The organism is Methylobacterium sp. UNCCL125, assembly GCF_900116795.1.
In the GTDB taxonomy this organism is placed as follows: Bacteria; Pseudomonadota; Alphaproteobacteria; order Rhizobiales; family Beijerinckiaceae; genus Methylobacterium; species Methylobacterium fujisawaense.
In genome coordinates this window covers 109323-165861 of the sequence record NZ_FPBW01000011.1, presented here as the reverse complement: position 1 = coordinate 165861, position 56539 = coordinate 109323, and the positions used below count along the sequence as shown (strand labels likewise).

Below are 56539 nucleotides of genomic sequence, written 5' to 3'. Positions count from 1 at the left end.
TTCGGGTCTGCCGGTCATCGCCTCCGACATCCCCGTCCATCGGGAGATCGCCGACGGGTTCGCCCTGTTCCGCGACCCTCTGGACGGGCCGGGCTGGATCGAAGCGATCGAGGCGCTTGCGCAGCCCGCCGCGTCCCTGCGCGCCGAACTGGCGGGACGTCTGGACGGATATCGACCGCCGGACTGGCCCGCGCATTTCGCCGCCGTGACCCCCACCCTGGCCATGCTCTGACCGAGCCGTTCCGGTCCGATGTCCGGTCGCGCCGCCTGCGCGCCCGGCCGCACAAGTTGCGCCGCTCGGGTCTGACGAATAAGGAAAAGCGTCAGTCAACCAGCCTGGCCGAGAGCGGGCGGAACGGAGATCCTGCCGATGCGGGTGGTCGACCTCGATCGCGATACGGTCAAGCGCGGGCTCAGCGACGGCTCGATGCTGATCATCGATGTGCGTGAGCCGCACGAATTCGAGGCCGGGCACATCCCCGGTTCCGTCTCGCATCCCCTCTCCAGCTTCGATCCGCAGGCGGTGGCGGATCTCGTGGCCGCCGATGGTCGGCGCGCGGTCTTCTCGTGCGGCTCGGGCGTCCGCTCGATCCACGCGCTGATGGCCGTGCAGAATGCCGGACTCGATCTCGCCGAACACTACAAAGGCGGGTTCAAGGACTGGTACAGCGCAGGTGAGACGATCGCCTGACCTGCGGATTCAATCCGGTACACGAGACCGTGATGTGCGCTCGCGCACAAGCAACAGCGTGGCGCGCGGGTTAGGCCGCACCCGCGGCGGAACAATCGTCAAGCTCGGCGCGACCGCACGGTCAGCCAACGGACAGCAGGACCCGATGCGCAGCCGGCTTCCCAGCCTTCTCACCCTCTTGTCAGCCCTCGTCGCGGGTCTCGCGGCAGGTCCCCTCACCCCAGCGGCCCGCGCCCAGGCGCCGGGCGGGCCGCCGCCGAAGGTCACCGTGGCCAAGCCCGTGGTGCGCCAGATCGTCGAGCAGGACCAGTATACTGGTCGCTTCGACGCGATCGATTACGTCGAGGTCCGGGCCCGCGTCACCGGATATCTCGAGAAGATCAACTTCGTCGACGGCCAGACGGTGAAGAAGGGGGATGTGCTGTTCGTCATCGACCGGCGCCCCTACAAGGCGGCCCTGGAGCAGGCCCAGGCCGCGCTGGCCTCGGCCAAGGCGCGCCAGTCCTTCTCGCAGACGGATCTCGAGCGCGCGCAGACCCTGTCCCGCAGCGGCAACATCTCCGAACAGGTGACCGACCAGCGCCGGCAGGCCTCCCAGACGGCCCAGGCCGACGTCGACAGCGCGCAGGCCGCCCTCAACAACGCCCAGCTGAACTACGATTTCAGCGAGGTGAAGGCGCCCATCAACGGCCGCATCAGCCGGCGCCTCGTGACCGAGGGCAACATCGTCAGCGCCGACCAGACGATGCTGACCACGATCGTCTCGCTCGATCCGATTTATTTCAGCTACACGGTCGATGAGAAGGCGTTCCTCAAGTACCAGAACAGCCTCGGCATCGGGATGGGCCAGACCCAGCAGGGCAAGGGCGTGCCGATCCTGATCTCGCTGTCCGGCGAGGCGAAGCCGACCCGCAAGGGCACCCTCGACTTCGTCGACAACCGCGTCGACAACGCCACCGGCACGATCCTGCTGCGCGCCACCGTCCCGAACGCGGACCTGTTCATCAAGCCCGGCCTGTTCGGCATCGTCGCGATGCCGGCGACGAAGCCCTTCCAGGGCGTGCTGGTCCCCGACGAGGCGGTTGCCGCCAACCAGGACAAGCGCATCGTCTACGTGGTGGGGCCCGAGAACGTCATCCAGCAGAAGGATGTCGTACTGGGACCGAAGGTCGACGGCTACCGGGTGATCCAGTCGGGGCTGAAGGGCGACGAGACCATCGTGGTCAACGGCCTCGCCCGGGTCCGGCCGGGGGCGAAGGTCACGCCCGAGACCGTCGAGTTGCCGCCGAGCAAGACTTGAGCCCGCGCGGCTCGTCACGAATGCCTTCGTGCGCGCCCCAGGGTGCGCCCCGCACCGACGACGCAGGGCCCCGTCCGGGAGACCGGCGGGCCTCAGAGGTTTGACCGATGCGTTTCGCCCATTTCTTCGTCGACAGGCCGATCTTCGCGTCCGTCACGTCGATCGTGTTCCTGATCCTCGGCTTCGTGGCCTACGAGAGCCTCCCGGTCTCGCAGTATCCCGAGATCGTGCCGCCGACCGTGACGGTGCGCGCCTCCTATCCGGGCGCCAATGCCGAGACCGTGGCCGCCACGATCGCGACGCCGATCGAGCAGGAGGTCAACGGCGTCGACAACATGCTCTACATGACGTCGTTGTCGACCAACGACGGCAACATGCTGCTGACCGTGACCTTCAAGGTCGGCACCAACCTCGATATCGCCAACGTGCTGGTGCAGAACCGGCTCTCGGTGGCGCAGCCACGCCTGCCGCCGGACGTGCGCAACCTCGGCGTCACGGTGCGCAAGGCCTCCCCCGACCTGATGCTGGTCGTGCACCTGCTCTCGCCGAACAAGACCTACGACCAGAACTACCTCGCCAACTACATCTACCTGAACATCCGCGACGAGCTGCTGCGCCTCGACGGCGTCGGCGACATCACGATCTTCGGCGGTAACGAGTATGCCGAGCGCATCTGGGTCGATCCCAACAAGCTCGCCGCCTACGGCCTGTCGGTCACCGACGTCACCACGGCCCTGCAGGAACAGAACGTCCAGGTGGCGGCCGGCCAACTCAACGGTCCGCCCGCGGCCAAGAGCGAGGCGTTCCAGCTCGTCGTTCAGTCGCAGGCGCGGTTCAAGACGCCCGAGCAGTTCGCCGAGGTGATCATCAAGGCGCAGGACGGGCGCCTCGTCCGGGTGAAGGACATCGCCCGCGTCGAGATGGGCCAGAAGGACTACACGACCAACTCGTTCCTCAACGACACGCCCGCGGTGGGCATCGGCGCCTTCCAGCGGCCGGGCACGAACGCGCTGGACGCGGCGGCGTCGGTCAAGAAGGTGATGGAGGAGGTCAAGAAGAAATTCCCGCCGGACGTCGAGTACCGCATCGCCTACAACCCGACGGAGTTCATCGAGGAATCGATCCACGAGGTCTACAAGACCCTGTTCGAGGCCGTCGGCCTCGTCGTCATCGTGGTGCTGGTCTTCCTCCAGAGCTGGCGCACCGCGCTGATTCCGGTGATCGCGATTCCCGTGTCGCTGATCGGCACCTTCGCGGCGATGGCGGCCTTCGGCTTCTCGCTGAACAACCTGACCCTGTTCGGGCTGGTTCTCGCCATCGGCATCGTGGTCGACGACGCCATCGTGGTGGTGGAGAACGTCGAGCGCAACATGGCCGAGGGCCTGTCGCCGGGGGACGCCGCCCACAAGACCATGGACGAGGTCGGCGGCGCGGTCATCGCCATCGCGCTGGTGCTCGCCGCGGTGTTCGTGCCCACGGCGTTCATCCCGGGCATCTCGGGCCAGTTCTACAAGCAGTTCGCGCTGACCATCGCGGCCTCGACGCTGATCTCGGCCTTCAACTCGCTGACCCTGTCGCCGGCGCTCTGCAAGCTGCTGCTGGTCCCGCATCATGCGCGCAAGGAGCCCAAGTTCTTCCTGACGCGGTTCGTGAACTGGCTGGCGAACGGCTTCAACCGCGCCTTCGACGCGACGTCGAACGCCTACGGCCGGACGATCCGCGTCCTGACCGGCGGCATCGTCGGCCTGGGCGTGATGCTGCTGGTCTACGCAGCCGTGATCGCCGGGACGCTCCATCTGGCGCAGACGACGCCCACGGGCTTCATCCCGGACCAGGACCAGGGTTACCTGATCGGCGTCGTCCAGCTCCCGTCCGGCTCGTCCCTCGACCGCACCACGGAGGTGTGTCTGCGCGCCGCCAAGCAGGCCCGGACCGTCGACGGCGTGGCCAACGCGGTGATCATCGCGGGCTTCGACGGCGCGACCTTCACCAACACGACCAATGCCGGCGTGATGTTCCTGACCCTCAAGGGGGCGAAGGAGCGCGCGGAGGTTGGTCGAAGCGCGGCCGTCATCACCGGAGACGTGCTGAAGGCCACCTCGGACATCCAGGAGGCGCGGGTCATCGTGATCCCGCCGCCGCCCGTCCGCGGCCTCGGCAACGGCGGCGGCTTCAAGATGCAGATCGAGAGCCGCCAGTCGTCGGATATCGGCCCGCTCATGGCCGCGGCCGGCGAGGTGATCGCTCAGGCCAACCAGAGCGCGGACGTGCAGCGCGTCTTCACGACCTTCGACAACTCGACGCCGCAGCTGTTCCTCGACATCGACCGCACCATCGCCCGGATGCTGAACGTGCCGCTGGCGAACGTGTTCTCGTCGGTCCAGGCGGATCTCGGCGGCACCTACGTCAACGACTTCAACACGCTGGGCCGCATCTATCAGGTGCGCCTGCAGGGCGACGCGGCGTTCCGCACCTCGGTGCAGGACATCTCGCAGATCAAGGTGCGCTCCTCCACCGGCGCGCTGGTGCCCATGGGCACCCTCGCCTCGGTGCGGGACGTGACCGGTCCGCAAATCGTGCAGCGGTTCAACCTCTACTACTCGGTCCCGGTCCAGGGCGTGGCCAAGCCGGGCGTCTCGACTGGTCAGGCGCTGACCGCCATGGAGGAGATCGCCAAGAAGGCTTTGCCCGACGGCTACTCCTACGACTGGACCGAGATCGCCTACCAGCAGAAGGCCGCGAGCGGCACCGCGGGCGCGGTCTTCGCCCTCGGCGTGCTGCTGGTCTTCCTCGTCCTCGCCGCGCAGTACGAATCCTGGGCGCTGCCGCTGGCGATCCTGCTGGTGGTGCCGACCGGGGTGCTGGCGGCGCTCGCGGGCGTGCAGTTCCGCGGCCAGGACAACAACATCCTGACCCAGATCGGCCTGATCGTGCTCATCGGCCTCGCGGCGAAGAACGCGATCCTCATCGTCGAGTTCGCCCACGACATCGAGCAGCGGGAGCATCGCGGCCCGGTCGAGGCGGCGGTGGAAGCCTGCCGCCTGCGGCTGCGCCCGATCCTGATGACCGCCTTCGCGTTCATCCTGGGCACCCTGCCGCTGGTGATCGCCACCGGCCCCGGCGCCGAGATGCGTCAGGCGCTCGGCACGGCGGTGTTCTTCGGGATGATCGGCGCGACCTTCTTCGGCCTGTTCCTCACGCCGGTCTTCTACGTGGTGATCCGCCACTTCTCGCTCTGGATCGGGCGGTTCCGGAAGAAGCACACCCACGGTGATTCCGGCGGCGCCGCGCCCGCGCACGGCTGACGGGCACACTCTCGGCTGCCGTATCCTGGAAGCCGCGCCGGATCCGCGAGGATCGGGCGCGGCTTTCGCGCGACGGGCAGGCGCGCCCGGTGTAGAGGCTGGCGCCATGCACGCCCTCGGTCGCCTCATTCTCGGGGCCTTCGCCCTCCTGCTCGCTGTTCCGGGAGGCTTCGCGGTTCTCGTCCTGGCACTGCTCGTCGATCCGGCCGCGCAGGCCTGGCTGAGCGGCGGGGCGCTCGCCGGCCTCGACATGGCCCTGTCGGACCTCTCGGCCGGGCTCCCGCCGGAGGGGCTCGCCCTGTTCGTCGCCGGCCTCGCCAAGGCGCTGTTCGTGCTGCTGTTCGTGCCCCCGGCCCTGATCGGTCTCGGCGGGGAGATCCTCGGATGTCGCGGCTTCTTGTGGTACGGCGCCGGCTGCGGCCTGCTCACCGCCGCCCTCCCCTGGCTGACGCGCGGCGCGCTCCGGTCCGGCGGGGCAACCCGGGATGTCGCCCTCCTCGCCGGCGAGGTGCGCCTGACGCTGATCCTGTTCGTGGTCGGCGCGAGTGCGGGCTTGGTCTATTGGCTGGTCGCGGGGCGCGGCGCCGGGCGCATCCGCGAGGCCGACCTCTCCGAGGATGCCTGACGGCTCCCGGCGACGTCGCCCTTGGCCGCGGACACGCGGGCGCGCTACAGGAGGCCGCTACGACACGGTATCCGATGCTCGCCCTGCGCTCCCTCGCCTTCAACATCTGCTTCTACGCCGTCACGGCGGTCCTGGCGGTCGCCGGCCTGCCCATGCTGGTCTCCGGCCGGTCGGTTCTGCGGCTGGCCCGCGCCTGGGGGCGGATCACCCTGTGGCTGCTGCGCGTCGTCGCCGGAACGCGGGTCGAGTTCCGTGGGCTGGAGAACATCCCGACGGGTCCCCTGCTGGTGGCGGCCAAGCACCAGTCGGCCCTTGAGACCCTGGCCCTCTGCACAGTGCTGCCGAACTTCGCCTACGTCCTGAAGAAGGAGCTGCTGCTGATCCCCCTGATCGGCTGGTATCTGTCGCGCAGCGGCATGGTGGCGATCGACCGGTCCAAGGGCACCCGGGCCATGAGCCTGATGAATGCCGCGGCCGGCGCGGCGATTCAGGACGGGCGCCAGCTCATCATCTTTCCCGAGGGCACCCGCCGGCCGGTCGGCGCGCCGCCCGCCTACAAGCAGGGGCTCTCGCATCTCTACACCGCCCTGAAGGTCCCCTGCCTGCCCGTCGCGCTGAACACCGGCCTGTTCTGGTCGCGCAACAGCCTCGTGCGCCGGCCGGGCACGGCGGTGATCGAATTCCTGCCGCCCATCCCGCCCGGCCTGCCCCGCCAGGAGTTCCAGGCTCTGGTCCAGGACCGGCTCGAGACGGCCTCGAACGCCCTCGTCGACGGGGGCCTCGCAGGCTGCGCGGCAGACGGCCACGCCGTACCGGCGGACGAGGCACCGGCCGTGGCCGCGCCGCGCCGCTGAGCCCGGCGCAACCGCCGCGTTCCGTCCCGAGGGGCGCTGAGCCAGCTTGTGGATAACGGGCATCGTCGCCACATCTGCCCTTGGGAACGTCGCGCTTGACGCCTGTGGATATCGCGCGTTAGGTTGGAACAAATGGCGAACAGAAGAGCCCTGTCCTGGTCGGCCGCGCTCCGCGACCTGAAGGACGATCGCACCCGGAGGCAGGACGTGCGTGAAGAACGCCTCAAGACGACCGCAGGTCTGCGCGGCTCGCCCGCGCTTCCCCTTTCGGCCTGGCGCGGCCGTTCCGGCCGCCGCTACGTGGTCGGGGTTCATCCGGCCGGGGGCTTCGACCTCGACGAGATGGCCCAGGCCGTGGTGATCGCCGTCCGCCGGGACAATGCGGGCATCGCCGAAATGGTCTCGGTGGCCAGCTCCAGCGAGAGTCCGCGCGATCATCTGCGGCGGACTTGGCTCGACCGTGTCCGCCGCCGGGGCGCCACCGAAATGCACGTGCATCGCCTGGCCGAGAACGACGTCGAGCGGGTGGCGATCGTCGAGGATCTGCAGGTCGACACCGTCGAGCCGGCGCAGGTCTGACCGGAAACGCGACGCGCGCGGACGGATCACGTCCGCAGCGGTCGACCCGGGCCGGCTCTGCCCCAGTTTCGCCCCTTGCATGGCCTCAAGGCGAGGCCGCGATGTCCCTGCGGGGATCGGGTCGGGGAGCGGAGCGCATGGTGCAGGATCGGACGCGGCCGGAGGGTGCCGACCAGACAGCCCCGGTGGGGCGCGCGCGGCGATCCCGGCTCGGGCTGTTCCTGCCCTACATTCTCCTCGCCCTCGTGGTGGCGGGCTGGTCGGCCGGCTGGCTGTGGATGCGTGAGCGCGCGGCCGCCGAGATCGACGGCTGGATCGCCCGGGAGGCGTCGGCCGGGCGCACCTGGACCTGTGCGGACCGCTCGCTCGGCGGCTACCCGTTCCGGCTCGAGCTGCGCTGCAGCGCCGTCACGCTCGACCGTGCCGACGGACGCTTCCGGCTGGGACCGAGCACCGCGGTGGCGCAGATCTATCAGCCGCGCCTCGTCGTGTTCGAGAGCGCCGGTCCGTTCCATGTCGAGCAGGGCGCGCTGACCGGAGACGCGTCCTGGTCCGCGCTCCAGGGCAGTTTCCACGGCGCCGCGGATGGCTTCACCCGCGCCTCTCTGGTCGTCGACAATCCCGATGTCACCGTGAAGGGGGCAGAGCCCGGTCTGATCGCGGTTGCGGGCCGGCACCTCGAACTGCACGCCCGGCCGAGCCCCGGCCGTTTCGATTCCGACGGTGCGGTGGATCTCAGCCTGCGCCTGAATCAGGCGGCGGTGCCTCAACTCGATGCCCTCACCGGAACACGGGATCCGGTCGATCTGGCCCTTGATGCGAGCCTGACGCAGGCCACCGTGTTGCGGACCGGGACGGTGGCGCGCGAGCTGGAGCGCTGGCGCCAAGCCGGCGGCAACCTGGACCTGACGGCCCTGTCGTTGGCCAAGGGCGCACAGCGCGTTCAGGCGAAGGGCACCCTCGCCCTCGATGCCGCGCACCGCCCGGCGGGCCAGATCGACCTGCGGGCGGCCGGCGTCGACGCGCTGGTCGGCAGCATCGTCGGCCAGCGCTTCGGCTCGGATCGGGGCGCGCTGGTCGGCCAGCTGGTCGGCGGCCTGCTGGGGCTGGCCCAGCGTCCGAACCCGGACGCGCCGGCCGACGCGACACCCCTCAAGGCGCTCCCACCCCTGCGGCTCGTCGACGGGAAGGTGGTCTTCAGCGGATTTCCGATCCCCAACGTCTTCGTGCCGGCGCTGTATTAGGCGGCTCTCGGTCTGAGGGGGGCTCTGAAACGCCCGGACAGGCGCGTCTTCGGCGCAAGACGATGCAACGCGCCTTGCCGCCTATCCGGGCTCATGGCCGCGCGCATCGGACACCCTGGCTCACCATCGATGTCCTGCGCCGTCAGGCCGGGGCGTTGCCGGCGAGACCGGAATGGAAAGGCGCTCGTGGTGCAGGATCTCGTGGTGCAGGATCTCGCGGCCTCGGCGCGTCGGGATCCCGGGCGGCGCTGCGGGGCTACGGGATGATCGCGCAGCGCGACGGCACGTGTCGCCCTGCGCGCGATGCCTGGTTCGTCGGCGTGGGGGCGGATTAGAGCAACGGGCCTGTCGCACGGGCCTGCTCGGCGACGCTGGATCGGCTATAGGAGGCCCATGGCCTCATCCGCGTCCCCGACCCGTATCAAGATCTGCGGGCTCAGCACCGAAGCGACTCTCACCGCCGCTCTGGACGCCGGGGCGGACTGGATCGGGCTCGTCCACTTCCCGCGCAGTCCCCGGCACGTGGCGCTGGAGCAAGCTGCCGCCCTGTCGGCCCTCGCCCGCGGGCGGGCCGAGCGGGTGATCCTGCTGGTCGATCCGGACGACGCTTTGCTCGCCGCGGCCGTCGCGGCGGTGGATCCGGATCTCATCCAGCTCCATGGGCGCGAGAGCCCGGAGCGCGTCGCGGCGATCCGCGCCCGTACTGGCCGGCCGGTGATGAAGGCCCTCGGCATCGCCACGTCCGCGGATCTCGCCGTCCTGCCGGCCTATGCCGCGGTCGCCGACCGGATCCTGCTGGATGCCAAGGCGCCGCCGGATGCGGCCCTGCCGGGCGGCAACGGCCGGTGCTTCGACTGGGAGATCCTGCGCGGCGCCACGCTTCCGGAGGGCACCATGCTGTCGGGCGGCCTCGATGCCGGCAACGTCGCCGATGCCATCGCCCGCACGGCACTGGGCGCCGTCGATGTCTCGTCCGGGGTCGAGACGGCGCCGGGGGTGAAGGATCCGGCGAAGATCGCGGCCTTCGTGGCGGCTGCGCGGCGGGCGCGCTGAGGTTTCCGCCTCAGCGCCGCGAACGGGAACCGCTCAGCGCGGCGCGGGCAGCGCGGTTCGGCCCGTATTCGGGACCGTATAGGTGCCCGCGGTCTCGCTCTCGGGCGCATAGGTGCGCAGCCGGGTCGCCTCGCGCTCGTACCGGACGGCCTCGCGGCGATGGTAGCGCGCCCGGGCGCGGGTCTTGCCCTGGCCGAGCCACGTGAAGATGCCGCCGACCACGATGCCGAGGGCCACGGCGCCGAACAGGATCGCGTAGAGCGGAAGAGCGACGCTGAAGACCGGCGCGTCGGCGTTGAACGGATCGAAGGAGAGCTGCACCGGCGCGCGGTTGGCCACCGCCAGCAGGATCACCAAGGCGGCGATCGGCAGCAGCACGAGGCTCTTCAGGAAACGGATCATCGCGCTCACAGGTCCTTCCTACTCGGCGGCCGAGGCATTCTCGCCGATCCCGGCGGCGTTGAGGCGCTGGCGCATCTCCTTGCCGGTCTTGAACACGGGGATTGCCTTCTCGGACACGGCAACGGCGGCACCCGTGCGCGGGTTGCGTCCCCGACGCGCCTCCCGGCGCTTCACCGAGAAGGCCCCGAAGCCGCGCAGTTCCACCCGGTCGCCGCGGGCCAGCGCATCGGAAATGGTGTCGAGGATCGCGTTGACCAGGATCTCCACGTCACGCTGGTAGAGATGCGGGTTCTGCTCGGCGATCCTGAGGACGAGCTCCGACTTGATCATGGCGTGGAATCTTCTCGCGGGATCGGGGCGGGCTGCGCGGTGGCGGTGGTTCAGGGTTCCGGACGCCAGAGGGCAAGCATCCCACCCCGGGCGGCCTGTGCCTCGGCCCCCACGGACCGAAGGCGCGCCGCGAGGCCGTCCAGGCCCAGGAGGTCGGCGCCGATGCCGGCCGCGGACCACAGGGTGAACCGGCTCTCCGTCGCGGGCTTCCAATCCTTGATCGGCAGGTTCGTCTGGACGCCGCGGGCACTCTCCAGCCACGCCACCGCCTGACGCTCGCCGCCGAGCTCGTCGACCAGCTTCAGCGGGATACTCTGGCGACCGCTGAACACCCGGCCGTCGGACACGGCGCCGAGTTGCGCCGGATCCATGCCCCGGCGCTCCGCGACGAGGCCCTTGAACCACGCATAGGTGTCGCCGACGACGGAGGCCAGGGCGGCGCGCGCCTCCGGCGAGGTCGGTGTGAAGCCCGACGGCTCGGCCTTGAGCGGCGACGACTTCACGGACTCGACCTTGACGCCGACCTTGTCCAAGAGCCCCGAGAAATCGGGATACTGGAACAGCACGCCGATCGATCCGACCAGGCTGGTCTCACGCGCGACGATGTGATCGGCCGCGATGGCCGTGATGTAGGCCCCGGACGCGGCCGTGCCGTCCACGAAGGCGACGATCGGCTTCTTGGCGGCGAGCGTCCGGAGGTTGCGGAAGATCTCCTCCGACCCCGTGGTCGTACCGCCGGGCGAGTTGATCGAGACGATCACGCCCTTCACCGCATCCGAGTCCCCCACCCGCTTCATCAGCTTGGCGGTGGCCTCGCTCCCGGCGATGAAGCCGGAGACGGAGATGCGGGCGATCTGCGGCTGCACCGCGAACGCGCCTTCGACGCCCGTCCGCGCCCGATAGCCCAGGGCACCGACCGCCACGATGAGGCCGCCGACGCCGAGCACGCGCCAGAGGGACAACCTGCGACGCAGGCGCCGCCGGTCAATCAGCAGTTCGGCATCGGCTGCCATGCTGTCGCTTCCCCTAAAGCCCCCCGGCCGGCCCCCTCGACGGGATGCGGGCGCATCGCGCTCGCGCCGGGCAAGTCCTTGGTTTCCTTCGGCTCGCTCGGTCCGCGCCGGGCGAGGCCGGTGTTCTAGAGCATTTTCCGCAGGCGTGGATACGGGGCGCGCGAAGAAAATGACCGGGTGGCCCGTCCCTGTCGTTCCGGACGGGGCGACCCCGCCGGCGCTCCGCCATCGTCAACCTTGAATTGCTGGGCGCAAAAAAGAACCCGCGCAGGACGTCGGTCCTGCGCGGGTGTCGAAGCCGGGGATCCGCCGCCCGGACGGGCCGGGCGGCGGGGTCGGCGTCTTACTCGTCGTCGGAGCGCTTCTTGTTGAAGGCGGCGCCGAGGATGTCGCCGAGCGAGGCGCCCGAATCGGCGGAGCCGAACTGGGCCATGGCCTCCTTCTCCTCGGCGACCTCGAGGGCCTTGATCGAGACCTGCACGCGGCGGGCCTTCCGGTCGAACTGGACGACGCGGGCGTCGAACTTCTCGCCGGCGGCGAAGCGCTCGGGACGCTGGTCGCCGCGGTCGCGGGCCAGCTCGGCGCGGCGGATGAAGGTCTGCATGTCGGTGTCGACGATCTTCACCTCGACGCCGGCATCCTTCACCTCGACGACCTCGCAGGTGACGATCTGGCCCTTCTTGATCTCGCCGGCCTCGGCGAAGGGGTCACCGCCGAGCTGCTTCACGCCCAGGGAGATCCGCTCCTTCTCGACGTCGACGTCGAGAACCTGGGCGCGGACCATGTCGCCCTTCTTGAACTCTTCGATGACCTGCTCGCCGGGACGGTTCCAGTCGAGATCCGACAGATGGACCATGCCGTCGACGTCGCCCTCGAGGCCGATGAAGAGGCCGAACTCGGTCTTGTTCTTGACCTCGCCCTCGACCTCGGAACCGACCGGGTGCTTCTCGGCGAAGGCCTCCCAGGGGTTCTGCAGGGTCTGCTTGAGGCCCAAGCTGATGCGGCGCTTGACCGGATCGACCTCCAGGATCTGCACCTCGACCTCCTGGGAGGTGGAGACGATCTTGCCCGGATGGACGTTCTTCTTGGTCCAGCTCATCTCGGAGACGTGGATCAGGCCCTCGATCCCCGGCTCCAGCTCCACGAAGGCGCCGTAGTCGGTGATGTTGGTCACGCGGCCCTTGAGCTTGGCGCCCTCCGGGTAGCGGGCGGCGATGCCCTCCCACGGATCGGCGAGGAGCTGCTTGATGCCGAGCGAGATGCGGTGCGTCTCGTGGTTGATCTTGATGATCTTGACCTTGACCGTCTGGCCGATGGTCACGACCTCGGACGGATGGTTCACGCGGCGCCACGCCATGTCGGTGACGTGCAGCAGGCCGTCGATCCCGCCGAGATCGACGAAGGCGCCGTACTCGGTGATGTTCTTGACGACGCCGTCGATGACCTGACCTTCCTCAAGGTTGGCCACCAGCTCCGAGCGCTGCTCGGCGCGGCTCTCCTCGAGGACGGTCCGGCGCGACACGACGATGTTGCCGCGGCGGCGATCCATCTTGAGGATCTGGAACGGCTGCGGGGTGCCCAGCAGCGGGGTAACGTCGCGGACCGGGCGGATGTCGACCTGCGAGCGCGGCAGGAACGCCACGGCGCCGTCGAGGTCGACGGTGTAGCCGCCCTTGACCTGGTTGAAGATCGTGCCGGTGACGCGGTCGTTGTTCTCGAACGACTTCTCGAGCTTGACCCAGCTCTCCTCGCGGCGGGCCTTGTCGCGCGAGATGACGGCTTCGCCCAGCGCGTTCTCGATCCGGTCGACGTAGACCTCGACCTCGTCGCCGACCTTCAGCTCGCCCTCGCGGCCGGGACCGGTGAATTCCTTCAGCGCGACACGGCCTTCCGTCTTGGCGCCGATGTCGATGACGGCCACGTCCTTCTCGATCGCGACGACGCGACCCTTGACGACGGAGCCTTCGGTGATCTCGTGTTCGAGGAAGCTCTCCTCGAGGAGGGCTGCGAAATCCTCGCGGCTCGGGCCACGCCCCAGAGCGGTACCTGCGGTCATTCTGTCTCCTGAACGGCCTCCATCGGAGGCCCGTTGCGTCGGCGGCTCGCGTTGCAGGCGCCCCCGTTCGCCGCGGCCTTCCCGGAGTCTTTCGGGAGAGGCGGCCGGTCCCGCGGGACCCGGCTTGCCGACGCGTCGATACGGATGACGAGGGCGGTCCAGCCGGAAACCTGGCGGGCGCACCGGAAAGACGGGCGCGCGAGAGGGGATCCGGGAGGACGCGGGTCCCTTACAACATCGGCCTTGCGACTTCAACCGATTAGGGTTTTAGCCTCGCCGGGCGTCGGATGGCCGCGGCGCAGGTGCGGTCTTGCGTGCGGTCTTGCGTGCGGTCTTGCCGCCGGCTGCGGATGTGGCAAGTCTGTCTGCCGCCGGACGCTTGCCCGGCGCATATTCGCCGGTCAGGAGAGCCGGCACCGGTCCGTCGGGCGCGGCCTGGTGTCTGTCCGGCGCATCCGGAGTGTTTTGAGGGAAGAAGCGTGCTGCGTCCTGATCTCGTCTCCCGTCGTGCCCCGCGTCTGCGGCACAGCGGCATCCCCCATGCCTCGCGAACCGAGGCCTGAACGCCCGATGCCGAACGGGTACAACGCCCCGATGGAGATGCTGGCGCGCAAGCTCGACAGCATCGCGCGGATTGCGGATGCCGACCGCGAGGCGCTCCTCGCGCTGCCCCACACCGTCCGGAACCTGCCCGCGCGCCACGACATCGTCCGGTTCGGCGATAGGCCGAACCAGAGCTGCCTCGTCCTTCAGGGCTGGGTCTATCGCTATTCCGCCCTGGCCGAGGGCGGACGCCAGATCCTGTCGTTCTACATCGCGGGCGACCTTCCGGACCTGCAGAGCCTCCATCTGCACCGGATGGATCACAACCTCGCCACGCTGACGTCCTGCGTCGTGGCGCTGGTCGCGCATGACGACCTGCGGGCGGTTCTCCTCAAGAATCCCGGTCTCGCCGCCACCCTCTGGCGCGACAGCCTGATCGACGCCGCGCATTACCGCGAGCGGATCACCAGCCTCGGGCGGCGGCAGGCGCTCGGTCGCGTCGCCCACATGTTCTGCGAGCTCTATCTCCGGCAGAAGGCGGTCGGGCTGACGCGCGGCCTGAGCTGTCCGCTGGCGCCCAAGCAGTCCGAACTCGCGGACTCCCTAGGCCTGACGAGCGTCCACCTGAACCGGGTTCTGCGGACGCTCCGGGGCCGCGGGCTCGTCACGCTGGGCGGCGGCATCCTGACCATCGAGAACTGGGACGCGCTCGCCGAAGTCGCCGAGTTCGACCCCACGTTCCTGCACCTCGCGAACAACGCCGCCCCTGCGCACCCGACCGTCGAGACCGTCTAGGGCGTGGGGCCGCCTCAGGCGGCCTGGGCCAGCGCATCCGGTGCGGCCGGCACCTCGTCGGTATGGACATCGAAGCGGATCAGCTGGGCGGCACCGAAGCTCGTGGTGAGGGCGCAGTCGGTGGCGTCGCGGCCGCGGGCCATGACGATGCGGCCGATCCGGGGCCGGTTGTGGCGGGCGTCGAACGTGTACCAGCGCGGCCCGTCGGGCCCGTGGAGGTAGACCTCGAACCACGCGGAGAAGTCCATCGGCGCTGGATCCTTCGGCACGCCGATGTCGCCCAGATAGCCGGTGGCGTAGCGCGCCGGGATGTTCATGCACCGGCACAGGGTTATCGCCAGATGCGCGAAGTCCCGGCACACGCCGACGCGCTGCGTGTAGCCGTCGAAGGCGGTGCGGGTCGCGTCGGCCTGCTGGTAGTCGAAGCGCAGGCGATTGTGGGCGAAATCGACGATGGCCTGGACGCGCGCCCAGCCCTCCGGCGTGGCGCCGAACAGCGACCAAGCCGTCTGCGAGAGCTTGTCGGTGTCGCAGTAGCGCGAGCCCAACAGGAAGGTCAGGACGTCGTCGGGCAAGTCCTGCACGGCGATCTGGCGAGCGTCGGGCGCCTGGTCGTCCGGCCGGCCGCTGTCGGCGATCGTGAAATCGGCCGTCATGGTGATCCGTCCACCCGGCGCGACGAGGCGCGTGCAGACATTGCCGAAGGCGTCCACGTGCTGCCGGGCCGCCACCGGAGGATCGAAGGTGATCACCTCCGGGGTCACAAGGTCGCGCCTCAGCTCCGGGCGGACGTTGAGCAGCAGGTTCATCGGCGTCGGGCCGAACATGTCGAACGCGATCAAGAAGCCGGTGCGGATATGCATCGTCGAGGACCGAATGGTAGGTCGCTGTCCGGCGCTGCCGGAGATCGAGCCGTTAACAGTACAGGGCCCTACAAGCCGCGAGGCGACCTCAAGTTCCGTCGGAGATGCCCGCCGGGCGTCGTCGACCTGCCCGAATATTCGGCACGGTTCGGCGCGGGCCGAGGCCGCGCGACCCCGCTGCGCGCCCTGAAGCGCTCCCCGGGCGTGGCTGCCCGGCGTCGCGCCATGTTGCAACGCACAGGGCGCCCTCGTATCCGGAGCCGCTTCTAACCCAAGGTCGTCCGGCCGCTGCCGGGGGGCCTGCCGCCAGACGATCCATGCCCATGACGCCCGACAAGCTTTCCCTGCCCAAGGACAAGATCCGGGTCTTGCTGCTGGAGGGCATCAACGACAGCGCCGTGGCACTGATGCGGGCCGCCGGCTACACCAACCTGACCAGGCTGCCGAAGGCGCTGGACCGGGAGGCCCTGCACGAGGCGCTCCAGGGCGTGCACATGGTGGGCATCCGCTCGCGGACGCAACTCGACGCGGCCGCCTTCGCGGCGTCGGACCGGCTCCTGGCGGTGGGCTGTTTCTCGGTCGGCACCAATCAGGTCGATCTGGAGGCCGCCCGGCATCGGGGCATTCCGGTCTTCAACGCCCCCTTCTCGAACACGCGCTCGGTGGCGGAGCTGACGATCGGCGAGATCGTGATGCTGCTGCGCCGGATCGTTCCGCGCTCGGTGGGCGCCCATGCCGGCCGCTGGGACAAATCGGCGGCGGGCTCGCTGGAGGTGCGCGGCAAGACGCTGGGCATCGTCGGCTACGGCAATATCGGCACGCAGCTCTCCACGCTCGCCGAAGCCATGGGCATGCGGGTTCTGTATTACGACCACACCGACAAGCTGCGCCACGGCAACACCGAGCCGACCGAGACGCTGCACGAGCTTCTGGGCCAGAGCGACGTGGTCTCGCTGCACGTGCCCGAGACGGAGGCCACCGCCAACATGATCGGCGCGGCCGAGATCCGCGCGATGAAGCCCGGATCCTTCCTGATCAACAACGCCCGGGGCACCGTGGTCGATCTCGAGGCTCTGGCGGCGGCGCTGCGCGACGGCCACCTCAAGGGCGCCGCCGTCGACGTCTTCCCGGCGGAGCCCGGGTCCAACGCGGAGGCCTTCGTCAGCTCCCTCCAGGGACTCGAGAACGTGATCCTCACGCCGCATATCGGGGGATCGACCGAGGAGGCTCAGGAGCGCATCGGCTCCGAAGTGGCGCGCAAGCTCCTCGACTATTCCGATATCGGCTCGACAATCGGCGCCGTGAACTTCCCGCAGGTGCAACTCCCGGCCCGCCCGACCGGAACGCGCTTCATCCACGTCCAGCGCAACCTGCCCGGCATGCTGGGCCGCCTCAACGGCGTGTTCTCCCGCGGGCAGGTCAACATCGCCGCGCAGTTCTACCAGACCGACGGCGAGGTCGGGTACGTTGTGCTCGAGACCGACGCCACCGACGCGGATGCGGAGGCACTGCTCGCAGAGATCCGCGCCATCCCGGGCACGATCCGCGCCCGCCTGCTCTACGAGCGGCGCTAGCCGGGAGGACGCGCCTCGCGGGACCGGCGAGCCTGCGAGCTTTCAAGCGTGCGGTAATTTACGCGGCGCGCGTGAACGCGGCCGATCTTGCCGCGTTCGTCTTGCGCGGCCAAGCTGGCCGCTGTTCAAGTCGCAAGCGGCATGATCGACGGCCTCGACCGATCGAGCGCCCGGCCGGCGGAGGAATTGCGGTGACGAAGCGTGTAGCATGGGCATGGGCCGGACTCGCGCTCGGCATCGCCGGGACGGTCTCTAGCGTCTCCGGCGCGTCGGCGGATTGCCTGCGGCGGGTCTACAATCGATCGAACCTGGTCCTGGTCGCCCGCCAGGATGGCGGGCCGCCCGCCACGCTGTTGCCCGGTCGGTCGCTGCCGATGCGGCTGTCACGGCCGGGCCAGATCGACATCACGGGCTATTGCGGGATGCCGGGCGCGGGCGCGGGCCCGGTTGTCCAGCGGACCTTCGACTATGAGGCGGTCCTCGACCGCTGCTTCGTCCGGTTCGGGGGCGACCTGTTCGTGCCGCAACTGGGGCGCGGCTTCATCGGTCTTCAGGAGACGGCTCCCTTCACGGTGAACAACCCGCGGCAGGGCGACATCGTCCTCGGACCCGCAGTCGGATCCGCATGCCCGGTGCCCGGGCCGGCCGTTCTGAGCCGGCGCGGCTGAGCCTCAGAGGTAGTGCCGGAACACGACCCCCGTATCCGCGGAAGTGCCGGGTTGCGGGGGCGAGGCCGGCCCGATGAAGGGGCTTGCGAGGCGCAGGGCCACAAGGCCGAGGGCAGCCAGCGCCGGGGCGATCAGGCGGAACGGGCGAGCGAGCATGGACGCCTCCGTCGCGCCGCCGGTCTCGCCTGCAACGTGCATGCGGATCGGAGCGCATGTGAAGCATCGCACCTTACGGCTGAGCTGAACGTGCCGAAGCGCACACGGGGCGCGTCGAGACCGATCCCGGCGCGTCGGAGCTTGGCGCCCGGTGCGGTGACGGTCCGACGATTGCGTCCACCGGGTCGCTGGCGTGTACACCGATGCACTCCTATGCTGCCCGGTGTCGGGGGCCGCCGGGAGCCGCGCTGCCAGGGCCGCGGTGGCGCTCCCCGGGTGGAACCGACTGCGTGAACGAGGACGCGCGTATGCTGACCCAGACAGGCAACTCGATTCTCCGAGGCGATCTCGGCGTCGAGGAGACCATCGAGTCCGACAATATCGTCCGCTGGGACGGCGAGCGGCTCTATGTGGAGCAGGACGTCTATCACAACGGTCAGCTGGTCCACCGCAAGTACCGCCGCACCGTCACCGAGCCCGTCGCCCGCGTGCTGTGGGCGATCATCAATCGCGCCAAGCAGTGAGCGCCGGGGCAGGAGCGGATCGGATGCGTTCGTTCGGGCGGCCTTCCTGACGCCTCCGCCCGTATCGCTGCAAAGTCGGGGGCCGCGGTCGAGCACCATCCGGCCGGGCCGATGGTTTCGTGCCTCGCATCCGAATGGGGAACGGGATTCGACGCCGTGCGCGGCGCGGCCGCTGGCGCCGCGCGGTGCCCAGGGTCTCTCAGAGGGGGGCGTGTAATCCCATATCGCGGCCCCTGCGTTCCAAACAGTCGCTAGTTCTTGACGGGGCTGAAGCGACGCGCTCTTGCTGATTTCGTCCAGGGACAGTGGCTCTGAGTCGCGCCAGAGTTCTGCGCCCCTGCGTGTTCAGACTTTCGTCCGGTCCATGCTGGCAAGATCACTTCTCAACCGCTGGTCGATCTTTGCGTTCAATATGCTGATCGCGTTGCCGCTGACGCTCGCGCTCGTCGAGGTCGCCATCTTGCTCTGGGGCGCTGGATTTCAGCATCACGCCACGATTCACGAGGCCGGGCATCTGATCGAGGGGATGGGCGTGATCCTGATCGGTTGGGGCGTGGTGCTGGAAGAGCGCCCTGGCGTGAGCCATCTCCTCGGCGGCCTTCCGACCGAGGATCCCGATCGCGAGGCGGCGATCGACGCGCTCTGTCACCATTGCGGACTCGCCCTGCTGGTGCTGGGGCTCGTCGCCGAGATCCTCGTGCAATGCGTCGAGGTCCCCGATCACATCATCAATACGGACCGGATCGAGCGTGTGGTTCTGACCGGCGGGGCCGTATTCCTGGCGCTCGGCCTCGCCACGCTGGCGCGGCTCTCCGCCGGTCTCGCGGCATTCCGCGCGCCAATTCCCTTGGACCCCGAAGGCTCCCTGCCTGAGGCGGGGCCGCGCTGAGAGCCCTGAGCCCGACGACCGGTCCGGCTCTCTGCGGGGGACGGCGCGGCTGCTAGGCTGCGACGGCAGCCTCCGGTTCGACGAGGGTGAGATGCGACGGTCGCAGCACGTCGAGGCGCTCGTGCGCGTTGTCGAAGGCGGCCCGGATCGTCGTGCTCGCGTCCTCGACGGCAACCAGGACAGCCAGTTTCTGGGCGCTGGCGCGGTCGGCGACGCTGCGGGCGGCCGCGATCAGCGACTGCTCCAGGCCGAGAAATTCCGCCTCGGCATCCCGTCCCGCATCCCGCGCGGCCGATGCAAGACGGTCCAGTACGGCTTCCAGGGCATGGCGCAGGACAAGCGTCCGCACGCGCTCCTGCAGGAGCGCCCTCTCGTCGATCTTCATCGGAATCGGTCCGCGTTGGGGAACACGGCCAAGCTCTCATACTTCGGCTCACCGTGCAGCCACCTTTTTGCAACAGAGCAATACTGTCTCGTGCGCCGGGCGCGCGGCGCGTTCACCGTTTCGTCGGCGAGATCATGCAAAGTTGTTCTGCAATCGTGTGTCGAGTATTTGCGCATCCTGAGAATCGAAAGCGCTGTCTCGATCACTTCATGGCGCAAAATTGCGCGCATCGAGGTGCGCTTGGCCGTTCGAATACCTCCGATGCACCGGGGGCGTTGTCTCCCGCGAGGGGGCGAAGACGCCGCCGCGACGGGGCTGGGGCGGCCGGCTGCCGCTCAGTACGGCGTGCCGCGCTGGCGCCGGTCCCGCAGGGCCTCGGCGTACCATTCGAGTTCGTCGAGGAAGCGGTTGGCCGCCGTCGTGATCCAGGGCTCGGCAGGAATGCCCTGGCTGTCGATGGCTTTCTGGAGCCGCGGGATCGGCAGGAGCGAGGGGATGCTGGACATGCCCATTTCGGCAAGCATCGCCCGCAATGCCATTGCCGCCCGGACGCCGCCGAACTGACCGGCCGAGTAGCAGCAGATGGCCGACGGCCGCCAGAAGTACTCTTCCAGGAAATGGTCGAGGGTGTTGGAGAGCGCTGGCGGGACGCCGTGATTGTACTCGGCCGTGACCACCAGGAAGGCGTCCGATCCGCGGAAGAGGTCGGCGAGGCGCTGCAGGGGCTCCGGCGCGGTGCCGGCCGGATATTCCTTGTACATCCGGTCGAGGAGCGGAAGCTTCAGCTCGGCGGGGTCCACCAGCGGGGCGGCGTGGCCGCGCGCCTCGAGTTGCGCGATCAGGAACTGCGCGGCGCGGTTGCCGATGCGGTCGGTGCGGACGCTGCCGAGAATCACGGGGATGGTCAGGGGCATGGCGATCTCCGGTTCCCCCGATCATGCCAGAGGCCGGCGGACCACTCCAGACGCCAGGCGATCCCGGCCGGGTCAGGCCTGGGTGCTGCTGGTGAGTGCAGCCGCGATGCCCACCGGGCCGCCCGTCGCATAGGCGGCGATCGCCTTCGTCACCTGTTGCAGGAAGGATTGCAGGCCGTCGCCGCTGCCGGTCGCCGACGCGGCATCGGCGGTCGCCGTCGTACCGGTGGACGCACTTGTGGACGACGCGCCGTCCGTTGCGGCGCCGGTTGTCGCGGATGCACCGCTCTGCGTCGCGTCCGACGCCGGCCGATGGCCATGGTGGCCGCGACGGTGATGGACGGGCGCCGCGCCGTCCGCGGTCGGGCTCGACGACGTGCCGGTCGCGGAGGCTTCGTCGGCATTGGCGGTGGCGTCCGCCGGTGTGGTGACGCCGCTCTGAAGGCCCATCTGGCTGAAGTCGGATTGCAGTTGCAGGAGCGACGCCATCAGATCGTTCGACAGGGTCGGTGTCGATGTGGTGCCGGTCGTCTGCCCGGTGCTTCCGGTAGCCTGGGTGGTGGTCGGATCCTGGCCCGCCGTGGTCGAGGCGCCGGCCTCGATCCGGGCCGTATTCGCCGCACGCGCCTGTCTCAGGGCGCTGACAAGATCCCGCTGGAGAGAACTGCCCGTAACCGCATTCGCCGACATGCTACGCCTCCGCGACCGCCTTCGGTTCGGGGAGGCACGGCGCATTCCAGAATTTTCCCAATGATTTCAGCGACGCTCCCGGGCCGGGGACCGGCAGGATCGGCCCGGCGGCAGATTCTGCCGCTCTACCCCGCCGAGAGGGGCCGGGTCAGGTCGGTGCGGCGCGGGGGGCTGTCCGTCGACGAAGACAAGCACGGCGATCTTGATCCGCTCTACGCCCGGCAGAGCCAGGGCGCCTCCTTCGGTCCCCGCCGCGGCCCGCCGACATTTCGGGTGCCGCTCCGGGTGAACGCGGCCGCCGACATACGCGGCCGCCCCGAGACCGTCCGGTCGCGCTCGCGACCAGCATTTCGCCGTGAGCGCTGCGCGCGTCTCAGCCGTATCGACGACCGGGATCTTGGGCCGGCGCACAGACGGGCTGAAGCGGCTGCTGACGAAGGGGCCCCGAGATCCGGTCGCAAGAATGGATCGGCATCAGCGCTCAACGCCGTGCGATCCGAGAGGCGGGGCTGTGATGGGGGCTGATGGCTCCCCGAGCAGGACTCGAACCCGCGACAAGGCGATTGACAGTCGGGGCCATGTCATTGGTTCGGAAGGACGGCGTTGCCGTGGGTTGAGTTACGGCGGCCGGTCATGGTGAGCCCCGTTTGCCGCCGAACAGCGCGCCGAGCAGGTCAACGCAACCATTTGGCGAAGAGAAAATTTTGGACGTTTCGCCAGCGCTCAATCACAGGAGTTCCGAATACAGCAATGATTGGTGTATTAGAAAGATATTTGCTGCTACCTATATATTGTCATGCATTCGAACGATTTTGTCTTGATGTTTTTAGGGCCCTCTGGAATAATCCGTTTGCGGCGTTGAGCGTCAGGCAATGACAGGTCGAAGTGAGGTCGATTTATTCGGCGGGCACAATCAGTCTAAAACGACGAAATGAGTGTAATGCAAGACTCGAAAATTGCGGTAGCCTGTAGATCTAAATTGATAGAAAATAAAAACATCGGTCGAAATCGCAAGGAAAACCCAGTCGTTTGGTGCGAACAATCTGTCGCGCGAACACTGGGCTTCTCGCCCTCGCGGTCCCGCCGTCTCGCGCCCTTTCCTGCCCGCGGTAGCCTAGCCTCATGAGCGAGGGGTACGATCCGATTCGCGAAGCCGTCGCGGCGCATCGACCCTCTGGCTGCAAGGTAAGGCCATGGAGCATCAGAGGCCCGCTTTGGCTGGTCGACAGTGAGTCCCCGACAGACGGAGATCCAATGGTGCTGGTCATGTGCCCTGGCCTCATGGGCTCGCCACGCCGGCTGCAACGGGCCGCCGCGATGGCAAAGGATCCCGCGACCGTCTCCGAACTGCGCGAGGCTGCCCGGCCGCGAGCACACCGCGGACGCCACCCCGCGCTCGCGCGCCTAGAGGGCGACGGCTTGCTGGTCAGCCAGATCTGTCGGACCTGGACACGGTGAAGACGGCAATCGTGAACTTAGCCTTTTTGCGCCTTCCGACCGACAAAATTCATCCGTGGCACAGTGCCTATTATAGCACATTCGTCGTCGCATGAAGTGTGTAGGCTACCCTCAGGTTGTACGAACGGTAATTCTATGACTCAGCGTTCCGACGACGCGGGCCCCCGCAACCTTACATGGCACACGTTGCTACCTCGTGAGCAGCGGTGGCGCGCCTTAGCACAGCGCCCGGTGATAGCTTGGTTCACCGGCCTGTCTGGCGCAGGGAAGTCGAGCATTGCCAACGCAGTAGACCGCGCGCTTATTGAGGCCGGGCGTCACACCATGGTGCTTGACGGCGACAACTTGCGTCACGGTCTCAGCAACGACCTGGGCTTCGAAGACGCTGACCGCGTTGAGAATATTCGCCGCGCCGCCGAGACCGCACGCCTCATGGCTGAGGCTGGACTGGTAGTGATTGTTTCACTGATCTCCCCTTTTCGCCGAGAGCGCGCTATGGCGCGCAGCATAGCGGGCGACGTACCTTTTCTTGAGATATTCATTGATACGCCGATTCAGGTCTGTGAAGCACGCGATCCTAAGGGGCTCTATCATCGTGCCCGGGTCGGTGAGATCCCACATTTCACCGGCATCTCCGCACCTTATGAAGCTCCCGAATCGCCAGACGTCGTAGTTCAGACTGAGGGATACACTATTAGCCAATCCGCTGCGTCGCTCATCCCTAAGTTGATGCAGTCCTCGGTCGATATCAGACCTGCGGCAAAGGAGGCCGGATCACGGAGTTTTGAAGTCGAAAGAGTGCATGGAATGACCTGACATAACGGCCCGGGCGTAGCAGACACATACGGATACATATATTCGTCTTCCGCATGGTGCGAACGATCGCGGCATCGGGGGCGCTTGTGGAGATTGTGCGAAAACGTCTCGAGGTCGGGCAGGATTATCGCTCGGACAATGGCGATATCCACGGTGTCATCATCAAGTTGTGGCCGGTCGAGAACGGATCGGAGGCCCTCGTCCGAACTCAATCCACCGGCGAAGTGGTACGCGTGTTCATCGCAGGCGAGAAACGACTGGAGAAGCGGTGACGTTTGGTTGAGCTGAACAATCAGCGATCTCAGACAAACGTTGCCTCGGTGGCGCCTCAAGCTTCAGCACGATCCAAGATTGGTCACGAAGAGCGACCTCGCGGGTTGATCATTCGAAGCAGGCGACCTTGATGGCGGGCAGCGCCACGGTCACAGATTGGTCCAGGTGTGATCTAACTCAATGTTGCCAGCAGCGTCGCGATAGACCTCAATCGTGTCGGGGAGGCCCGGCGGCACCGGCGGGATCTCCTTCGCCGGCGATGGCAGCGTGACCGCAACGAGGCAAAGGTGCCCGTACTTCCGCGCGGGCGGCGGTTCAGGTTGTCGCCGAGAGTTGCGCAACGCCGTCCAGCCGAGCCGGTGTGCGACGGTGCCGAACTGGTCGATGACGGCCAGCGCGTTCGCCTGCATCGCCGCCTATCTGGGCAGGATGAGATACCGGCACGGCGAGGCGAGGCGTGCTTCGACAGGCGCTCGATCTGATCGCGCCCGGTGGCGGCGGCGAACGGGAGCTGGAGGGGAGAGCGACTGGCCGACATTGGCGCCTCGATCCGCGTCGCCCGTAGCTGGAGTGTGTGCAATCGAATGTGCGCTCCGGAGTATGCTACGCTTGGGAATGGCGCCACCGAAGCAACCAACGCCTAGCTCATAAGCCGTTGAACCCCCGGTATCGCGTAGTCTTCTCCGAGGAGAGCAAGTCTACAGCGCCTTGATTAAGTTGATCCCGTCGCGGCAGCATATCGGCTCAATCATCCTCGACCGCTTCTTTCGCTTGGCTGAAGCAGTAGGTGCGTCCCGAGTGCTCTGCGGTAAGAATCGCCAGAGCGTCATTCGTCTCGCCGATCTCGACGGCATCATGGCTCGCATTGAAGATGAGATCGGGCCTGATCTGCCGGCACCTCAGCAAGACGGTCGGTTGTTCGGCCTGCGTCTACGTAGCGGCATCCAAGCGGCCTGGCGAACCTGTGAGATTACGAAAGCGTCGGGCAACGACGCGCCAGAGGTGTGCGAGATCGAGGGCGGGCCCGGTCACCTGACCTATTGCATGCGTAAGCTGGGATGCCGTTCCTGTGCGATCATCGATCTGCCACAAGCGGCGAGGGTCCAGTGTATTATGCTCCCCGGCCCGTTCGGGGAGCATCGCGTCAGGTCGAGTCACCCGGTCCGCATCGTGTTGAGCTGATTCAGGCCGGAACACCCGAAACGGACCAGACGCATCGCTGGCCCGTGCTGATCAACATCGACAGCATGCCCGAGATGCCGTCCTCCGCTACCGCGCGCTACAGCGCGAATGTCGCGCAGACATACGTTCATCGTCATCGGCCAGGAGTTGGGGACTCCGAACAGTTCTCACGCGCAGAACGTCATGGTCGATGTCGCCGCCCGCATGAAGCTCAAGCGGTCCAGCCGCTACTTCTCTTGGCTGCTGACCGGCTCCGTCGAGGATATCTGCACCCGTCGTGCGTCAGTAGCGGGTGGAACGGCCGCCCAAAATGCCGGGCGGCCAGGAAAAACATATGAGGGACTTATGGTGCGTAACCAAACTCTTCATAATAATAACGATAATGATCTACTATTCTATCCGCGGTCTCGGCAGAGAGATAATTTTTCCAGTCCCCGACAACGCCGTTTCTGAGAGGGCTGTTGGGATCCGCATGGCCGCGATCACGCCCGCTTGTCATAACCTTAAAATCGTTCTTTGTTGTGATATATCTCGCTAGCGCATCGTCTAGAACGAGGCCAAATTTTTGAAGTGCCCGCCGCAATTCTCCGGGCGCATCGTCTATGAGATCTTCGTAACGGACCACCTCACAATCGCTGCTCTTTTTCCAGGCGATCGCATCGTAGGCTAAGTAGATTGACGAAGACCATTTATGGATGTTGTCGAACTTCAGCATATCTTGCGCTGGCAGGTTGTCGAGATCGGGTCGATGGCTGCCTCGCATCATAGAAAACTTGTGAAAATATTCGGATACGACTTGGTCTCGCAGGTCTCTGCAAGCATGAAGCGTTACAAAATTTAGTCGCCGCAAATCGCTAACCACATTCAGGTGGTATGTCAGATGACCATGATAGCTTTCCGCATAGCCAACGTTTGGGAGCTCCCGTGCGTCAACGCCACTCAGATTTGCTGTGCCCATGTCGACGACACGGCAGCCGGGAAGATTGCCAAGAAGCCTATATACCCAAGTGGTGCCGGATTTTCCTGGGCCATTTCCTGCAAATCGCAGTCGTGAGCACTGCAAAAACAACTTTTCAATGCAATCAAGGCTGGATCGCAAGCTCGGCAAATCCACGTCGTCGACTATAAATCCGATTTCGGCAATTTTTGTACTAAAGCGCTTATCAAATATGCAAAATACGTACTTGCCTTTATCAAGATCTTCGGAAACGCTCAAGCACTCGGTAAAATTAGTTTCGGAGAATGTCGGCTCATTGTACGCGGGGGCGATGGGCTTTCTTGACGCGTTTTCATCGATCGTCTCAATGGTGAAATGCAGGTTTTGCTGTAAATGCCTGCGCACTATTATAAACTCTGGGCGCCGCCCCAGAACCTGCCAGTCATATGGATAGATCAAGCTTACGGACAAGGCGAGCACCGTTGTAGTATTAAGACGCGTTACAGATCTCGCTCGCGCAAGGCGAGCGGCGGACGGGGATCATCAGCTGTCGTTGGCGCCTGAAACAGCCACCATCCTACCATTTACCGACTTATCTCTAATGCTGTAAGGCCAAATTCGCGCGTTGATCACGGCCGCGTGATCAAGTTGCGCTCTTGCCACGTTCCTGCTGGCGCGGCGCACGAAAAAACCGCCGCGGCCGGAGCCGGGCGGTTTGAGGTGACTGCTTTGGGGGTTGGTGAAAGGTAGACGGTGGCGGGGCCGGTCGTAATCCGCCTTCGATCGATGCCTCCCGGTCGAGCCAGGGGCGCAGCTTCTCGACCAGCCAGCGCAGATCGAACTGTGTCAGAGTCAGCACCAGTATCGGTGCGAGGCTCAGCGCGATCCCTCCCTTGATGCCGAGAAGAATGCGCGTCTTCGGTGGCACGCCCTCATCGAAGTGGTTGGGCGTGCTCATCATCGGCATAAAGCCGACGCCCGTCAGAGTGATGAAGCAGCAGTTGGCCGCGGTGTCGACGATGAAGTTTTGGAACCCGCCGAACCGCCAAAGCCCGCCGAAGAACTCCGTCCCCACCGGCCCGATTGCCGGAAGGAAGACGCGCAGAACCCCGCGGTTCGATGGATCCGCCCCCCCCCCTGCCGGTGATCGCATGCATGGCGTTTGGCCGGCAGGTCCCCGTAGTGATCGCCGCTGCGAAGAGAATGAAAACCCGGACGCTTTCGCCGAGGTCGTCCGGCAACTCCGCGTGAGCGAGGAGACCGAAGCCGATCGTCAGCAGGCCGGATGTGAGCACGAGCCTCCAGGCGGCGCGGTCATTGGCCTGCCGGGCTTTGCTGATCGAGGCCGTCCCCGCTTCGCTTGGGGCGGCCGGTGTCGGGCCGCCCCGCGCATCGGGCGAGCGGACTTCGGCGTCGTCAGCCACTGCTGCAGCCTCTTAACCGCTCTCATTACGGCGGCCCTAGAAGGCTCCAAACCTTGCGGCCGACGGATCAGGCGATGCATTCGATCCTGCTCTTCCGTTCGGCGTTGAGGCGTTCCAGGGTGGCGACGTGGTGGCGGGCTGGCCGAGCTTCGCGGCCAAGCGCTCCATCGAAGCCGTGCGGTCGGCCTGCGTCTGCGAGATGACGTTGCGCGCGCCCGTGCTGCTGTTCCGCGCTGTTATCGCCTCGTGGTTTCGGCGATGCGCTGATCCGAGATGGTCGGTGCCGCTCGTCCCAGCCGGCCGGAGAGGGTTCCGAGGGAGATCCCGAGGTTCGGCGCTCCGCACGGGTCCGCGGGATGATCGACCTATCCGCCCTCGCGCATCAGGGCGAGCGCGAGCGCCCGCTGGAAGTCGGCGGTGGCCATGTAGTGCTCACTATACCAAGGATCGTGAAGCGGCAGCGCCGGCGGGCTGAAGCGCATGAAGCGCCACAAGGGGCGCATCGATTTCTGGTGTGTGGCTGACGGGAAGCTCCTCACCCAGGACTCTGACCAAGACGGGCCGCATCCCGAGTTCCTCGCCGAGCTACCAAATCGCGGCGTCGGGCCTGTTGTGATCGACGAGCGCTTCAAGTTGCCATGGACGGCGACGCACTTCTCGCAGGCGTTCCGCAAGATCGCCCGGGCGGCCGGCTGGCCCGACGATCTGTGCAGCATGGACAGCCGCGCCGGTGCCGTATCCAACGCCTTCGAAGCGGGCGCGGACAAAGCCGACGCGATGCGGACGGCCACGCCTACGCAGATGTCGACGACGATGATCTGCAACCGCAAAGGCGTGGTCCAATCGAGCCGCGTCGCCGAGCTTCGGGCCGCGCGACGGAAGGGCCGCGAACAAGCCTGAAACAAGCCGCGGTAACAGGGGCTCGATCCGCGGTAACGCGAAGGTATCGCCCCGGCTGCTCCAAGCGCCTGAAGATGTTGGGAGAAGTGATGGCTCCCCGAGCAGGACTCGAACCTGCGACAAGGCGATTAACAGTCGCCTGCTCTACCAACTGAGCTATCGGGGATCACGAGGGGGTCTCTACACACCGCGATCGCGGGACGCAAGGGCCTCGACGCATGATCCGCGGTCATTCCACGGCACGGCGCTCTGCGTCACAGGGCGCGGCCTGCACCGATGGCAGTCGAGCGCCCGCTATGTGGCTTTTTAGCAACATATGCGCCGGGTCCCGCCGCTGGCTTGGCTCGCTCGCTCCGGCCGTCGCCGCCAGGGTCATGCGAATGTCGCGACGCGATCCTACGGGAGCGCCAGCCCGGACGACCCGGTGCGTGGCCGTTGCCATCATGCTGACCCATCACTGCCTGAACCCCCAAGACCCCTATGCGGAGCGCGAGGTGCGCGTCGCCTTCGAGTGGGCCGCCGACCGTCCCCGACTGATCGCGGCCCTGGACGAGCACGAGGCCGATATTCTGCCCGATCTCGTCGACGTGCAGCGCGATGACCTCCGCCGGGAGATCGTCGCCGCGCTCCGGATGAAGGAGCAGTCCCGCCTTCAGCCGGTCGGCAGTCCGGCCCCCGTCGCGCGGGATCGCTGACGGGTCTCGCGGCGGGCGCGCAGCCCGCCACCGGCACGCGGGCGACCATAGGCCCGACGCGGTCCAATACGCAGCTCCAGCGCTCGCGAGATCCAGCATTCGCAGTCCTCCGGTCCGGAAGCACGCGGTATGCGCGCGATCATTCTGAGTGCGTGCCGCTATCTCTGGCTATTCGTTGATAGATCGCGGCCTCGATCGCCATATCAGATAATAGATTTTGCCGGCTATATTTACCTGTTCAAAAGGAAGTGTTCGTGTATATCTGCGCTTCTTCGTAACCCTCGCTGAAGCGGCGCGGCTCCCATGCGAATTTCACTCGGCCTCAAGCTCTCGGCAGTGATCGGATTGCTGGCCCTCGTGGCGATCGGCATCGCGGCCTTCGCCGTCCGGCAGTCGAACTGGGAGCAGGAGCGCGCCGCCGCGACGGACAGGATCTGGAATGCCGGGCTGCAGGCCGGTGCCCTGGGGCAGGCGATCGAGCACGCGGTGGTGCAGGCCACGGCCCTCTACACCGCGGAAGACACCGCCGAGGCACGGACGCGCCTGTCGGCACTCCACGACGCCCTTGCGACGGTGGAGCAGGTGCGCGGACCCTTCCTCGCGGCGATGGAAGATCAGCTTCCCGAGGATCGGCGCCGGCGCTTCGATCTCTTCGTGAAGGAATTCATCGCCTACCAGACCGACACGGCCGAGCTGGGGCTGACGGTGTCGCCCAAGGCGGCCTTGATCCAGGCGACCGACGAGGCGACCGTGAAGAATCGTGAGCGCATGGTGGCCGAGATCGGCGCCCTTGGACGGGAGGTGCTGAGCCGCCTGAATGCCCGACGCGCCGGGGACGCCGTCGACCGGCGGCGGGCGCGGATCACCCTCGTGGTCGTGCCGGCGGTGGCGCTCGTGCTGGGGCTGCTCGCAGCGGTCTGGATCATCGTCACCCAGGTGCGGCGCCCCCTGCACCGTCTCAAGGATGGCATGACGGCGCTCGCCGCCAACGACCTCGGCCTTGTCATCCCGTTCACGCATCGTCGCGACGAGATCGGCGAGATGGCAGCCGCCATCGCGGCGTTCCAGACCGCTCTGATCGAGAAGCGCGATTTGGACGCGGAGGCGCAGATGCGCCGTGATCGTGACCGGATCCGGGCGGAAGCCTTGGCGACGGCGACCCATGCCTTCGAGGCCGAGACGCACCGCGCGGTCGCCGATCTCGCCGGATCGGCCGAGGCGATGCAGGCGGCCGCCGACACGCTCACCGGCAATGCCGGCGCGATGGCGTCCGAGGCCGCCATCGTGGCGGGTGCCTCCAGCCAGAGTGCCGGTTTGGTCGACAGCATCGCCAGCGCTGCCGAGGAACTCTCGGTCTCGGCCCGGGAGATCGAGGCCCGGGTGCGGCACACGAGCGAGATTGCTTCCTCCGCCCTCTCCGACACGCAGGGCCTGAAGGAGACGGTGATGAGCCTGTCGCAAGCGGCCGAGGAGATCGGCACGGTGGTCACGTTGATCCGCGAGGTGGCCGGGCAGACCAATCTGCTGGCGCTCAATGCGACGATCGAGGCCGCCCGGGCCGGTGTCGCCGGGCGCGGCTTCGCGGTGGTCGCCGCCGAGGTGAAGGCCCTGGCCGGCCAGACGGCGCTCGCAACCGACCGCATCACCGGGCAGGTCGGGGCGATCCAGGGGGCCGCAGGACGCACGGTCGGCGCGATCGGCACGATCGGCGAGACGATCGCCCGCATGAGCCTGATCGCCTCCGAAGTTGCGAAGGCCACCGATCAGCAGGGCCAGGCCAGCCAGGAAATCGCGCGGGCGATCTCCAGCGCGGCCGCGGACGCCCGCAGGGTCTCGGAGAGCGTTGCCGGTGTTCAGGCCGCCGCCGCGTCCAACGAGGCGCAGGCCGGACAGGTGCGCGGCGGCGCCGTGCGGGTCACGTCCGGGGCGCACAGCCTGCAGAAGGCCATCGAGACCTTCACGACGCAGGTCCACAGCGCATGAGCGCGCGGCGACGCTCACGCCGGAGCATCACGGCGGGATCAGCCAGGAGAGGAAGAAGAAGGATGGAGGCCTCGCCCGGAATCGAACCGGGGTGCAAGGATTTGCAGTCCTCTGCGTAACCACTCCGCCACGAGGCCTTCCTGAACGGCGTTGCCATCCGGTCCGGAGCTTGGCGGACAGCTCCGGGTGCGCGTCTCTAGCAGAGGTCGGCCGTCGCAGGCAACGGTCCTGAGCCGCCGACGTGGCGGTTCCTGTCAGCTTTGCCAGACCCGGGGCATCGCGACGCCGCGATACTGTGCCACGAACCGGGCGATGAGGCCGCGCAACGGGCCGACGGCCTCCCCGAGGGCGCGGATCGCCAAGTGACCGTTCCAGGCACTCGCGGCTGCCGTTGTTCCGGGTGCGGCGGCCCCGGCCAGGAGGGCGCGGGCCTCCTCGAGGCGCGCCTCCGCGCCGGGGGCGATGTCGAGGACGGTCGCGCAGGCGCGCGCTCCCCCGCCCACCGCCGGACGGGCGAGGAGATCGCTGATCGGGCCGTCCAGCAGAAGATCGTCGGCGTAAGCGAGCCGGCCGCCCCGGCGAATGCGCCAGGAATCCGCGAACAGCCCGTCCGTGATCCGCTCGCCCCTGGCCGCTCGGCCGAAGGCGACGACCTCCACGGCGATCAGCGCCGCACCTTCGGCGAGATCGGCCGTGAATCGGCGGCGCACCCGGGCGCGGTCGAACAGGATGGTCTCCTGCGGCAGCCAGGCGAGGTGCGCGCCGGCCTCGAGAGCCAGGGTGTTGGCGATATGGCTTACGGGGCCGTCCGATCGGTAGATTTTCTCGGCTGCGGTGGTGGTCAGGACCAGTTCGGCGCCCGGATCGAGGGCGAGGTCGATGGCGAAGGTGTCGCCGCAGGCCACGCCGCCTGCGGTGTTGACCAGGACCGTCTCAAGCGCGCCCGTTCCCCGTGGGAATCGGAGCCGCGACGGGCCGGATTCGGCGAGATCGAGGATGCGCGTCGCGCCGCCCGGGTGGGTTGGGCCCACCCGCAGCCGGACGCGCCCGTCCGAGCGCTGGCGTGCCGGTGGGGCGCCGGTCGCCGCGGGGGGGCATGACGACGTGGGGAGGCGGTGGTCCATCAGCCGCGCCCGGCCGGCTCGATGGGGGCGGCCTCGACCGGCAGGGTGGGCCGGTCGAGAATGCGACGGCCGAACAGGCTCGCCACGAGCTCGACCAGCACCCGGGCGCTGCGCCCGCGCTCGTCGAGGAAGGGATTGAGCTCGACCACGTCGAGGGACTGCACCAGACCGGAATCGTGAAGCATCTCCATGATGAGATGCGCCTCCCGGAAGGTGGCGCCTCCCGGGACCGTGGTGCCGACGCCGGGCGCGATCGACGGGTCGAGGAAGTCGATGTCGAGGCTGACATGGAGATGCGCGCCCTGGCCCGCGACCCGGTCGAGCACCCGCCGGAGCGGCGCGACCACGCCGAATTCGTCGATCGTCCGCATGTCGGTGATGCCGACCCGCCGCGTCGTCACCAGCGCACGTTCGCCGGCATCGATCGATCGCAGCCCGAACAGGTGGACGTTGGCGGGGGACAATGGCTGCGGGACCGGCTCGGCGAACAGGCGTGGAAAGCCCGGCTCGCCGCACAGGGCGGCGAGCGGCATGCCGTGCACGTTCCCGGAGGGCGAGGTCGCCGGCGTGTTGAAGTCGGCATGGGCGTCGAGCCAGAGCACGAAGACGGATCGGCCATGCCGCGCACAGTGCCGCAACACGCCGTCGACGGAGCCCAGGGACAGGCTGTGATCGCCCCCGGCCGTCAACGGAAGCGACCCGGCATCGAGGGCGCCCTCGACGACCCGGGACAGGGCCCGCGTCCAGGCAGCGACGCCATCGAGCCCGCGCATCCCAGCGGGCCCCTCCGGGGCGACGTCGCCGCGATCCGTGACGCTATGGCCGAGTTCGCCGAGCGCGCGGACGAGCCCGGCCGTGCGCAGGGCCGCAGGTCCCATGAGGGCGCCGGGCTCGCTGGTTCCGACTTCGATCGGCGCGCCGATCAGCGCAATGCTGCGCGCCGCGTGGAGGCTGACTTCGCTGCTCATCCCGTCTCCATCGCCGTCACCATCGCCTTCACCATCGCCGTCTCGGCGCACCCGCGCTCCGCAGAGCCTCGGCCATCGGGTTCATAACCGGCCGCCGATGGCGGTTGCGAGACCGCATCCCGGGCTGGAAACGGATCCTGCGCGCGATGGACGCCCTGGCACACGCCCAACGATCAGGTCTCAGGGATCGACGTGTACCCGGCCGCCCTCGAAGACAAGTTCAGACGAGCAGGACAGCGAGGATCGCGGCCGAGAGGACGTAGGCGATCCACAGCAGCGCTGGACGTCGGGCCGTCAGAAACACGCGCAGGATCATGAACACCAACACCTGCCCGATCAGCAGCACGCAGACCTGTGCCTCGAAACGACCTGCCGCACGCCACCAGGATCGGTCCTCCGGCACCGCCCGCCCTTCCACCAAGAGGGTGCCGGCCGCGGCCAGCGCCAGCGTGAGCAAAGCGGCGACCGCGATGTGTCGCGGGACGCGGAAGCGCGGCCGCGCCGCCTGCCGCCGGTGCCAAGACGCGATCTCGACGGCATAGAAGCCGACGACGGGCGTCGCGAAGGCCGCGCCCACGATCGCGATCTTCGTCGGCAGCGGCATGGACGCCAATGCCCGACAGCGCGCGACACGGCTGACCCAGACGAGATGCGCGACGATCACACCCCCAAGCAGGACGATCGCGATCCAGAGGAGTCGCAGGACGCCGGCGAGGGCGTCGCTATTGATGAACATACCGTGCCTCCGCCGACGCGGCAGATGCGACCGAACTTACCGCCGCCAAGGGTCGCGCGGCAGCACCCGACTTGTCCAACCTCCGGATATCGGCTGCATCGTCGGCGGATGCTGCATCACAGCCCGAGATGGCGGGCTCACGAGCGGCCGAAGGCCCGCGCGGCGGGCCAGATCGCGGCGCGGTCTCGGGGATCCAGATCGCGCGTCCGGCCGCGCAGGGCGGTGGACTGTTGCCTTTCGACAGTCGCAAACCGTTCGTTCGCCTGCCCCCAGCGGCGGCCCAACCGTCGCGCATCGGATCACCGCCGGCCCGTGCGCATCCACGCCTTGGGTTCGGAGCCCGACCGGCACCGGGTCACCGTCAGATGGCGGAGTGCTTTCGAGGACGGTCCGTGGACATGACCGTGATGATCCGAGATTCCGGGAGCAGGAGAGCCAGCACGCGCGCCGGCCGGGTCCGCAATGCTGCAGACCCTCCGCCATGGCCGCAGGGCGGGTGACTATCGAAAACCGAAGGGGGCCCGTCCACAACTTGAATTCTTGGCAGAGCACGTTCTTTCAGGTTGTATAGTGCCAGTGCTCGATATCCGCGCGCTGCATCGATGTTTACGAGATTTTTATAAGAGTCGGGCCATTGGACTGGTTGGATCGCCGTCATTCAATAGTTCAGGGTCATCATGAAAACGCTTTCGCGGCTGAGCACGCGCCTTCCCGCGACGACCGTCGGCCTCGCGCTTCTGAGCGCCACCGCCATGGGTGGATTCAGCTGGTACTCGGCGCGGTCGGGCTTGATCACCGCGGCGCACGAGCGCCTCGAACTCGCCGCGGCGGCGCGGCGGGACGCGATCGAGCTGGTGGCGGACCGGATGCAGGCGGACTTCCAGGCGGTGGCGACCCATCCGCAGATCGTCTCGAATTTCACGGACCTGATCGAGAATCTCGACCCTGCGAAGCCCGACACCGCGAGCGTCATCGAGGCGTTCCAAGCGCCTCAGACGGCTGAGGCGCGGATCGCCCTCGACGGCAGCGGCATGACGTCGATGTATGCCCGGCGCCACGTCAAGGTCCAGGAAGTGGCCCACAAGCTCGTGGCCCAGCCCGGCTACGCCGACCTGATGTTCGTCGATAACAACGGCCGGATCGTCTACACCACGACCAAGGGCGCCGATTTCGCCAAATCGGTCTCGGAGGATGGCTTGGCGGGCTCGGCGCTCGCGCGGCTCGTCGAGCGTCTCAAGTCCGCCGATCCGGGCGCGGTTCTCTTCGAGGATTTCGCCGCCTACCCGGTGGATGGGACCCCGGCTGCCTTCATCGGCCGTGTCATGACCAAGCGGGCGAACGTCGCCATGGGCACGGCGCAGGCGGCCGAGCGGACCGGCTACATCGTCATGCGGGTCACGCCGACCCTGTTCGATCAAACGCTGTCCAAGCGGACCGGTCTCGGCGAGACCGGGCAGATCCTGGCGGTCGGGACAGACGGCCTGTTGCGCAGCAATCCACCGCTGAACCCGGCTCTGCATGCGGGTGCAGGCCTCGCCGGAATCGGCCTGGCCGCCGACCGGATCAAGGTCGGCGGTCCGGTCGATTTCACGGCCGAGAACGGCGCACACATGGCGGCCGCCTCGCCGGTGACGGTCCTCGGCGCGCCCTGGACCGTGCTGGCTGAGCAGACCCAGGCGGAGGCGATCAATGCCGTGCAGGCCCTGTCTCGGACGCTGATCCTGACCGGTCTCATCGTCCTGGCCGTCACGGCGGTGCTCGGCCTGCTGCTCGCGCGCTCGATCGTGTCGCCGCTGGGAGCCCTGACCCGCGCGTTGAAGGCCCTCGCCGACCGCCAGGCCCTGACCGACGTTCCCGGCAGCAAGAGGCGGGACGAGATCGGCGACATCGCCCGCGCGGTCGTCACCATCCGCGACATGTCGCTTGAGGATGCCGCCCAGCAGCTTCAGACGACCGAGGCCGCGCGTCTGCGCGAGGAGCAGAGCCGCCGCGCCATGCTGAAAGACCTCGCCGACGGCTTCGAACGCTCGGTCGGGGCCATCGTCGAGGGTCTGACGGGGGCCGTCACGGAGCTTCAGGGAGCCTCGGGTACCATGCGGAGTGCGGTCGCGGGCACGTCCGAACGCTCGACCAGCGTCGCCAGTGCCGCCCAGCAGACCTCCGAGAACGTCAACACCGTTGCGGCCGCGGCCGAGGAACTCGGCGCCACCGTGCAGGAGATCGGCCGCCAGGTCGAGCAGGCGGCCGGGATGTCGGCGACGGCCGTCGGTGAGGCGCGTCGGGCCGAGCAGACCATGACGGAGCTGGCCGCCGCAGCGACGCGGATCGGCGACGTCGTCGGGATGGTCTCGACGATTGCCGGTCAGACCAATCTGCTGGCCCTGAACGCCACGATCGAGGCGGCCCGGGCCGGCGAGGCCGGGCGCGGCTTCGCGGTGGTCGCCTCCGAGGTCAAGGAACTCGCCGCCCAGACCAGCCGGGCCACCGAGGAGATCAGCCGGCAGGTCGCGGCGATCCAGACCGTCACCGGCGATGCGGCCGGTGCGATCCAGGGAGTCACGGCTCAGATCGAGGCGATGAATCACGTGTCGACCAGCATCGCGGCCGCCGTGGATCAGCAGGGCGTCACCACGCAGGACATCGTCCGCAGCATGGGCCAGGCGTCCGCCGGCACCGGCACGATGACCGTCGAGATCGCCGAGGTCGCCCGGGTCGCGGGCGATGCGGGTCAGGCCGCGGCTTCGGTTGCTCAGGCGTCCGATGCCCTGGCGACGCGCTCGGAGCAGCTCCGCGCCGAGGTGGCGCAGTTCCTGCGCAACGTGCGGGCCGCGTAGACCGGACGAGACCCGAGGCGGCCTCAGGCCGCCTCGGCCGGACGCGGCACGGGCTTCTGCGCCGCGCGCCCCGCGAAGGCCTGTGCGGCCAGGGGCAGTTCGATCGCGGCGCAGAGCCCGCCCCCGGGGCGATTTTCCAGCTGCAGGCGCCCGTTATGGGCCTCGACGATCGCCTGCACGATCGACAGGCCGAGTCCGAAGCCGCTGGCCTCGTTGAGATTGCGGGCCCGGTCGCCGCGCACGAAGGGCTGGAGCATGGCCTCGCGCTCCGCCTCGGGAATCCCGGGGCCCGAATCCAGGATGCAGACCCGGACACCGCGCTCGGACGCTTCCATCTGGACTTCGGCGCGGCCGCCGTACTTCACGGCGTTGTCCACGAGGTTGGTCACCGCCCGCTGGAGTTCCTCGGGCCTTCCTTGGACCAGGACGTGCCGGCTGCGGCTGACGCTGACCGGGGATCCGAAATCCGAGAAGTCGTCGCAGACCGTCTGGACCACCGATGCGAGGTCCACGAGGCTGTGGCTGTTCGCATCCCGGATCTGGCCGTCGCGCACGAAGGAGAGCGCCGCCTCGACGAGGCCGTTCATCTGGTCGAGGTCGCGCAGGGTGGAGGCGCGGGCGTGCTCGTCCTCGATGAACTCGGCGCGCAGGCGGAGCCGGGTGATCGGCGTGCGCAGGTCATGGCTGATCGCCGCCAGCATCTGCGTCCGGTCGTCGATCAGGCGGCGCACCCGCGACCGCATCCGATCCAGCGCCCGGGATACGGCGAGCACCTCGCGCGGGCCCGCCTCCGGCAGCGCCACGTGGTCGTCGCGGGCGCCGAACGCCTCGGCGGCACCGGCGAGCCGCTTCAGCGGCGCCGTGAGGGCGCGGGTGGCCCAGACGCAGAGCAGCGCCAGGGTCAGCGCCAGGAAGACGACGGTGAAGATCAGCGCACCCTGGCGGGGCCCCCGGAGGGGATCGTTCGGCAGCGTCGCCTGGAGCCGCGCGCCCGCCGGCGTGACGATGCCGATATGCAGCCGCGCGTCCGACCGCTCCCCGTCCGGATCGGCCGCGGAGAGGTCGGTGATCGTCACCGGCCGGCCGGCGCCGTTGCGCAGCCGCCGGATCACCGGCAGGTCGGGCGGCGACGTCGCCCCCGGCAATACGGTGCCGTCCCAGGGCTCGACATGGATCAGCGGCAGGCTGCGACCGCTCGCAAGCAGGGCCGGCCGCGCCGCCGGATCGGCGGCGTCCAGCAGTCTCACCAGCACTCCGAGGCGGCTCGCGGCCACACCCGGCAGCGTGTCGGGGTTCTGCGATTCGTGCAGAATCAGGAATGCCGCGGTGGCGACCACATGGGCGACCGCGATGCCGGCGACCACGAGCAGCGCGATCTGGCCCGCGATGGTCTTCGGACGCAGCCGCGCGCGAAGACGGCGCAGACCGCTCATGACCGCGTGACCTCCGGCGTGAACAGATAGCCGCCCGATCGGATCGTGCGGATGAATTCCGGATTGCGTGTGTCGCGCTCGATCTTCTGACGGATCCGGGAGATCAGCACGTCGATGCTGCGTTCGAACGGGCCGGCGGAGCGGCCCTGCGTGAGGTCGAGGAGTTGGTCCCGCGACAGAACCCGCCCGGGCCGGAGGCAAAGGGCGTGCAGGAGATCGAACTCCGCCCCGGTGATCGAGATGCGGGCGCCCTCGGGGGACAGAACCTGGCGCAGGGACACGTCGAGCGTCCAGCCCGAGAAATGCAGCCGCCGCCGCTCGTCCGCGTCGGGTGCCTCGGCCGCGACCCGCCGCAGGATCGCGCGGATGCGAGCGAGCAGCTCCCGTGGGTTGAACGGCTTGGCGAGGTAATCGTCGGCGCCGAGCTCCAGGCCGAGGATCCGGTCCACCTCCTCGGATTTCGCCGTCAGGATCAGGATCGGGATCTGCGACGTGCCGCGCAGGCGCTTGCACAGGCTCAGTCCGTCCTCGCCGGGAAGCATCAGGTCGAGGACGATCAGGTCGATCCGCGCTTCCGCAAGGACCCGGTCCATCTCGGCCCCGTCACCCGCCAGCGTGACCCGGCAATCGTTGCCGCGCAGGTAGCGCGCGATCAGGGCCGAGATCTCTCGATCGTCCTCGACCACGAGGATGTGGGGTGTTGCGGGTGCGTTCATCGCGAAGGAATCGGTCAGCGGTTCGGCCTGCATCATCAGGCTATTATGGCCCGATCCGCCGATTATTCGAAGGTGGGCGACGGAACCAATTTGTAAGCGCGTGTTTCCCGCACGGGCCTCAACTGAGTTGCCACATGGCGTCAAACCATACGGGGGTAACGATGACCGGATCCGAGGATCGGAAGGACCTGATCGCGCCGCAGCCGCCGGAACTCGCCTCGCCCTGGCGGACCGAGGCCCGGGCGGCGCTTCAGGCCGAGGCCCGCGCCTTCGCGCGCGACACGGTGCTGCCGATGGCCGACACGCTCGACCGGCAGAAGGCCGAGATGCCGCGTACGCTCATCGACGCCATGGCCGCGAAGGGCTGGTTCGGCATCACGATCCCCGCAGAGCACGGCGGCCTGGGCCTCGGCGTGTTCGAGTACTGCCTCGTCTCGGAGGAACTGGCGCGGGCGTGGCTCTCCGTGGGCAGCATCCTGGCGCGCGGCCAGGGCCTGGGCACCCAGACCCTCGACGCGGAGCGCCGGGCGGAGCTGCTTCGCCGTTCGGCCCGGGGACACTGGATCGGCTCGATCTCCCTGTCGGAGCCCAATGCCGGCTCCGACCTCGCCGGCGTGCAGACCCGGGCGGTGCGGGACGGCGACCTCTGGCGGCTCACCGGCACCAAGCGCTGGGCCGGCTTCGCCAAGGGCGCCGATTTCATCGAGGTCCTCGCGCGCACCCGCGACCCGGAGCCCGGGGAATCGCGCTCCGCCGGCCTGGAGCCGTTTCTGGTACTCAAGGAACGCGACAGCTTCCCGCCCGGCGTGACCGGCCGAGTGATCGACAAGATCGGCTACCACGGCTTCCAGACCTTCGAACTGACCCTCGAGGACGTGTGCGTGCCCGAGAGCGACCGGCTCACCGGACTCTACGGCGACCAGGGAGCGGACGCGGATTCCGGCGGGTTCGCCGCGGTGCAGCGCGGCCTCAACATCGCCCGGGTCCACACGGCGGCCCGGGCCGTCGGCGTCGCGCGGGCGGCAGTCGAGGATTGCCAGAGCTATCTTCAGGAGCGGGTCCAGTTCGGCCACCCGATCGGCGATTTCCAGGCGCTGCGCTTCGCCCTTGCCGACATGGCGGCCGAGGTCGCGCAGGCGCGAGCCTTCTGGCATCAGGTCGCCCACCTCCTCGACCAGGGCGAGGCCGCCGAGAGCGAGTCGGCGATGGTGAAGCTCCTGGCCACCGAGATGGCGGTGCGGGTCACCAACCAGGCGATGCAGCTGCATGGCGGCAACGGCTACACCACCGAGCGTCGGGTCGAGCGCTACTGGCGCGACGCGCGGCTGACCACGATCTTCGAGGGCACGAGCGAGATCCAGCGCCGGATTATCAGCGACCGGATGCTGCCCCGGCCGGCGGCCTGATCGCTCGTGCGGCGAATCGTCGAGCGGGACTCCCCGCCCGGCGTACTCCGGCTACCTCAGGACTCTGTACTGCCCGGCGGACCGGGTGCCGCCAGCCGGAAGCCCTGTGTCGAAGCCCATCAGCGATTACGCCCTCATCGGTGACACCCATTCCTGCGCGCTGATCGCCCGCGACGGATCGATCGACTGGCTGTGCTGGCCACGTCACGATTCGCCGGCCCTGTTCGTGAAGCTCCTCGACGACGACACGGGTGGCTCGTGCAGCGTCGCCTTCGACGGGCCGACCGAGGCCGTGCGCCGCTACCTGCCCGACACCAACATCCTGGAGACGACCTTCACGACGGCGACCGGCCGGGCGCGCCTCGTCGACCTGATGCCGGTCAACCCGCCGAGCCCGGAGCCCGACGAGGGCCCGGACGGCGAGAGCGAGAGCCGGCTGATCCGGCTGCTCACTTGCGAGCAGGGCCGGGTGACGGGCGCGTTCCGGGTGCGGCCGACCTTCGATTACGCGCGACGCCCCTGCACGCCCCTGATGGCGGGCGGATCCGTCCTGTTCGAGGCCGGAGACTGGCGTCTGCGCGTCAACGCGCAGCCCTGTCCCACCCTCGACGGGGATGCCGCCGAAGTGCGGTTCAGCCTGTCGGCCGGAGAGACCGCCTATCTGGTCCTGACCCATGGCGAGGATCAGGACGAGGCCTGCATCGAGGATTACGCCGGCGCCCGACGCCGTCTGGAGACCACCGCCGATTACTGGCGTCGCTGGTGCGCCCGCAGCACCTATCGCGGCGCCTACCGGGAGGCGGTGATGCGGTCCGCCCTGTGCCTGAAGCTGCTGACCTACTCGCCCTCGGGCGGGATCGTGGCCGCGGCCACCGCCGGTCTGCCCGAGGCGGTGCCGGGCAACCGCAACTACGACTACCGGTTCACCTGGATGCGGGACGCTGCCTTCACGGTCACCGCCTTCGTGATGCTGGGCTACGTCCGCGAGGCGTCCGAATTCCTGCGCTTCCTGCGCGAGCGCGACGGCACCTACGGGCGGGAGACCCGGCTGATGTACGGCATCGCCGACGGCATGCCGCCGGAGGAGGAGCTGAGCCATCTCGCGGGCTGGAACGGCGTGCGGCCGGTGGTGATCGGCAACGTCGCCGAGGCTCAGGACCAGCACGACATCTACGGCGAGTTGCTCCGGGCGCTGTGCATCTTCCTTGAGGCGGTGGACTACGACCCGCCCGAGAAGGTCAACGACCGCCTGCCGGAGGTGCTGCACAACCTCACCGCCCGCGCCATCCGTCACCGCCACGATGCGGATCACGGCATCTGGGAGCTGCGCACCGGGCCGCGCCAGCAGGTCCACACCAAGGCGATGATCTGGGTGGCCCTGAGGGACGCTGCCCGGATCGCCCGCAACATCGCGGGCGTGGCCGCGGAGACGATTGCCGAATGGGAGCGGATCGCAGCCGAGATCCGGGCGGAGTATCTCGAACAGGGCTGGAACGCGGAGAAGCAGGCTTATGTCGGCGCCTACGGCTCGCATCATCTCGATGCCGCGGTGTTGCGCGCGGCCCTGTTCGGCGCCCTCGATCCGACGGAGCCGCGCATGCGGGCGACCCTCGCGGCGGTCGAGCGGGAGCTCGGTGTCGGCGACCTGATCTATCGCTACCGCATGGAGGACGGCCTGGAGGGGGACGAGGGCACCTTCACGGCCTGCGCCTTCTGGCGGGTCGGCTGTCTCGCTCTCGGCGGACGGGCGGCCGAGGCCAAGGCCGCTTTCGAGCGGCTGATCGCCCGGGCCAACGATGTCGGGCTGCTCGCGGAGGAGATCGATCCGGCCACCGGGGCGCAGCGCGGGAACATGCCGCAGGGCTTCTCCCACATGGCCCTGATCAACGCGGCGCTGCGGCTCGAGAGCAGCATCGCGCGCTTCGGCGCCGACGATGGTGCCGATGCCATGGCCTCGGCGGCGGAATAGGGATCCGGATCTGCGATGGCACCCACCCGTTGGGCGGGAGGTTCGTCTCGACTTCCGCGTATGGGCGCGGATCGCGCTGGTGCCCCTCAGCCTGACGCCGCCGCGTCGGCGGTCCGCACCGATACGCCCTGCGATGCAGCCTCTCTCCGCCCTCCGGAGAGAGATGATGTCACGCGATGGACACCGGCCGCATCGGCCGGCAGATCAGCCCGGGTCCGGACCACATCCGGATCCGCGGGACCCGGACGGCGCCCCTGATCGGGCTGCCTCCGGGCCCAAGTGCACGGTCCCCTCGAACTTCGGGACATCTGGGCCGTTCCTGTGCCGCAGCACGCAGCACGGACACTTGTATGACCCGCACCACCATGGCCTTCGCCGGCGTCCTGAGCATCGTTCTGGCCGGCCCTGCCGTTGCCCAGGTGGTCACAGGAGGCGCCGGGAACACCGGTGTCGCCCCACCCGCGACGGTCGGCGGCGTCCCCCCCGGCACCCGGGATCTGGGCCCCAGCCCGATCACACGGGGGAACGAAGCCAATCCCAGCAACTCCTCGGTGCCGGGCACGACGCCAGATGTGAACATCGGCGGCACGCCCACCAGCGGGCCGCCCGGCACCGGGGGGACATCGGGCGGCCCATCGCTCGGTCGATAGCGGTGGGTGCTATCCCCGCTGCTGACCAGCAGATCTGTGAGGTGAAGGTGGGCGAGGCGTGGACGCCGGTTAGCCTCGCGGAGGCACGCGGATTGTACACGATGACCCCGAAGCGATGCCCGGCCTGCCATGGCCAAGTGATCGTCGCCGGGAGCTACACCGGTACCGGTCGTTTGAAGCTACAGCACCGCCGCGCGCATACCGGCTGCCCCCTGAGGCCTCAGGGCTATGTTGGGACGCCGTCACCGCACCCCCAGGCGCTGACCTGACGGCCAAGCCTCGGCCGTTCGCGCCTGTCACGGCCTAAACCGGCCTTCCGGGGCAAGGGGCGAACCGGGACCATCCGGGCTCGGCGCCGCAATTCGGCCGGTCCTCGGTGTGTCGAAAAGAGACGTCTCGCTTTCCGAGATGGCCGGGCCGATGTCCGCGCCCGTGAGCCTGTGGGCTGAGGCATGGCCAATCGCGCCGGCTGGCTTGGCTCCGGGGTCATGGTACCGGGTCGGCGATGCCGTAAATGGGTACGGCCTCTCTCGGACAGGGACCACCACATGATCCGTCGTCTGTTCATCGCGCTCGCGGCGTCCAGCCTTCTCGCCGTGCCTGCCCTCGGACTCGATACCTCCAAGTCTCCGTCCGGCGCCTTCAAGAACCTGGAGATCGGCGCTCAGCGTCTGAACGGTACGCAATCTCTTGCCGTCGACCCGATCGATAACCCGGCCGGAATCAATCAATCTTCATCCTACGGGGAGGCATATTCGGCCTTCGAGAACAAAATGGAAATGATGCACCTTTGGAACTGTTACGCCACCAAAGGAGGAACACATACACATCCGCCCGATAGCTACTTCGTGAGCAAGGTATGCGGCACTTTCGCGATGAAGCAGCGCGTCGGCTCCGGTCCGGCCTATGCCTTCAATACCATCCTCGGTATTGACCCCGGCGTTGGCGCACATGACAGCATTGGCCTGGAGGTCGACGTCAACAACAACAATATGGATTATGGAGTGCGCGGGCCGGGTGGCGAGAGCGGTGCAGTCGGTGCGGGGATCTACGTCTCGGGCAATGGTTCGAAAGCGCTCGGCTCGGGCCTGCTGATCAACTTGGCGCAGGGTCAGTTCAAGCTTCGTCGCGGCATCAGCATATATAACGGCACCGTAGCGACGAACACCTACGAAGATCTGACGAACTCCGGTGGATCCGGCATTTATCTCGGTGGCACAAAGATTTTTGGCATCGATATGGGCGCGATGATCGCGCGATCCGCTGCGCTGCATTTTGCTAGCGCTCACTCCATAGCGTGGCGCAACAATGCCAACACAGCCGATCTTAACCTGATCGGAAAAGACACCTCGGATCAGTTGATGCTCGGATATGGCAAGACGACCCGGATACAGGCTGCGGCCGATACCAACCTGCTGATGCGGGGGCCCGTGAGCCTTGCCGGTGGCTCTTCGATCACGTCGGCCAATGACGCGAACAGCGCTCTCAAGCAGCTGGAACTCGTGGCTTCAACTGTGCAAATTAGCTCGCCTTTGACGACCGCCGGGGCCGTCACCGCACCGGCATACAACACATCGACCGCGGCCGGTGTTTCATGCGCAGCCGGAACGGTCAGCCTCTCCACGCTCGTCGTGACGAACGGCATCATCACGCACTGCTAGATCGGGCCCCTCCCCGCCCTCCTCGCCAACCTGCCGCGGTCGACATGGCGGCGGCTTCCGAATGGCTGACCGCTCGTCGTCCTTCGCCGCCAGGAAGCCCGATTGTTCGGCCCGGGACACTGCTCTCGGCGATCGCCGCGGTGCTGCACGTGATCCTGAAGAGGGTAGCCGATGGCGTCGTGCCAGAGGGCTAGGGGAACGGGGCGGGCTGATCGATGGCGGTCGCGATCCGGATCGCCGGGCCGATCCGCGTCACCAAGCCCGACCCGAAGCCCGTCATCCAGATCATGCCAAACCACACGTGCGACGCGCTTCACGTCGCTGCCCGGACGCAGAGCCTCGGGGCTGAAGATCCGGATCCATTCCGGCGGGCCCCTGGTGGTATGGGCATCGGCTTCTTGGTCGCCGGATGGGCCGTGGATGAGCAGCGACCGCCGCCTGGCCGACATTCGGTCGCCAATGCCCGAGGCCCCGCCCTGGCTTCAGCCGCAGGGCCGATCGTCGTTCCTGGAAGAGAATTAGCGGGCCCCGAGGCCGAAGCCTCGGGTTCTGTTGCTAGGCGTGCCCACGCCCCGGAAGATTACGCCGCGAGGCGCATCTCCATGCCGACGTTGTCGTTGGCATTTAGAGTTTTGGTCAGGTGCTCGGAACGAGGGTTACCCGCGCCGAACCGGTCGAGTCCTTACCGAAAGCCGCATCTTACCCTGCCGAGGCAGGGCAGAACTCGCGATCCCTTTACCGTCCAGTCGAACCTGTTTCGCCCCCAGCAGAAGCACCCTGGCAGCGCGCTGTCCGCAACGCCGGACGCTCGCCCTCACCCCCGTGCGGTATCCGGGGCAGGATGCTTCTGGTGGAGGCGCCGGGTACCGCCCCCGGGTCCTGAAACGTTATTATGAACCGGTCATCAACCTCGCGGACACCTTACGCAGAAAGCGGCGCTCAGGTCTACTGGCCCACCGCCTGCCCTGGCCGGACGGCTCTGCCCTGACGTTTCAGTCCCCTGGCTCGACCGCGAACCGCGGGTCTGACCGGAACCGCCCGGGCCGGCCGTGCGTAGACGGGCCTCTGATCCTCAGCACGACCCACCTTGAACCGCCCGGCTCCGGCCGCGGCGGTTTTTTCGTCTCCGCATTACGGCATCTCTGCGACCTGAAACGTGCTCTGTATCGGCCACCGAAGCTTGACGCTTCCGACGATTACCTCGTCTCGCGAGATCAATCGGTACTCAGGAATTATCTGAGGCCACACCGCAGGATCTGCCGAGATCTGTAGCCCCTCAATCAAGAAGGTGTGCAGCCCTTTTCCAGAAGCGTGATCGTTAAATTCGATATAGAAATCGGTGTTAAGTCCTGCGCGACCAATCAGTTGCTTTAGGACATCTACCGCTTTTACAATCTCTGCCGCAATATTGCTCATCCTAGCCTCCACTAGGTTCTCCTAACGCAACCTCAGGTAAGTGTCTATTGGCCGGGGCGATTAAAATGACACGTGACGGGCCGCGTTGCCCGGCCGTCACATCATTTGTCTCTATTGCAACGGCAATACGGGCTTAATGTCAGATACCGTACATTCAACTTGGCCTTGAGCCCCGCCGGCACCGCCGCGCGGGGCTTTTTCGTGCTCAGACGTCCGGCCCCCAGACCTTCACTTGCGATCCGAACACGTGCTTGAAGTGCTCGCTGACCTCGCGCAGCGGCACAGCGATGACGATGGAATGATCCGCGCTGAAATGGACGACCGTCGTGGCCTTCGGGCCGGACTCGATGAACCGAACCTGGTGCGGGTTGATCTCGGCAACGCCGGAGCCGTCAGCGGACGTGTAGATGTTAAAGCGGATACCGATAGTTTCCTTCATCGCAGACCTCAGGTTGGCAAACGGGCGGGCCTTCTGCTCCAACCCGCGCCAGGGATCGAGGCCGCGCCGTGCGCGCCCTACGCTTAGCCGCATCAATCTCGGCGAGGTGCTCGCGGCCGGCTTCGGTGATGAACCACGCTGGGACCTTGCGCCCTGGTCCGCGCGCGGGCCGAGACACGACGAGCCCGAGCTTCCGAAGGATCGGCATCACTGACGCATAGGCCTCGTGCCGCAGTCCCTGCGGATAGAGCAGGCAAGAGCGGAGGGCGGCGACCTGTCGGCCGCGGACCGGCGCGATCGGTTCGGAAGGCATCGATGGGGAGCGCTCAGCGACGAGTTGCCTACCGGCTCGCCCTGCTTAGTATGTGCTTAGTAGGAAGCCCCGTCACTAATCGCGGGAGGGGCTAAGTCTTGGTGGGCGCACTAGGGTTCGAACCTAGGACCCGCTGATTAAGAGTCAGCTGCTCTACCAACTGAGCTATGCGCCCGATCGCGTCTGCGACCGCCCGGTGGCCACCAAGTCCGTCCGGGGTGACGGGCTGATACCAACGCGGCCGGGGGGTGTCCACCCCCCGCCGCAGCTTTTTCTCATTCCGCCGCCGCATGCTGTGCATGCACGCGCACCGAATGGGCCGAGAGCTTGTTCAGCGCCGAGAGATACGCCTTCGCGGACGCGACCAGCGTGTCGGGATCGGCACCGCGGGCCGTGACGCTGCGCTCGCCGTCCCGCAGGCGCACCGAGACCTCGGCCTGGGCATCCGTGCCGCCGGTCACGGCATGGACCTGATAGAGTTCCAGCTGCGCCTGATGCGGGACCAGCGCCGAGATCGCGTTGAAGACCGCATCCACCGGCCCGTTGCCGTCCGCCTCCTCGATCCGCGTGCCGGCCTCGTCGGCGATGCGCAAGGTCGCGCGCTGCGGCCCGCGGGTGCCGGCGATCACCGACAGAGAGACCAGCCGGATGCGGTCGTGGGCCGTGGCGAGGTTCTCGTCGACCAGCGCCTCGATATCCTCGTCGTAGACGTTCTTCTTGCGGTCGGCCAAAGCCTTGAACCGGTCGAAGGCGTCCTGGAACTGGTTGTCAGACAGGTGCAGGCCGAGATCCTCCAGCTTGGAGCGGAACGCCGCCCGGCCCGAGTGCTTGCCCATTACCAGGGAGGTCTTCGTCAGCCCCACCGAGGCCGGCGTCATGATCTCGTAGGTCTCGGCGTTCTTGAGCATGCCGTCCTGGTGGATGCCGCTCTCGTGGGCGAAGGCGTTGCGGCCGACGATCGCCTTGTTGAACTGCACCGGGAAGTTCGTGGCGTGACTCACGAGCTTCGAGGCGCGGGTCAGCATGGTCGATTCGACCCCCGTCTCGTAGGGCAGCACGTCCGCGCGGGTGCGCAGGGCCATCACGATCTCTTCCAGCGCCGCGTTGCCGGCCCGCTCCCCGATGCCGTTGATCGTGCATTCGACCTGCCGGGCGCCCCCCTCGATGCCCGCCAGGGAGTTGGCGATCGCGAGACCCAGGTCGTTGTGGCAATGGACCGAGAACACCGCCTTGTCGGCGTTCGGCACGCGCTCACGCACATTCGCGAACATGTCGCGGTACTCGGAGGGCGTGGCGTAGCCCACCGTGTCGGGGAGATTGATCGTCGTGGCGCCGGCCTTGATCGCCGCCTCGACGCAGCGGCACAGATAGTCGAGGGGCGTGCGCGTCGCGTCCATGGCCGACCATTCCACGTCCTCCACGAGGTCGCGGGCCTGGGCCACGGTCTTCAGGATGATCTCGACGACCTCGTCCTGGCTCTTGCGCATCTGGTGCGCGAGGTGGATCGGCGAGGTCGACACGAAGGTGTGGATCCGCGCCCGCTGGGCATGGCGCACCGCCTCGCCGGCCCGGGCGATGTCGGCGGGAATCGCGCGGGCGAGCCCCGCGATGGTGGCGCGCTTGGTCCGCCGCGCGATCTCCGACACGGCCTCGAAATCGCCGTTCGACGCGATGGGAAAGCCGGCCTCGATGATGTCGACGCCCATCGTATCGAGCAACTCGGCCACCGCGAGCTTCTCGTCGAAGGTCATGGTGGCGCCGGGGCATTGCTCGCCGTCGCGCAGCGTGGTGTCGAAGATCACGATGCGGTCGCGGGCGGAGGTGGTGTTCGTCGTGGTCATGGCATTACCCTGTCGCGGGCCGCCCGGCTCGAGATGGCGCGGCGCGGCGTGGTGCCCTCGCGGGCGGATTCGCGAATGGAAGAACTCCCCTGAAGGCCCAGGCGCGCGCCCGGACGGCCCTCAGGGGCGGGTAAGCAGAAGCGGAAGAGCAAGCCCGGCGCGGCGCGCGCGCGACCGCGGCGCCGTCATGGCGGCGCGGGCGATCTCGGGCGCTGAGCCGGCTCTGGCCAAGGCTCGTCTCTCCTGTCGGCGACCCACGCCGGATGGTCTCACGGCGCGGTGCAGCCCGTAGGTATCCCCGGAACGGCCGGAACACAAGCGAGCGCCGCGCACCCGGTGGATCAGGAGGTGCAGGCACAGTCCGGAACCCGTCCGGCCGGCGGATCCGCGAGAACCGCCGCCGCCAGATCGTCGTAGAACAGCATCTGTCCGGCGGCCCAGTCCTCGAATTCCGCCAGTACTGTCGGATCGAAAAAGCTCAGGCGGCTGTCGGCGATCCGGATCCATCCGGCCGCCTCCGCCTCGGCGAGCAGGTTGCCGACATGCGCCCGGGACACGTCCAGCCGCTCGGCGAGGCCGCGCAGGCTGAGCGGCGCGGCCGGCGGCGCCCCGGGAATCGTGGCGGCGTAGTGGGCGCCGACGAGGGCGGCGAGCAGCGGGTAGCCGCAATCCCGGCCGGCGAAATGCAGCACCCGGGGGAACGGCGCGATGAGCGTCCCGTGCCGCAGCACATGGGCCGCCGACCGGCGGACGAGTTCCCCGAGCCGGCCGGGCCCGTCGAGTCGTGCCGCGCGGCCCGGATCGCGACCCGCGACGGCGTCCATGGCGACGACGAACAGGCGCCCGGACCGGCCGATCTCGGTCACCAGGGCCGGCGAGGCCTGCAGGCATTTCACGCGTGCGTCATCCGGATCCGCCACCGCCGTGACGAACCGCCCGGCCTTCAGGGTCGACACGAAACCGGCCGTCTGCCGGTGGCTCAGTCCGACCATCGCCTGGAGCGCCGTCAGGGTCGGACGGGGGCCGCCATGGTGGCGCCACGCGTAGTCGTTGTGGATCAGCATGAACGAGACCACGTAGCGCCCGATCTGATTGAGCAGCTTGTGACTCGGCCAAACAATCTGCGACGGCTCGATCATCCCCTGGCAGTAACCGGCGACCGCCCGACGGAAATCGCGCTCGGACCGAAGCAGAGCGATACGGCCCCGAAAATGATCGTCCAACATCCGCGCCTCGCAGCAGCCGGATCCATGCCTTCGGGATGCCCGGCGCAGCCCCTTCGGTCCAGTATTTCCTGCAAAGTTTGGACTCGGCGGTGAAGATCCGCAGGGGATACGATCCGGATTGCTCGGCCCGCTGCTGCCGGGACGAGCGGCTCGCCGGGCTCGGCCGGCAAGGACGACGAAGGGGACCGCCAAGCGTGTGCGATCTGCATCGACCCTCCCTCTCACGGCGACTCTCACGGCGCGGCCTGTTGACGGCCGTCGCCGTCGGCACCCTGGCCGGCGCGTCCGCACCGCCGTTTCGCGCCGAAGCGGCCTCCGACGGGGCTCGGTCGAAGGCCATCACGCCCGAGGAGGCTCTGGCTCGGCTGCTCGACGGCAACGGCCGCTACGCGGCCAACGCGCCCGCCAACAGGGATTTTTCGGCCGGTCGCGCGGCGCGGGCCGCGGCTCAGCATCCGATCGCCTGCATCGTCGGCTGCGCCGATGCCCGGGTCGCCCCGGACTTCATCTTCGACCAGGGACCGGGCGACCTGTTCGTCGTCCGCGTCGCCGGCAACTTCGTCAACACCGACGGCCTCGCCAGCCTCGAATACGGCGTGTCCGTCCTGGGCGCCCCGTTGATCCTGGTCCTCGGCCATTCCGAATGCGGGGCGGTGAAGGCGACGATCGACGTCATGCGGACCAAGGCGGTGCTTCCCGGCCATCTCCCGGTGCTGGTCGACGCGATTCGGCCCGCGGTCGATCTGGCCGCGAAGGCCCGGGCGCAGGATCCTCTCGCCGAGGCCATCGCCCAGAACGTCCGGCACACCGTCGGACGGCTGGAGCAGTCCGGGCCGATCATCGCGGAGGCCGTCGCCGCCCAGCGGGTGAAGGTCGTGGGCGGCGTCTACGACATCGCCACCGGCAAGGTCGCGCTCCTCTGAGAGGACGAAGGCGCATCGACGATCGGGCCGGCGCCTTGCCAATGACGGGCCAGCCTCGATAAAGCCCGCCGGCACGTCGAGACCAACCCGCGAGACCGTCATGGCCAGCTACAAGCTCCTGCTCCTCCCCGGCGACGGGATCGGTCCGGAGGTGGCGGCCGGCATGCAGGTCGTGCTCGAGGCGCTCAAGGAGACCGGTCTCGCGACCTTCGAGACCGAGACCGACCTCGTCGGCGGCTGCGCGCTGGATGCCCATGGCAGCCCGCTCGCCGACGCGACCCTGCAGCGCGCCAAGGATGCGGACGCGATCCTGCTCGGCGCGGTCGGTGGGCCGAAATGGGCCGGCGTCGCCTACGAGAACCGCCCGGAGGCCGGCCTGCTGCGCCTGCGCAAGGAACTCGACCTCTTCGCCAACCTCCGTCCGGCGATCTGCTACCCGGCCCTGGCCGAAGCCTCGGCCCTGAAGAGGGAACTGGTCGAGGGCCTCGACATCATGATCGTCCGGGAGCTCACCGGCGGCGTCTATTTCGGCGAGCCGAAGGAGATCACCGTGCTGGAGGACGGCTCCAAGCGGGCGGTGGATACCCAGGTCTACACCACGGCCGAGATCGAGCGGATCGCCCATGTGGCCTTCGACCTCGCGGGCAAGCGCTCGGGACGGGTCGCCTCCGCCGAGAAGCACAACGTGATGAAGTCCGGTGTCCTCTGGAAGGAGGTCGTCACCAAGGTCCATGCGGAGCACTATGCCGACCTCCAGCTGGAGCACATCCTGGCCGACAACTGCGCCATGCAGCTGGTGCGCCGGCCGAAGCAGTTCGACGTGCTGGTGACCGACAACCTGTTCGGCGACGTGCTCTCCGACATCGCCGCCATGCTCACCGGTTCCCTCGGCATGCTGCCCTCCGCCTCGCTCGGTGCGGTCGATGCGGGCGGCCTGCGGCGCGCGCTGTACGAGCCGGTCCACGGCTCGGCCCCGGACATCGCCGGCCAGGACAAGGCGAACCCGATCGCCATGATCGGCTCGCTCGCCATGTGCCTGCGCTATTCCTTCGGCCTCGGCGACGCCGCCGACGCCCTCGACGGCGCCATCACCGACGCCCTGTCGGGCGGTGCGCGCACCGCCGACATCGCCGGCGAGGGCACGAACCCGATAGGCACCCGGGCCATGGCGGCGGCGGTGGCGGACGCGCTCCGCGCGCGCGTCGGCTGAGACAGGACTTCGGCGCGTCTCAGCATCGGGGTCGGTCCCCAGCCGCGTGTTTCGACGCATGGCGGCCGGGCCCGACCTTCGCTATGACGCGCCCATCGAGGAATGGGAGCGTCATGAAGGCCGGAAACGGGGCGTCTGAGCGCGCGAGCGCGGATTTCGGCTTCGAGCGCGTGGCGCTCGACGAGAAGCAGGGGCGCGTCGACAGCGTCTTCCACTCGGTCGCCCGCCGCTACGACATCATGAACGACCTGATGTCGGCGGGCCTGCACCGGGCCTGGAAGGCGCAGCTCGTCTCGATGCTGCGGCCCTCCCAGAACCGGGCCTTCGCGCATCTTGACGTCGCCGGCGGCACCGGCGACGTGGCCTTCCGGGTCCTGGCCGCGGGCGGCCCTCGCACCCGGGTCACGGTTCTCGACATCAACGAGTCGATGCTGCGCGTCGGCGCGGAGCGGGCCCGGGAGCGCAAGCTCGACGAGGCCGGCGACCGGATCGCGTTCGTGACCGGGAACGCCGAGGCGTTGCCCCTGCCGGACGCGACCTTCGACGCCTACACGATCGCCTTCGGCATCCGGAACGTGCCGCGGATCGAGACGGCGCTCGCCGAGGCGCGGCGGGTGCTGAAGCCGGGCGGGCGCTTCCTCTGCCTGGAATTCTCCGCCGTCGACATCCCGCTGCTCGACCGGATCTACGACGCCTATTCCTTCAACGTGATCCCGCGCATCGGCGCCCGGGTCGCCGGGGACGCGGAATCCTATCGCTACCTCGTGGAATCGATCCGGAAGTTTCCGACGCGCGGCGCCTTCGCGGGCATGATCGAGCGTGCCGGCTTCCGGCACGTCACCGACCGGCCGCTCACGGGCGGGATCGTGGCGATCCATTCGGGCTGGAAGGTCTCTTGACCGCCGCCGTGCGCGACGGGAGCCAGCACCGGTGATCAGCGCCGCCATCAACCTGTTCCGCGGCGCGCGGGTCGGCTTCGTGCTGGCCCGCGAGGGCGCCCTCGCCTTCGCCGATCCCGCGGAGCTGCCGCCGCATCTGCGGCTCGCCCTGCGGCTCGGCCGCTCCCTCGAGCGGCCGGGTCTCGACGACGGCGCCGCTCGGCTTTCGGCGGCCATGACCCGCCTCGGCCCGTCCTACGTCAAGTTCGGGCAGTTCCTGGCGACGCGGCCCGACATCGTCGGCATGCGGGCAGCCTTCGACCTGGAGAAGCTGCAGGACCGGGTGCCGCCCTTCCCGCAGGAGGTCGCGCTCCGCACCGTCGAGACGGCGCTCGGCAAGCCGGTCAGTCAGCTCTTCGTGTCGTTCAGCGAACCGATCGCCGCCGCCTCCATCGCGCAGGTCCACAAGGCGATCGTCCAGGATGCGGACGGCACGCAGCGCGCGCTGGCTGTGAAGGTGATGCGGCCGGGCGTCCGCGAGCGCTTCATGCGCGACCTCGAGGTCATGCGCTTCATGGCCCAGGTGGTGCACGCCCTGTCCCCGCAGGCGGAGCGGCTGCGTCCCCGCGAAGTCGTGGAGATCCTCGCCCGCTCGGTGCTGATGGAGATGGATTTCCGCCTGGAGGCGGCCGCCGCTTCCGAGCTCGCTGAGAACACCAAGGACGACCTCGACTTCCGCGTGCCGAAGCCCGAATGGGAGCTGACCGCCCGCGAGGTGCTGTCGGCCGAGTGGATCGAGGGCACCCGCCTGCACAGCGCGGCGGAGATCGCCGCCCAGGGGCACGACCCGCAGACCATCGGGCGGACCGTCATCCAGAGCTTCCTGCGGCACGCGATCCGTGACGGCTTCTTCCACGCCGACATGCACCAGGGGAACCTGCTGGTGGACGCCGAGGGCCGCCTGGTGGCGGTGGATTTCGGCATCATGGGCCGCCTGGGCCCGAACGAGCGCCGGTTCCTCGCCGAGATCCTGCTCGGCTTCATCCTGCGCGACTATCGCCGGGTGGCGAAGGTCCATTTCGAGGCGGGCTACGTGCCGGCCCACCATTCCGTGGAGGATTTCGCGCAGGCGATCCGGGCGATCGGCGAGCCGATCCACCAGCGCCGGGCCGACGAGATCTCGATGGCCAAGGTCCTGACCCTGCTGTTCGACGTCACGGCCCTGTTCGACATGAGCACCCGCACCGAGCTGGTGATGCTCCAGAAGACCATGGTGGTGGTGGAGGGCGTCGCCCGCTCCCTCGACCCGCGGCTCGACATGTGGACCACGGCCGAGCCGGTCGTGCGCGCCTGGATCGCCCGCAACATGGGCCCGGTCGGCCGGGCGCAGAGCGGCCTGGAGGCCCTGCGGGTGGTCTCCGACGTGGTCGGCGACATTCCGGATCTCGCCATGCGGTTGAAGCGCGTGCTGGTGCGCCTCGACGAGGCCGGAACGGGCGATGCCCGCCGCCTGGAGCGCTTCGCCCGCAACGAACGCTATCGGGCGATCTGGTCGACGCTGGCTCTCTGGGCGATTGCCGCCGGGGCGCTGATGCTGGCGTTCCGCGGGGGGTGAACCCGCATCGCGGTTCCACGCGACGGGGGTGATCGCACGGTCTCGTCGCGCGCTGCCGGGTCGGCTCGCCCGGCTCGTGTTGCGGTTTCCCGGTCAGTCCGCGCCGTCCATCGTCGGGACCAGGGCCCGCAATTCCCGGGCAAGTTCGCCGAGACCGGTCGATCCCTTGGCGAGCACCCGGTCGGCCTGACCGGCCAGTCGGCGCCGATCCTCGGCCGTGATGTCCTTGGCGGTGAGCACGACCACCGGCACGTCGCGGCTGTCCGGGCGCGCCCGGAGCGCCCGCAGGAAGGCGAAGCCGTCCATCTCGGGCATCATCAGATCCAGCAGGATCAGGCACGGCCGTTCCGATTCGAGGGTCGCGAGGGCGCGCAGGCCGTTCTCGGCCTCGCGCACCGGGAAGCCCTCGCGCTCGAGATAGGCGCAGACATGGCCCCGAACGTCCGCCTCGTCCTCGACGACGAGGATCGGCCCGCTACCGGCCGAAGGCCGGAAGCGGTCGACGATCTGGCGCAGACTTCCCCAGTCGATCGGCTTCTGCAGGTAGTCGGTGGCGCCGAGCGAGAAGGCGAGGTTCTGCTCGTCCAGGACCGTCACCATCACGATCGGTGTCGCGCCGATCTCGGGATCGGCGCGCATGGCCCGCAGCACTGCCCAGCCGTCCATCTGCGGCATGGTCACATCGAGGAGCACCGCTCGCGGGTGCAGGCTGCGGGCGAGATCGAGCCCCCGCCGCCCGTCCTCGGCGACCGTTACCGAGAAGCCCTCGCGCTCCAGGAAGCGGGCGAGCAGATCCCGGGTCGCGGCGTCGTCGTCGATCACCAAGATGGTTCCGCGTTCGCCGGGACTGGCGGCGCTGTCCGCATCCGCTTCCTCCGCCGCACCGGTCTCGAAGCGGACCGGCAGGGTCAGCGTGAAGGTGGTGCCCTCCCCTTGCCGGCTCTCCACGGCGATCGCGCCGCCCAGCATCTCGGCGAAGGCACGGGTGATCGCGAGGCCGAGCCCGGTCCCGCCGAAGCGGCGCGTCGTCGAGGCGTCGGCCTGGGTAAAGCGCTCGAACAGCCGCCCCACCTGCTCCGGTGTCATCCCGATCCCGGTATCGGTCACGGAGAAGCGCATCGTCGTGTCGACCCGGGCGACCGACAGGGTGATCCGGCCGTTCTCGGTGAACTTCGCGGCGTTGCTCAAGAGATTGATCAGGCACTGGCGCAGCTTGGTGACGTCGGTGTGGGCGCTGCCCAGATCCGCCTCCAGCGCCAGCGCCAGGGTGTTGCCCTTCTTGGCGATCAGACCTTCGACCGTGACGGCGACCTCCTGCACCACGGTGGCGACGTCGAAATCCTCGGCGTAGACCTCGACCCGGTCGGCCTCGATCTTGGAGATGTCGAGCACGTCGTTGATCAGGCCGAGGAGGTGCCGGGCGTTGGTCTCGATCTTTTTCATGTCGGCGACCAAGTCGGCCTCGCCGATATCCTCCAGCTCCTCCTGCACCATCTCGGAATAGCCGATCACCGCCGAGAGCGGGGTGCGCAACTCGTGGCTCATATTGGCCAGGAACTGGCTCTTGGCGGCGTTGGCGGCCTCTGCGGCGGCGCGGGCCGCCTCGATGGCGGCCTCGGCCTCCTTGCGCTCGGTGATGTCCGTATGGGTCCCGACCCATTCGCGCAGGGTGCCGTCGGATTCGAGGATCGGAACGGCGCGCACGCTCATGTGCCGGTATGCCCCGGAGGCCGCGCGGATCCGGTGCTCCGTCGCGTAGGGCTCCAGGCTGCTCAGGGCACGGGACCACGCGGCCCGGGTGTGCGGGCGATCCTCGGGATGGACCGCATCCAGGAAGCCGAGCCCTGCATAGGCGGCCTCATCCTGACCGGTGAAGCGGCTCCAGGCCACCTGGCGTCGGTGCAGGCTGCCCTCCGGGTTGGCGGTCCAGACGATGGCCGCGCTGGCCTCGATCAGCGAACGGAACCGCTCCTCGCTGCGACGCAGACGGGCCTCGGCCAAATGGCGGATGGTCTCGTCGACCACGACGAGGCCGACGCCCTCCACGTTCTCATCGGTCG

51 protein-coding genes, 3 tRNA genes and 1 other RNA gene (2 of these 55 only partly in view) are annotated in these 56539 nt (G+C 68.1%); 29 read left to right on the top strand and 26 right to left on the bottom strand.

Annotation, left to right across the window (positions count from 1 at the left end; all coding sequences use genetic code 11):
- From BM396_RS13385 to BM396_RS13345, 9 genes are all read left to right on the top strand, one after another.
- Positions 1-232 carry the 3' portion of a glycosyltransferase family 4 protein gene (locus BM396_RS13385; protein ID WP_043353138.1) on the top strand. 1049 nt of this gene lie to the left of the window's left edge, so the window shows 232 of its 1281 coding nt (coding positions 1050-1281); the start codon falls outside the window, past its left edge; it ends in the stop codon at positions 230-232.
- Positions 233-370: 138 nt separating this feature from the next.
- Positions 371-691 (top strand): rhodanese-like domain-containing protein, encoded by a 321-nt coding sequence (locus BM396_RS13380; RefSeq protein ID WP_043380592.1) that lies wholly within the window; start codon positions 371-373, stop codon positions 689-691.
- A gap of 145 nt (positions 692-836) precedes the next feature.
- Positions 837-1991, top strand: coding sequence for an efflux RND transporter periplasmic adaptor subunit (locus BM396_RS13375; protein ID WP_043380594.1), 1155 nt, complete (start codon positions 837-839; stop codon positions 1989-1991).
- A gap of 107 nt (positions 1992-2098) precedes the next feature.
- Entirely contained in the window at positions 2099-5296 is a 3198-nt protein-coding gene (locus tag BM396_RS13370) for an efflux RND transporter permease subunit (protein ID WP_043380596.1), read from the top strand.
- A gap of 106 nt (positions 5297-5402) precedes the next feature.
- On the top strand, positions 5403-5921 hold the full coding sequence (locus tag BM396_RS13365; protein WP_043380599.1) for a hypothetical protein: 519 nt from the start codon (positions 5403-5405) through the stop codon (positions 5919-5921).
- 74 nt (positions 5922-5995) lie between these two features.
- The gene (locus tag BM396_RS13360) at positions 5996-6775 is read left to right on the top strand and encodes a lysophospholipid acyltransferase family protein (RefSeq protein ID WP_043353151.1); all 780 of its coding nucleotides are present in this window, start codon (positions 5996-5998) and stop codon (positions 6773-6775) included.
- Between the two features lie 132 nt (positions 6776-6907).
- Positions 6908-7354 carry a hypothetical protein gene (locus BM396_RS13355; protein WP_043380600.1) on the top strand — a complete coding sequence of 149 codons (447 nt, stop codon included), beginning with the start codon at positions 6908-6910 and terminating at the stop codon, positions 7352-7354.
- Between the two features lie 137 nt (positions 7355-7491).
- Positions 7492-8598: a DUF2125 domain-containing protein gene (locus BM396_RS13350; RefSeq protein WP_043380603.1), complete on the top strand. Its 1107-nt coding sequence runs from the start codon at positions 7492-7494 to the stop codon at positions 8596-8598.
- 393 nt (positions 8599-8991) lie between these two features.
- Positions 8992-9651: a phosphoribosylanthranilate isomerase gene (locus tag BM396_RS13345; RefSeq protein WP_043380605.1), complete on the top strand. Its 660-nt coding sequence runs from the start codon at positions 8992-8994 to the stop codon at positions 9649-9651.
- Positions 9652-9684: 33 nt separating this feature from the next.
- Here BM396_RS13345 and BM396_RS13340 read toward each other — a convergent pair whose 3' ends face one another.
- The 4 genes from BM396_RS13340 to rpsA all read right to left on the bottom strand — a co-directional run bounded on the left by BM396_RS13340 (position 9685) and on the right by rpsA (position 13452).
- Positions 9685-10053 carry a LapA family protein gene (locus BM396_RS13340; protein WP_043351022.1) on the bottom strand — a complete coding sequence of 123 codons (369 nt, stop codon included), beginning with the start codon at positions 10051-10053 and terminating at the stop codon, positions 9685-9687.
- 18 nt (positions 10054-10071) lie between these two features.
- Positions 10072-10383, bottom strand: coding sequence for an integration host factor subunit beta (locus BM396_RS13335; protein WP_043351019.1), 312 nt, complete (start codon positions 10381-10383; stop codon positions 10072-10074).
- Between the two features lie 50 nt (positions 10384-10433).
- Positions 10434-11396 carry a signal peptide peptidase SppA gene (gene sppA, locus BM396_RS13330; protein ID WP_043351016.1) on the bottom strand — a complete coding sequence of 321 codons (963 nt, stop codon included), beginning with the start codon at positions 11394-11396 and terminating at the stop codon, positions 10434-10436.
- Between the two features lie 343 nt (positions 11397-11739).
- Positions 11740-13452, bottom strand: a complete 1713-nt coding sequence (rpsA, locus tag BM396_RS13325) for a 30S ribosomal protein S1 (protein WP_043351014.1) — start codon at positions 13450-13452, stop codon at positions 11740-11742.
- 570 nt (positions 13453-14022) lie between these two features.
- On the opposite strand from rpsA, the gene BM396_RS13320 reads away from it, so the two are divergent.
- Complete coding sequence (locus BM396_RS13320; protein WP_043380608.1) at positions 14023-14790, top strand: Crp/Fnr family transcriptional regulator; 768 nt, start codon at positions 14023-14025, stop codon at positions 14788-14790.
- 14 nt (positions 14791-14804) lie between these two features.
- Here BM396_RS13320 and BM396_RS13315 read toward each other — a convergent pair whose 3' ends face one another.
- A complete protein-coding gene (locus BM396_RS13315; RefSeq protein WP_043380610.1) occupies positions 14805-15653 on the bottom strand; it encodes a transglutaminase-like domain-containing protein in 849 nt (282 codons plus the stop codon).
- 323 nt (positions 15654-15976) lie between these two features.
- Between BM396_RS13315 and serA the strand changes: the two genes are divergently transcribed.
- On the top strand, positions 15977-17227 hold the full coding sequence (serA, locus tag BM396_RS13310) for a phosphoglycerate dehydrogenase (RefSeq protein WP_091994829.1): 1251 nt from the start codon (positions 15977-15979) through the stop codon (positions 17225-17227).
- Positions 17228-17418: 191 nt separating this feature from the next.
- Positions 17419-17895, top strand: coding sequence for a hypothetical protein (locus BM396_RS13305; protein WP_043351003.1), 477 nt, complete (start codon positions 17419-17421; stop codon positions 17893-17895).
- 3 nt (positions 17896-17898) lie between these two features.
- On the opposite strand, the gene BM396_RS32770 is transcribed toward BM396_RS13305, so the two are convergent.
- Positions 17899-18051 (bottom strand): hypothetical protein, encoded by a 153-nt coding sequence (locus BM396_RS32770; RefSeq protein ID WP_167380413.1) that lies wholly within the window; start codon positions 18049-18051, stop codon positions 17899-17901.
- Positions 18052-18359: 308 nt separating this feature from the next.
- On the opposite strand from BM396_RS32770, the gene BM396_RS13295 reads away from it, so the two are divergent.
- Positions 18360-18575, top strand: a complete 216-nt coding sequence (locus BM396_RS13295; protein WP_043351006.1) for a hypothetical protein — start codon at positions 18360-18362, stop codon at positions 18573-18575.
- 283 nt (positions 18576-18858) lie between these two features.
- Positions 18859-19464 (top strand): hypothetical protein, encoded by a 606-nt coding sequence (locus BM396_RS13290; RefSeq protein WP_244538868.1) that lies wholly within the window; start codon positions 18859-18861, stop codon positions 19462-19464.
- 52 nt (positions 19465-19516) lie between these two features.
- On the opposite strand, the gene BM396_RS13285 is transcribed toward BM396_RS13290, so the two are convergent.
- The 3 genes from BM396_RS13285 to BM396_RS13275 form a co-directional block, all read right to left on the bottom strand.
- The gene (locus tag BM396_RS13285) at positions 19517-19849 is read right to left on the bottom strand and encodes a hypothetical protein (RefSeq protein ID WP_043352724.1); all 333 of its coding nucleotides are present in this window, start codon (positions 19847-19849) and stop codon (positions 19517-19519) included.
- Between the two features lie 335 nt (positions 19850-20184).
- The gene (locus tag BM396_RS13280; RefSeq protein WP_043380618.1) at positions 20185-20763 is read right to left on the bottom strand and encodes an NADPH-dependent FMN reductase; all 579 of its coding nucleotides are present in this window, start codon (positions 20761-20763) and stop codon (positions 20185-20187) included.
- Positions 20764-20835: 72 nt separating this feature from the next.
- The gene (locus BM396_RS13275; RefSeq protein WP_043380620.1) at positions 20836-21453 is read right to left on the bottom strand and encodes a hypothetical protein; all 618 of its coding nucleotides are present in this window, start codon (positions 21451-21453) and stop codon (positions 20836-20838) included.
- A gap of 1593 nt (positions 21454-23046) precedes the next feature.
- Between BM396_RS13275 and cysC the strand changes: the two genes are divergently transcribed.
- Both cysC and BM396_RS13260 read left to right on the top strand, forming a co-directional pair.
- A complete protein-coding gene (gene cysC / locus BM396_RS13265; RefSeq protein WP_081948584.1) occupies positions 23047-23727 on the top strand; it encodes an adenylyl-sulfate kinase in 681 nt (226 codons plus the stop codon).
- A gap of 53 nt (positions 23728-23780) precedes the next feature.
- Positions 23781-23999: a hypothetical protein gene (locus tag BM396_RS13260; protein WP_043380622.1), complete on the top strand. Its 219-nt coding sequence runs from the start codon at positions 23781-23783 to the stop codon at positions 23997-23999.
- A 150-nt stretch (positions 24000-24149) separates the two neighbouring features.
- Here BM396_RS13260 and BM396_RS13255 read toward each other — a convergent pair whose 3' ends face one another.
- Positions 24150-24410, bottom strand: coding sequence for a hypothetical protein (locus tag BM396_RS13255; RefSeq protein WP_043380624.1), 261 nt, complete (start codon positions 24408-24410; stop codon positions 24150-24152).
- A gap of 298 nt (positions 24411-24708) precedes the next feature.
- Here BM396_RS13255 and BM396_RS32175 point away from each other — a divergent pair, with 298 nt between their 5' ends.
- Positions 24709-25182, top strand: coding sequence for a hypothetical protein (locus BM396_RS32175; RefSeq protein WP_139239488.1), 474 nt, complete (start codon positions 24709-24711; stop codon positions 25180-25182).
- Positions 25183-25525: 343 nt separating this feature from the next.
- Here the strand turns inward: BM396_RS32175 and BM396_RS32170 are convergent, their stop codons facing one another.
- Complete coding sequence (locus BM396_RS32170) at positions 25526-26599, bottom strand: sulfotransferase domain-containing protein (protein WP_139239487.1); 1074 nt, start codon at positions 26597-26599, stop codon at positions 25526-25528.
- Positions 26600-26762: 163 nt separating this feature from the next.
- Positions 26763-27194, bottom strand: coding sequence for a hypothetical protein (locus BM396_RS32165; protein ID WP_139239486.1), 432 nt, complete (start codon positions 27192-27194; stop codon positions 26763-26765).
- A gap of 829 nt (positions 27195-28023) precedes the next feature.
- On the opposite strand from BM396_RS32165, the gene BM396_RS13245 reads away from it, so the two are divergent.
- Complete coding sequence (locus BM396_RS13245; protein ID WP_199807239.1) at positions 28024-28443, top strand: hypothetical protein; 420 nt, start codon at positions 28024-28026, stop codon at positions 28441-28443.
- A gap of 90 nt (positions 28444-28533) precedes the next feature.
- On the opposite strand, the gene BM396_RS13240 is transcribed toward BM396_RS13245, so the two are convergent.
- Positions 28534-28609, bottom strand: a tRNA-Asn gene (locus BM396_RS13240).
- Positions 28610-28871: 262 nt separating this feature from the next.
- Between BM396_RS13240 and BM396_RS13235 the strand changes: the two genes are divergently transcribed.
- Both BM396_RS13235 and BM396_RS13230 read left to right on the top strand, forming a co-directional pair.
- On the top strand, positions 28872-29138 hold the full coding sequence (locus BM396_RS13235) for a hypothetical protein (protein ID WP_244538867.1): 267 nt from the start codon (positions 28872-28874) through the stop codon (positions 29136-29138).
- A gap of 303 nt (positions 29139-29441) precedes the next feature.
- Positions 29442-31121 carry a methyl-accepting chemotaxis protein gene (locus BM396_RS13230; RefSeq protein WP_043380627.1) on the top strand — a complete coding sequence of 560 codons (1680 nt, stop codon included), beginning with the start codon at positions 29442-29444 and terminating at the stop codon, positions 31119-31121.
- A 63-nt stretch (positions 31122-31184) separates the two neighbouring features.
- On the opposite strand, the gene BM396_RS13225 is transcribed toward BM396_RS13230, so the two are convergent.
- From BM396_RS13225 to BM396_RS13210, 4 genes are all read right to left on the bottom strand, one after another.
- Positions 31185-31258 (bottom strand) — tRNA-Cys (locus BM396_RS13225).
- Positions 31259-31375: 117 nt separating this feature from the next.
- The gene (locus BM396_RS13220; protein WP_043345912.1) at positions 31376-32245 is read right to left on the bottom strand and encodes an urease accessory protein UreD; all 870 of its coding nucleotides are present in this window, start codon (positions 32243-32245) and stop codon (positions 31376-31378) included.
- Entirely contained in the window at positions 32245-33213 is a 969-nt protein-coding gene (gene rocF / locus BM396_RS13215; RefSeq protein WP_043380628.1) for an arginase, read from the bottom strand. Before rocF ends, BM396_RS13220 begins: the two co-directional genes overlap by 1 nt.
- A gap of 220 nt (positions 33214-33433) precedes the next feature.
- Positions 33434-33949 carry a hypothetical protein gene (locus tag BM396_RS13210; RefSeq protein WP_043380631.1) on the bottom strand — a complete coding sequence of 172 codons (516 nt, stop codon included), beginning with the start codon at positions 33947-33949 and terminating at the stop codon, positions 33434-33436.
- A 677-nt stretch (positions 33950-34626) separates the two neighbouring features.
- Between BM396_RS13210 and BM396_RS13205 the strand changes: the two genes are divergently transcribed.
- Positions 34627-36783: a methyl-accepting chemotaxis protein gene (locus BM396_RS13205; protein WP_043380633.1), complete on the top strand. Its 2157-nt coding sequence runs from the start codon at positions 34627-34629 to the stop codon at positions 36781-36783.
- A gap of 23 nt (positions 36784-36806) precedes the next feature.
- On the opposite strand, the gene BM396_RS13200 is transcribed toward BM396_RS13205, so the two are convergent.
- Positions 36807-38216, bottom strand: coding sequence for an ATP-binding protein (locus BM396_RS13200; RefSeq protein WP_043380636.1), 1410 nt, complete (start codon positions 38214-38216; stop codon positions 36807-36809).
- Entirely contained in the window at positions 38213-38968 is a 756-nt protein-coding gene (locus BM396_RS13195) for a response regulator (protein ID WP_170861821.1), read from the bottom strand. The genes BM396_RS13200 and BM396_RS13195 overlap by 4 nt, the downstream gene beginning before the upstream one ends.
- A gap of 125 nt (positions 38969-39093) precedes the next feature.
- Between BM396_RS13195 and BM396_RS13190 the strand changes: the two genes are divergently transcribed.
- The 4 genes from BM396_RS13190 (at position 39094) to BM396_RS13170 (ending at position 44618) form a co-directional block, all read left to right on the top strand.
- Positions 39094-40338 (top strand): acyl-CoA dehydrogenase family protein, encoded by a 1245-nt coding sequence (locus tag BM396_RS13190; protein ID WP_043380638.1) that lies wholly within the window; start codon positions 39094-39096, stop codon positions 40336-40338.
- A gap of 106 nt (positions 40339-40444) precedes the next feature.
- On the top strand, positions 40445-42307 hold the full coding sequence (locus BM396_RS13185; protein WP_043380641.1) for a glycoside hydrolase family 15 protein: 1863 nt from the start codon (positions 40445-40447) through the stop codon (positions 42305-42307).
- Between the two features lie 350 nt (positions 42308-42657).
- Entirely contained in the window at positions 42658-42957 is a 300-nt protein-coding gene (locus tag BM396_RS13180; protein ID WP_081948586.1) for a hypothetical protein, read from the top strand.
- A gap of 548 nt (positions 42958-43505) precedes the next feature.
- Entirely contained in the window at positions 43506-44618 is a 1113-nt protein-coding gene (locus BM396_RS13170; RefSeq protein WP_043380644.1) for a hypothetical protein, read from the top strand.
- A gap of 547 nt (positions 44619-45165) precedes the next feature.
- Here the strand turns inward: BM396_RS13170 and ssrA are convergent.
- From ssrA to BM396_RS13140, 6 genes are all read right to left on the bottom strand, one after another.
- Positions 45166-45545, bottom strand: a transfer-messenger RNA (tmRNA) gene (gene ssrA, locus BM396_RS13165).
- Positions 45546-45749: 204 nt separating this feature from the next.
- Positions 45750-46034 (bottom strand): hypothetical protein, encoded by a 285-nt coding sequence (locus BM396_RS32160; protein ID WP_139239485.1) that lies wholly within the window; start codon positions 46032-46034, stop codon positions 45750-45752.
- Positions 46035-46239: 205 nt separating this feature from the next.
- Positions 46240-46515 carry a hypothetical protein gene (locus tag BM396_RS13160; protein WP_158713269.1) on the bottom strand — a complete coding sequence of 92 codons (276 nt, stop codon included), beginning with the start codon at positions 46513-46515 and terminating at the stop codon, positions 46240-46242.
- A gap of 370 nt (positions 46516-46885) precedes the next feature.
- Positions 46886-46961, bottom strand: a tRNA-Lys gene (locus BM396_RS13150).
- Between the two features lie 100 nt (positions 46962-47061).
- Positions 47062-48627 carry a 2-isopropylmalate synthase gene (locus BM396_RS13145; RefSeq protein ID WP_043380649.1) on the bottom strand — a complete coding sequence of 522 codons (1566 nt, stop codon included), beginning with the start codon at positions 48625-48627 and terminating at the stop codon, positions 47062-47064.
- Between the two features lie 341 nt (positions 48628-48968).
- Positions 48969-49766, bottom strand: coding sequence for a hypothetical protein (locus BM396_RS13140; RefSeq protein ID WP_244538866.1), 798 nt, complete (start codon positions 49764-49766; stop codon positions 48969-48971).
- 281 nt (positions 49767-50047) lie between these two features.
- Here BM396_RS13140 and BM396_RS13135 point away from each other — a divergent pair, with 281 nt between their 5' ends.
- The 4 genes from BM396_RS13135 (at position 50048) to ubiB (ending at position 54479) form a co-directional block, all read left to right on the top strand.
- A complete protein-coding gene (locus tag BM396_RS13135) occupies positions 50048-50776 on the top strand; it encodes a carbonic anhydrase (protein WP_043380652.1) in 729 nt (242 codons plus the stop codon).
- A 100-nt stretch (positions 50777-50876) separates the two neighbouring features.
- Positions 50877-51986, top strand: coding sequence for a 3-isopropylmalate dehydrogenase (gene leuB / locus BM396_RS13130; RefSeq protein ID WP_043380654.1), 1110 nt, complete (start codon positions 50877-50879; stop codon positions 51984-51986).
- A 113-nt stretch (positions 51987-52099) separates the two neighbouring features.
- Entirely contained in the window at positions 52100-52885 is a 786-nt protein-coding gene (ubiE, locus tag BM396_RS13125) for a bifunctional demethylmenaquinone methyltransferase/2-methoxy-6-polyprenyl-1,4-benzoquinol methylase UbiE (RefSeq protein ID WP_043345890.1), read from the top strand.
- Positions 52886-52916: 31 nt separating this feature from the next.
- Positions 52917-54479: a 2-polyprenylphenol 6-hydroxylase gene (gene ubiB / locus BM396_RS13120; RefSeq protein ID WP_043380658.1), complete on the top strand. Its 1563-nt coding sequence runs from the start codon at positions 52917-52919 to the stop codon at positions 54477-54479.
- 93 nt (positions 54480-54572) lie between these two features.
- On the opposite strand, the gene BM396_RS13115 is transcribed toward ubiB, so the two are convergent.
- Positions 54573-56539, bottom strand: the 3' portion of a protein-coding gene (locus BM396_RS13115; RefSeq protein ID WP_043380661.1) for a response regulator. 991 nt of this gene lie beyond the right edge of the window; 1967 of the gene's 2958 nt are visible here — the last part of the coding sequence; its start codon lies off the right edge, out of view — the gene reads right to left on this strand; its stop codon occupies positions 54573-54575.

Coding starts and splice junctions, on each gene's coding strand:
- BM396_RS13380 (WP_043380592.1), top strand. CDS start 371: ATGCGGGTGGTCGACCTCGATCGCGATACGGTCAAGCGCGGGCTCAGC.
- BM396_RS13375 (WP_043380594.1), top strand. CDS start 837: ATGCGCAGCCGGCTTCCCAGCCTTCTCACCCTCTTGTCAGCCCTCGTC.
- BM396_RS13370 (WP_043380596.1), top strand. CDS start 2,099: ATGCGTTTCGCCCATTTCTTCGTCGACAGGCCGATCTTCGCGTCCGTC.
- BM396_RS13365 (WP_043380599.1), top strand. CDS start 5,403: ATGCACGCCCTCGGTCGCCTCATTCTCGGGGCCTTCGCCCTCCTGCTC.
- BM396_RS13360 (WP_043353151.1), top strand. CDS start 5,996: ATGCTCGCCCTGCGCTCCCTCGCCTTCAACATCTGCTTCTACGCCGTC.
- BM396_RS13355 (WP_043380600.1), top strand. CDS start 6,908: ATGGCGAACAGAAGAGCCCTGTCCTGGTCGGCCGCGCTCCGCGACCTG.
- BM396_RS13350 (WP_043380603.1), top strand. CDS start 7,492: ATGGTGCAGGATCGGACGCGGCCGGAGGGTGCCGACCAGACAGCCCCG.
- BM396_RS13345 (WP_043380605.1), top strand. CDS start 8,992: ATGGCCTCATCCGCGTCCCCGACCCGTATCAAGATCTGCGGGCTCAGC.
- BM396_RS13340 (WP_043351022.1), bottom strand. CDS start 10,053: ATGATCCGTTTCCTGAAGAGCCTCGTGCTGCTGCCGATCGCCGCCTTG.
- BM396_RS13335 (WP_043351019.1), bottom strand. CDS start 10,383: ATGATCAAGTCGGAGCTCGTCCTCAGGATCGCCGAGCAGAACCCGCAT.
- sppA (WP_043351016.1), bottom strand. CDS start 11,396: ATGGCAGCCGATGCCGAACTGCTGATTGACCGGCGGCGCCTGCGTCGC.
- rpsA (WP_043351014.1), bottom strand. CDS start 13,452: ATGACCGCAGGTACCGCTCTGGGGCGTGGCCCGAGCCGCGAGGATTTC.
- BM396_RS13320 (WP_043380608.1), top strand. CDS start 14,023: ATGCCGAACGGGTACAACGCCCCGATGGAGATGCTGGCGCGCAAGCTC.
- BM396_RS13315 (WP_043380610.1), bottom strand. CDS start 15,653: ATGCATATCCGCACCGGCTTCTTGATCGCGTTCGACATGTTCGGCCCG.
- serA (WP_091994829.1), top strand. CDS start 15,977: ATGACGCCCGACAAGCTTTCCCTGCCCAAGGACAAGATCCGGGTCTTG.
- BM396_RS32770 (WP_167380413.1), bottom strand. CDS start 18,051: ATGCTCGCTCGCCCGTTCCGCCTGATCGCCCCGGCGCTGGCTGCCCTC.
- BM396_RS13295 (WP_043351006.1), top strand. CDS start 18,360: ATGCTGACCCAGACAGGCAACTCGATTCTCCGAGGCGATCTCGGCGTC.
- BM396_RS13285 (WP_043352724.1), bottom strand. CDS start 19,849: ATGAAGATCGACGAGAGGGCGCTCCTGCAGGAGCGCGTGCGGACGCTT.
- BM396_RS13280 (WP_043380618.1), bottom strand. CDS start 20,763: ATGCCCCTGACCATCCCCGTGATTCTCGGCAGCGTCCGCACCGACCGC.
- BM396_RS13275 (WP_043380620.1), bottom strand. CDS start 21,453: ATGTCGGCGAATGCGGTTACGGGCAGTTCTCTCCAGCGGGATCTTGTC.
- cysC (WP_081948584.1), top strand. CDS start 23,047: ATGACTCAGCGTTCCGACGACGCGGGCCCCCGCAACCTTACATGGCAC.
- BM396_RS13260 (WP_043380622.1), top strand. CDS start 23,781: ATGGTGCGAACGATCGCGGCATCGGGGGCGCTTGTGGAGATTGTGCGA.
- BM396_RS13255 (WP_043380624.1), bottom strand. CDS start 24,410: ATGCAGGCGAACGCGCTGGCCGTCATCGACCAGTTCGGCACCGTCGCA.
- BM396_RS13245 (WP_199807239.1), top strand. CDS start 28,024: ATGAAGCGCCACAAGGGGCGCATCGATTTCTGGTGTGTGGCTGACGGG.
- BM396_RS13230 (WP_043380627.1), top strand. CDS start 29,442: ATGCGAATTTCACTCGGCCTCAAGCTCTCGGCAGTGATCGGATTGCTG.
- BM396_RS13220 (WP_043345912.1), bottom strand. CDS start 32,245: ATGGACCACCGCCTCCCCACGTCGTCATGCCCCCCCGCGGCGACCGGC.
- rocF (WP_043380628.1), bottom strand. CDS start 33,213: ATGAGCAGCGAAGTCAGCCTCCACGCGGCGCGCAGCATTGCGCTGATC.
- BM396_RS13210 (WP_043380631.1), bottom strand. CDS start 33,949: ATGTTCATCAATAGCGACGCCCTCGCCGGCGTCCTGCGACTCCTCTGG.
- BM396_RS13205 (WP_043380633.1), top strand. CDS start 34,627: ATGAAAACGCTTTCGCGGCTGAGCACGCGCCTTCCCGCGACGACCGTC.
- BM396_RS13200 (WP_043380636.1), bottom strand. CDS start 38,216: ATGAGCGGTCTGCGCCGTCTTCGCGCGCGGCTGCGTCCGAAGACCATC.
- BM396_RS13195 (WP_170861821.1), bottom strand. CDS start 38,968: ATGATGCAGGCCGAACCGCTGACCGATTCCTTCGCGATGAACGCACCC.
- BM396_RS13190 (WP_043380638.1), top strand. CDS start 39,094: ATGACCGGATCCGAGGATCGGAAGGACCTGATCGCGCCGCAGCCGCCG.
- BM396_RS13180 (WP_081948586.1), top strand. CDS start 42,658: ATGACCCGCACCACCATGGCCTTCGCCGGCGTCCTGAGCATCGTTCTG.
- BM396_RS13170 (WP_043380644.1), top strand. CDS start 43,506: ATGATCCGTCGTCTGTTCATCGCGCTCGCGGCGTCCAGCCTTCTCGCC.
- BM396_RS32160 (WP_139239485.1), bottom strand. CDS start 46,034: ATGAGCAATATTGCGGCAGAGATTGTAAAAGCGGTAGATGTCCTAAAG.
- BM396_RS13145 (WP_043380649.1), bottom strand. CDS start 48,627: ATGACCACGACGAACACCACCTCCGCCCGCGACCGCATCGTGATCTTC.
- BM396_RS13140 (WP_244538866.1), bottom strand. CDS start 49,766: ATGATCGAGCCGTCGCAGATTGTTTGGCCGAGTCACAAGCTGCTCAAT.
- leuB (WP_043380654.1), top strand. CDS start 50,877: ATGGCCAGCTACAAGCTCCTGCTCCTCCCCGGCGACGGGATCGGTCCG.
- ubiE (WP_043345890.1), top strand. CDS start 52,100: ATGAAGGCCGGAAACGGGGCGTCTGAGCGCGCGAGCGCGGATTTCGGC.